This is a genomic window from Leeuwenhoekiella sp. MAR_2009_132, assembly GCF_000687915.1.
GTDB lineage: Bacteria > Bacteroidota > Bacteroidia > Flavobacteriales > Flavobacteriaceae > Leeuwenhoekiella.
Window position 1 is genome coordinate 1 of sequence record NZ_JHZY01000002.1, and the last position, 57671, is coordinate 57671.

General features: G+C 36.9%; 58 protein-coding genes and 2 pseudogenes (1 of these 60 running past the window's edge). 26 read left to right on the forward strand and 34 right to left on the reverse strand.

The window, feature by feature from the left end:
- From P164_RS18615 to P164_RS00125, 13 genes and pseudogenes are all read left to right on the forward strand, one after another.
- The coding region (locus P164_RS18615; protein WP_028374452.1) for an Ig-like domain-containing protein at positions 1-1935 on the forward strand (1935 nt) is incomplete at its 5' end.
- Positions 1887-2516 (forward strand): Ig-like domain-containing protein, encoded by a 630-nt coding sequence (locus P164_RS00085; RefSeq protein WP_159106012.1) that lies wholly within the window; start codon positions 1887-1889, stop codon positions 2514-2516. The genes P164_RS18615 and P164_RS00085, both read left to right, overlap by 49 nt.
- Positions 2517-2590: 74 nt before the next feature.
- Positions 2591-2842: a hypothetical protein gene (locus tag P164_RS18900; protein ID WP_234405841.1), complete on the forward strand. Its 252-nt coding sequence runs from the start codon at positions 2591-2593 to the stop codon at positions 2840-2842.
- Between the two features lie 25 nt (positions 2843-2867).
- Positions 2868-2987, forward strand: a pseudogene (locus tag P164_RS19155) (hypothetical protein); the annotation flags it as partial.
- A gap of 72 nt (positions 2988-3059) precedes the next feature.
- Positions 3060-3209, forward strand: a complete 150-nt coding sequence (locus P164_RS18630; protein ID WP_159105994.1) for an Ig-like domain-containing protein — start codon at positions 3060-3062, stop codon at positions 3207-3209.
- Between the two features lie 43 nt (positions 3210-3252).
- A pseudogene (locus tag P164_RS00090) lies at positions 3253-6711 on the forward strand (Ig-like domain-containing protein); the annotation flags it as partial.
- A 14-nt stretch (positions 6712-6725) separates the two neighbouring features.
- Positions 6726-7697: a type IX secretion system membrane protein PorP/SprF gene (locus tag P164_RS00095; RefSeq protein ID WP_035899257.1), complete on the forward strand. Its 972-nt coding sequence runs from the start codon at positions 6726-6728 to the stop codon at positions 7695-7697.
- A gap of 20 nt (positions 7698-7717) precedes the next feature.
- The gene (locus tag P164_RS00100) at positions 7718-9643 is read left to right on the forward strand and encodes an OmpA family protein (protein ID WP_028374456.1); all 1926 of its coding nucleotides are present in this window, start codon (positions 7718-7720) and stop codon (positions 9641-9643) included.
- Between the two features lie 102 nt (positions 9644-9745).
- Positions 9746-10264 (forward strand): isopentenyl-diphosphate Delta-isomerase, encoded by a 519-nt coding sequence (gene idi / locus P164_RS00105; protein ID WP_028374457.1) that lies wholly within the window; start codon positions 9746-9748, stop codon positions 10262-10264.
- A complete protein-coding gene (locus tag P164_RS00110) occupies positions 10261-10671 on the forward strand; it encodes a 6-pyruvoyl trahydropterin synthase family protein (protein WP_028374458.1) in 411 nt (136 codons plus the stop codon). The genes idi and P164_RS00110 overlap by 4 nt, the downstream gene beginning before the upstream one ends.
- 3 nt (positions 10672-10674) lie before the next feature.
- A complete protein-coding gene (locus P164_RS00115) occupies positions 10675-11121 on the forward strand; it encodes a peroxiredoxin (RefSeq protein ID WP_035899258.1) in 447 nt (148 codons plus the stop codon).
- Between the two features lie 9 nt (positions 11122-11130).
- The gene (locus P164_RS00120; RefSeq protein WP_028374460.1) at positions 11131-12099 is read left to right on the forward strand and encodes a type I phosphomannose isomerase catalytic subunit; all 969 of its coding nucleotides are present in this window, start codon (positions 11131-11133) and stop codon (positions 12097-12099) included.
- A gap of 41 nt (positions 12100-12140) precedes the next feature.
- On the forward strand, positions 12141-12407 hold the full coding sequence (locus tag P164_RS00125; protein ID WP_028374461.1) for a hypothetical protein: 267 nt from the start codon (positions 12141-12143) through the stop codon (positions 12405-12407).
- A gap of 73 nt (positions 12408-12480) precedes the next feature.
- Here P164_RS00125 and P164_RS00130 read toward each other — a convergent pair whose 3' ends face one another.
- From P164_RS00130 to P164_RS00140, 3 genes are all read right to left on the reverse strand, one after another.
- On the reverse strand, positions 12481-13224 hold the full coding sequence (locus P164_RS00130; RefSeq protein WP_028374462.1) for a DUF4369 domain-containing protein: 744 nt from the start codon (positions 13222-13224) through the stop codon (positions 12481-12483).
- A 139-nt stretch (positions 13225-13363) separates the two neighbouring features.
- A complete protein-coding gene (locus P164_RS00135; protein WP_028374463.1) occupies positions 13364-14284 on the reverse strand; it encodes an alpha/beta hydrolase in 921 nt (306 codons plus the stop codon).
- Positions 14285-14788 carry a hypothetical protein gene (locus P164_RS00140; protein ID WP_028374464.1) on the reverse strand — a complete coding sequence of 168 codons (504 nt, stop codon included), beginning with the start codon at positions 14786-14788 and terminating at the stop codon, positions 14285-14287. It lies immediately after the preceding gene.
- Positions 14789-15018: 230 nt separating this feature from the next.
- Here P164_RS00140 and P164_RS00145 point away from each other — a divergent pair, with 230 nt between their 5' ends.
- Positions 15019-15795, forward strand: coding sequence for a S1/P1 nuclease (locus P164_RS00145; RefSeq protein WP_028374465.1), 777 nt, complete (start codon positions 15019-15021; stop codon positions 15793-15795).
- 3 nt (positions 15796-15798) lie between these two features.
- Here the strand turns inward: P164_RS00145 and P164_RS00150 are convergent, their stop codons facing one another.
- Positions 15799-16659, reverse strand: a complete 861-nt coding sequence (locus P164_RS00150; protein WP_028374466.1) for a helix-turn-helix domain-containing protein — start codon at positions 16657-16659, stop codon at positions 15799-15801.
- A 263-nt stretch (positions 16660-16922) separates the two neighbouring features.
- Entirely contained in the window at positions 16923-17801 is an 879-nt protein-coding gene (locus P164_RS00155; RefSeq protein WP_028374467.1) for an AraC family transcriptional regulator, read from the reverse strand.
- Between the two features lie 215 nt (positions 17802-18016).
- On the opposite strand from P164_RS00155, the gene P164_RS00160 reads away from it, so the two are divergent.
- Positions 18017-18601: a T9SS type A sorting domain-containing protein gene (locus P164_RS00160; RefSeq protein WP_125411728.1), complete on the forward strand. Its 585-nt coding sequence runs from the start codon at positions 18017-18019 to the stop codon at positions 18599-18601.
- Positions 18602-18655: 54 nt separating this feature from the next.
- On the opposite strand, the gene P164_RS00165 is transcribed toward P164_RS00160, so the two are convergent.
- From P164_RS00165 to htpG, 7 genes are all read right to left on the reverse strand, one after another.
- Entirely contained in the window at positions 18656-19018 is a 363-nt protein-coding gene (locus tag P164_RS00165) for a MauE/DoxX family redox-associated membrane protein (RefSeq protein WP_035899259.1), read from the reverse strand.
- Between the two features lie 42 nt (positions 19019-19060).
- Positions 19061-19453, reverse strand: coding sequence for a hypothetical protein (locus P164_RS00170; protein WP_028374470.1), 393 nt, complete (start codon positions 19451-19453; stop codon positions 19061-19063).
- Positions 19454-19908: 455 nt separating this feature from the next.
- Positions 19909-20511, reverse strand: coding sequence for an SET domain-containing protein (locus P164_RS00175; RefSeq protein WP_028374471.1), 603 nt, complete (start codon positions 20509-20511; stop codon positions 19909-19911).
- 288 nt (positions 20512-20799) lie between these two features.
- Positions 20800-21408: a bifunctional nicotinamidase/pyrazinamidase gene (gene pncA / locus P164_RS00180; RefSeq protein WP_028374472.1), complete on the reverse strand. Its 609-nt coding sequence runs from the start codon at positions 21406-21408 to the stop codon at positions 20800-20802.
- A 2-nt stretch (positions 21409-21410) separates the two neighbouring features.
- A complete protein-coding gene (locus P164_RS00185) occupies positions 21411-21938 on the reverse strand; it encodes a hypothetical protein (RefSeq protein WP_028374473.1) in 528 nt (175 codons plus the stop codon).
- 3 nt (positions 21939-21941) lie between these two features.
- A complete protein-coding gene (locus tag P164_RS00190; RefSeq protein ID WP_028374474.1) occupies positions 21942-23342 on the reverse strand; it encodes a nicotinate phosphoribosyltransferase in 1401 nt (466 codons plus the stop codon).
- A 175-nt stretch (positions 23343-23517) separates the two neighbouring features.
- Complete coding sequence (gene htpG, locus P164_RS00195; RefSeq protein WP_028374475.1) at positions 23518-25407, reverse strand: molecular chaperone HtpG; 1890 nt, start codon at positions 25405-25407, stop codon at positions 23518-23520.
- A gap of 234 nt (positions 25408-25641) precedes the next feature.
- Between htpG and P164_RS00200 the strand changes: the two genes are divergently transcribed.
- Together P164_RS00200 and P164_RS00205 are read left to right on the forward strand one after the other, a co-directional pair.
- Entirely contained in the window at positions 25642-26328 is a 687-nt protein-coding gene (locus P164_RS00200; RefSeq protein WP_028374476.1) for a TetR family transcriptional regulator C-terminal domain-containing protein, read from the forward strand.
- A gap of 6 nt (positions 26329-26334) precedes the next feature.
- Positions 26335-27645, forward strand: a complete 1311-nt coding sequence (locus tag P164_RS00205; protein ID WP_028374477.1) for an ABC1 kinase family protein — start codon at positions 26335-26337, stop codon at positions 27643-27645.
- 154 nt (positions 27646-27799) lie between these two features.
- Here P164_RS00205 and P164_RS00210 read toward each other — a convergent pair whose 3' ends face one another.
- The 9 genes from P164_RS00210 to P164_RS00250 form a co-directional block, all read right to left on the reverse strand.
- On the reverse strand, positions 27800-28618 hold the full coding sequence (locus P164_RS00210; RefSeq protein WP_028374478.1) for a Cof-type HAD-IIB family hydrolase: 819 nt from the start codon (positions 28616-28618) through the stop codon (positions 27800-27802).
- A 44-nt stretch (positions 28619-28662) separates the two neighbouring features.
- Positions 28663-29139, reverse strand: a complete 477-nt coding sequence (locus P164_RS00215; protein WP_028374479.1) for a DUF4199 domain-containing protein — start codon at positions 29137-29139, stop codon at positions 28663-28665.
- 174 nt (positions 29140-29313) lie between these two features.
- Positions 29314-29670, reverse strand: coding sequence for a DUF3140 domain-containing protein (locus P164_RS00220; protein WP_028374480.1), 357 nt, complete (start codon positions 29668-29670; stop codon positions 29314-29316).
- Positions 29671-29832: 162 nt separating this feature from the next.
- Entirely contained in the window at positions 29833-33195 is a 3363-nt protein-coding gene (gene secA / locus P164_RS00225) for a preprotein translocase subunit SecA (protein ID WP_028374481.1), read from the reverse strand.
- A 187-nt stretch (positions 33196-33382) separates the two neighbouring features.
- The gene (locus P164_RS00230) at positions 33383-33604 is read right to left on the reverse strand and encodes a DUF2795 domain-containing protein (RefSeq protein WP_028374482.1); all 222 of its coding nucleotides are present in this window, start codon (positions 33602-33604) and stop codon (positions 33383-33385) included.
- A 143-nt stretch (positions 33605-33747) separates the two neighbouring features.
- Positions 33748-34317 carry a cob(I)yrinic acid a,c-diamide adenosyltransferase gene (locus P164_RS00235; RefSeq protein ID WP_028374483.1) on the reverse strand — a complete coding sequence of 190 codons (570 nt, stop codon included), beginning with the start codon at positions 34315-34317 and terminating at the stop codon, positions 33748-33750.
- An 11-nt stretch (positions 34318-34328) separates the two neighbouring features.
- Entirely contained in the window at positions 34329-34520 is a 192-nt protein-coding gene (locus P164_RS00240) for a hypothetical protein (RefSeq protein ID WP_028374484.1), read from the reverse strand.
- Between the two features lie 65 nt (positions 34521-34585).
- Entirely contained in the window at positions 34586-35620 is a 1035-nt protein-coding gene (locus tag P164_RS00245; RefSeq protein WP_028374485.1) for an RluA family pseudouridine synthase, read from the reverse strand.
- Positions 35607-36242, reverse strand: coding sequence for a PASTA domain-containing protein (locus P164_RS00250; RefSeq protein WP_028374486.1), 636 nt, complete (start codon positions 36240-36242; stop codon positions 35607-35609). The genes P164_RS00245 and P164_RS00250 overlap by 14 nt, the downstream gene beginning before the upstream one ends.
- A gap of 143 nt (positions 36243-36385) precedes the next feature.
- On the opposite strand from P164_RS00250, the gene P164_RS00255 reads away from it, so the two are divergent.
- From P164_RS00255 to P164_RS00265, 3 genes are all read left to right on the forward strand, one after another.
- Positions 36386-37366 carry a D-alanine--D-alanine ligase gene (locus P164_RS00255; protein WP_028374487.1) on the forward strand — a complete coding sequence of 327 codons (981 nt, stop codon included), beginning with the start codon at positions 36386-36388 and terminating at the stop codon, positions 37364-37366.
- Between the two features lie 136 nt (positions 37367-37502).
- Positions 37503-37955 (forward strand): pantetheine-phosphate adenylyltransferase, encoded by a 453-nt coding sequence (gene coaD, locus P164_RS00260; RefSeq protein WP_028374488.1) that lies wholly within the window; start codon positions 37503-37505, stop codon positions 37953-37955.
- 56 nt (positions 37956-38011) lie between these two features.
- Positions 38012-38788 (forward strand): hypothetical protein, encoded by a 777-nt coding sequence (locus P164_RS00265; protein ID WP_125411729.1) that lies wholly within the window; start codon positions 38012-38014, stop codon positions 38786-38788.
- Between the two features lie 19 nt (positions 38789-38807).
- Here P164_RS00265 and P164_RS00270 read toward each other — a convergent pair whose 3' ends face one another.
- On the reverse strand, positions 38808-40895 hold the full coding sequence (locus tag P164_RS00270; protein WP_035899261.1) for a TonB-dependent receptor family protein: 2088 nt from the start codon (positions 40893-40895) through the stop codon (positions 38808-38810).
- A 3-nt stretch (positions 40896-40898) separates the two neighbouring features.
- Positions 40899-42170, reverse strand: a complete 1272-nt coding sequence (locus P164_RS00275) for a PQQ-dependent sugar dehydrogenase (protein ID WP_028374490.1) — start codon at positions 42168-42170, stop codon at positions 40899-40901.
- A gap of 389 nt (positions 42171-42559) precedes the next feature.
- Here P164_RS00275 and P164_RS00280 point away from each other — a divergent pair, with 389 nt between their 5' ends.
- On the forward strand, positions 42560-44101 hold the full coding sequence (locus tag P164_RS00280) for a SulP family inorganic anion transporter (RefSeq protein ID WP_028374491.1): 1542 nt from the start codon (positions 42560-42562) through the stop codon (positions 44099-44101).
- Between the two features lie 1032 nt (positions 44102-45133).
- Here the strand turns inward: P164_RS00280 and P164_RS19070 are convergent.
- The 11 genes from P164_RS19070 to P164_RS00330 form a co-directional block, all read right to left on the reverse strand.
- Positions 45134-45262 carry a hypothetical protein gene (locus P164_RS19070; RefSeq protein ID WP_262490346.1) on the reverse strand — a complete coding sequence of 43 codons (129 nt, stop codon included), beginning with the start codon at positions 45260-45262 and terminating at the stop codon, positions 45134-45136.
- Positions 45263-45384: 122 nt separating this feature from the next.
- Positions 45385-46149, reverse strand: coding sequence for a tryptophan synthase subunit alpha (trpA, locus tag P164_RS00285; RefSeq protein WP_028374492.1), 765 nt, complete (start codon positions 46147-46149; stop codon positions 45385-45387).
- Positions 46150-46340: 191 nt separating this feature from the next.
- On the reverse strand, positions 46341-47525 hold the full coding sequence (gene trpB, locus P164_RS00290) for a tryptophan synthase subunit beta (protein WP_028374493.1): 1185 nt from the start codon (positions 47523-47525) through the stop codon (positions 46341-46343).
- Positions 47526-47596: 71 nt separating this feature from the next.
- The gene (locus tag P164_RS00295) at positions 47597-48337 is read right to left on the reverse strand and encodes a phosphoribosylanthranilate isomerase (RefSeq protein WP_410503379.1); all 741 of its coding nucleotides are present in this window, start codon (positions 48335-48337) and stop codon (positions 47597-47599) included.
- Between the two features lie 84 nt (positions 48338-48421).
- Positions 48422-49204 carry an indole-3-glycerol phosphate synthase TrpC gene (gene trpC / locus P164_RS00300; protein WP_028374495.1) on the reverse strand — a complete coding sequence of 261 codons (783 nt, stop codon included), beginning with the start codon at positions 49202-49204 and terminating at the stop codon, positions 48422-48424.
- 3 nt (positions 49205-49207) lie between these two features.
- Entirely contained in the window at positions 49208-50200 is a 993-nt protein-coding gene (trpD, locus tag P164_RS00305; protein ID WP_028374496.1) for an anthranilate phosphoribosyltransferase, read from the reverse strand.
- An 80-nt stretch (positions 50201-50280) separates the two neighbouring features.
- Positions 50281-50862 carry an anthranilate synthase component II gene (locus P164_RS00310; protein ID WP_028374497.1) on the reverse strand — a complete coding sequence of 194 codons (582 nt, stop codon included), beginning with the start codon at positions 50860-50862 and terminating at the stop codon, positions 50281-50283.
- A gap of 40 nt (positions 50863-50902) precedes the next feature.
- Positions 50903-52300 carry an anthranilate synthase component I family protein gene (locus P164_RS00315; protein ID WP_028374498.1) on the reverse strand — a complete coding sequence of 466 codons (1398 nt, stop codon included), beginning with the start codon at positions 52298-52300 and terminating at the stop codon, positions 50903-50905.
- 206 nt (positions 52301-52506) lie between these two features.
- Positions 52507-53073 carry a YceI family protein gene (locus tag P164_RS00320; protein ID WP_028374499.1) on the reverse strand — a complete coding sequence of 189 codons (567 nt, stop codon included), beginning with the start codon at positions 53071-53073 and terminating at the stop codon, positions 52507-52509.
- A gap of 20 nt (positions 53074-53093) precedes the next feature.
- On the reverse strand, positions 53094-53726 hold the full coding sequence (locus P164_RS00325) for an NAD(P)H-dependent oxidoreductase (protein WP_028374500.1): 633 nt from the start codon (positions 53724-53726) through the stop codon (positions 53094-53096).
- Positions 53719-54177 (reverse strand): MarR family winged helix-turn-helix transcriptional regulator, encoded by a 459-nt coding sequence (locus P164_RS00330; RefSeq protein ID WP_028374501.1) that lies wholly within the window; start codon positions 54175-54177, stop codon positions 53719-53721. Before P164_RS00330 ends, P164_RS00325 begins: the two co-directional genes overlap by 8 nt.
- Positions 54178-54463: 286 nt before the next feature.
- Between P164_RS00330 and P164_RS00335 the strand changes: the two genes are divergently transcribed.
- The 5 genes from P164_RS00335 to P164_RS00355 all read left to right on the forward strand — a co-directional run.
- Positions 54464-54907 carry a TlpA disulfide reductase family protein gene (locus P164_RS00335; RefSeq protein WP_234405799.1) on the forward strand — a complete coding sequence of 148 codons (444 nt, stop codon included), beginning with the start codon at positions 54464-54466 and terminating at the stop codon, positions 54905-54907.
- Between the two features lie 24 nt (positions 54908-54931).
- Positions 54932-55552 carry a thioredoxin family protein gene (locus tag P164_RS00340; protein ID WP_028374503.1) on the forward strand — a complete coding sequence of 207 codons (621 nt, stop codon included), beginning with the start codon at positions 54932-54934 and terminating at the stop codon, positions 55550-55552.
- 70 nt (positions 55553-55622) lie between these two features.
- Positions 55623-55940 carry a rhodanese-like domain-containing protein gene (locus P164_RS00345; RefSeq protein WP_028374504.1) on the forward strand — a complete coding sequence of 106 codons (318 nt, stop codon included), beginning with the start codon at positions 55623-55625 and terminating at the stop codon, positions 55938-55940.
- A gap of 253 nt (positions 55941-56193) precedes the next feature.
- Positions 56194-56673 carry a UpxY family transcription antiterminator gene (locus P164_RS00350; RefSeq protein WP_028374505.1) on the forward strand — a complete coding sequence of 160 codons (480 nt, stop codon included), beginning with the start codon at positions 56194-56196 and terminating at the stop codon, positions 56671-56673.
- Positions 56674-56901: 228 nt separating this feature from the next.
- Positions 56902-57671 carry the 5' portion of a nucleotide sugar dehydrogenase gene (locus tag P164_RS00355; RefSeq protein ID WP_028374506.1) on the forward strand. The gene runs 625 nt beyond the window's last position, so only the first 770 of its 1395 coding nucleotides appear in the window; its start codon is at positions 56902-56904; its stop codon lies beyond the right edge, outside the window.

Below are 57671 nucleotides of genomic sequence, written 5' to 3' on the forward strand. Positions count from 1 at the left end.
ACCATTACTATTGCAGATGTAACAGTAGCAGAAGGAGCAGATGCAGTCTTTGTAGTGACTTTAGATAAACCAAGTTATGAGGATATCGTAGTAGACATCACCTTTGCTGATGGTACTGCAACCAATCCTGAGGATTATACAGACGGAACACCACTACAGGTAACAATCCCTGCGGGACAGACTACCAGCGGACCAATCACGTTCCCAACAGTAGACGATACAGCTTTTGAAGATGATGAGACTTTTATTGTTATAGCTACGGTATCATTAGGAACGACAGACAATCTATCAGATACTGCAACTGGAACTATAGAGTCGAATGAAATCCTTGCGATCAACGATATCAACGATACGTTTGTAAATCAGGCAGTAAGTGGTAACGTAGGAACCAATGATGAGAATCCTGACGGTCCTGTTGGAAGTGAGGTATTCACAGTGGTAACACAGCCTACAAACGGTACTTTAGTATTCAATCCTGACGGAAGCTATACCTACACACCAAACGCAGACTTTATAGGTGAAGATACTTTCGCTTACCAGGTATGTGATGCAGGTATTCCACAGGCTTGTGATAGTGCAGATGTAACTATACAGGTATTGCCTTTAACTACTAATGAGAATGATCCACCGGTAGCTAATGACGATACAGCAATTACTGAAGCAGGAACACCTGTAGATGGTAATGTATTGACTAACGACTTTGATCCAGATGGCGGACCACTTACTGTAACCGGTAATACAAATCCAACAAATGGAACAGTAGTAGTTAATCCTGATGGAACATTCACTTATACTCCAAACCCTGATTTTACAGGAGAGGATAGTTTTGAATACACAGTATGTGATAATGGTACACCAGCATTATGTGATACAGCAACGGTAACTATCGAAGTTATTGCAGATACTAGAAACTTTACAGTAGCTAATGACGATGCATTCTTCGGATACCTAGGAGCTGAAATAACCGGAAACGTACTTACTAATGATAGCGATCCAGAAGGAGACCTTCCATTAGCTGTAACCGGAAACACCAATGCAGCAAACGGAACAGTTACTTTAGCAGCAGACGGAAGCTTAAGCTATGTACCTAATGCAGGCTTTAGCGGTTCAGATCAATTTACTTATGATATAGTAGATACAGCTGGTTCAGTAGATACAGCGACTGTATACATTACTGTAGATCCTAGTGCGGCTAACACCATCCTTGCGATCAACGATATCAACGATACGTTTGTAAATCAGGCAGTAAGTGGTAACGTAGGAACCAATGATGAGAATCCTGACGGTCCTGTTGGAAGTGAGGTATTCACAGTGGTAACACAGCCTACAAACGGTACTTTGGTATTCAATCCTGACGGAAGCTATACCTACACACCAAACGCAGACTTTATAGGTGAAGATACTTTCGCTTACCAGGTATGTGATGCAGGTATTCCACAGGCTTGTGACGGTGCAGATGTAACTATACAGGTATTGCCTTTAACTACTAATGAGAATGATCCACCAGTAGCTAATGACGATACAGCAATTACTGAAGCAGGAACACCTGTAGATGGTAATGTATTGACTAACGACTTTGATCCAGATGGCGGACCACTTACTGTAACCGGTAATACAAATCCAACAAACGGAACAGTAGTAGTTAATCCTGACGGAACATTCACCTATACTCCAAACCCTGATTTTACAGGAGAGGATAGTTTTGAATACACAGTATGTGATACTGGTACACCAGCATTATGTGATACAGCAACGGTAACTATCGAAGTTATTGCAGATACTAGAAACTTTACAGTAGCTAATGATGATGCATTCTTCGGATACCTAGGAGCTGAAATAACCGGAAACGTACTTACTAATGATAGCGATCCAGAAGGAGACCTTCCATTAGCTGTAACGGAAACACCAATGCAGCAAACGGAACAGTTACTTTAGCAGCAGACGGAAGCTTAAGCTATGTACCTAATGCAGGCTTTAGCGGTTCAGATCAATTTACTTATGATATAGTAGATACAGCTGGTTCAGTAGATACAGCGACTGTATACATTACTGTAGATCCTAGTGCGGCTAACACCATCCTTGCGATCAACGATATCAACGATACGTTTGTAAATCAAGCGGTAAGTGGTAACGTAGGAACCAATGATGAGAATCCTGACGGTCCTGTTGGAAGTGAGGTATTCACAGTGGTAACACAGCCTACAAACGGTACTTTGGTATTCAATCCTGACGGAAGCTATACCTACACACCAAACGCAGACTTTATAGGTGAAGATACTTTCGCTTACCAGGTATGTGATGCAGGTATTCCACAGGCTTGTGATAGTGCAGATGTAACTATACAGGTATTGCCTTTAACTACTAATGAGAATGATCCACCGGTAGCTAATGACGATACAGCAATTACTGAAGCAGGAACACCTGTAGATGGTAATGTATTGACTAATGACTTTGATCCAGATGGCGGACCACTTACTGTAACCGGTAATACAAATCCAACAAACGGAACAGTATAGTTAATCTGACGGAACATTCACCTATACTCCAAACCCTGATTTTACAGGAGAGGATAGTTTTGAATATACAGTATGTGATACTGGTACACCAGCATTATGTGATACAGCAACAGGTAACTATCGAAGTTATTGCAGATACTAGAAACTTTAACAGTAGGCTAATGAATGATGCATTCTTCGGATACCTAGGAGCTGAAATAACCGGAAACGTACTTACTAATGATAAGCGATCCAGAAGAGACCTTCCATTAGCTGTAACCGGAAACAGCAATGCAGCAAACGGAACAGTTACTTTAGCAGCAACGAAGCTTAAGCTATGTACCTAATGCAGGCTTTAGCGGTTCAGATCAATTTACTTATGATATAGTAGATACAGCTGGTTCAGTAGACACAGCGACTGTATACATTACTGTAGATCCTAGTGCGCTAACACCATCCTTGCGATCAACGATATCAACGATACGTTTGTGAATCAAGCGGTAAGTGGTAACGTAGAACCAACGATGAGAATCCTGACGGTCCTGTTGGAATGAGGTATTCACAGTGGTAACACAGCCTACAAACGGTACTTTGGTTTTCAATCCTGACGGAAGCTATACCTACACACCAAACGCAGACTTTATAGGTGAAGATACTTTCGCTTATCAGTATGTGATGCAGGTATTCCACAGGCTTGTGACGGTGCAGATGTAACTATACAGGTATTGCCTTTAACTACTAATGAAATGATCCACCGGTAGCTAATGACGATACAGCAATTACTGAAGCAGGAACACCTGTAGATGGTAATGTATTGACTAACGACTTTGATCCAGATGGCGGACCACTTACTGTAACCGGTAATACAAATCCAACAAACGGAACAGTAGTAGTTAATCCTGACGGAACATTCACCTATACTCCAAACCCTGATTTTACAGGAGAGGATAGTTTTGAATATACAGTATGTGATACTGGTACACCAGCATTATGTGATACAGCAACGGTAACTATCGAAGTTATTGCAGATACTAGAAACTTTACAGTAGCTAATGACGATGCATTCTTCGGATACCTAGGAGCTGAAATAACCGGAAACGTACTTACTAATGATAGCGATCCAGAAGGAGACCTTCCATTAGCTGTAACCGGAAACACCAATGCAGCAAACGGAACAGTTACTTTAGCAGCAGACGGAAGCTTAAGCTATGTACCTAATGCAGGCTTTAGCGGTTCAGATCAATTTACTTATGATATAGTAGATACAGCTGGTTCAGTAGATACAGCGACTGTATACATTACTGTAGATCCTAGTGCGGCTAACACCATCCTTGCGATCAACGATATCAACGATACGTTTGTGAATCAAGCGGTAAGTGGTAACGTAGGAACCAATGATGAGAATTCTGACGGTCCTGTTGGAAGTGAGGTATTCACAGTGGTAACACAGCCTACAAACGGTACTTTGGTTTTCAATCCTGACGGAAGCTATACCTACACACCAAACGCAGACTTTATAGGTGAAGATACTTTCGCTTATCAGGTATGTGATGCAGGTATTCCACAGGCTTGTGACGGTGCAGATGTAACTATACAGGTATTGCCTGAAGGAACAATTGAAAACAATGCTCCTGTAGCTAATGATGATACGGCAATTACTGAAGCAGGTACACCTGTAGATGGTAATGTATTAGCAAATGACTTTGATCCAGACGGAGATGTTCTTACTGTAACAAGTAATACTACTCCTGTTAATGGTACTTTAGTAATTAATCCTGACGGAACATTCATCTATACTCCAAACCCTGATTTTACAGGAGAGGATAGTTTTGAATACACAGTATGTGATGATAATAACCCATCACTATGTGATACAGCAACTGTAACAATTGATGTTATTGCAAATGCAGGTAATACTATTGTAGCTAATGATGACGCTTATTTTGGTTTGATTGGAGAAGTAATTACAGGGAATGTACTTACTAATGATAGTGATCCAGAAGGAGATGATTTTACTGTAACTTCTAATACACAGCCTTCAAATGGAACAGTGGTTATACTAGCAGACGGTAGTCTTACATATACTCCAAATGGAATTTATAGTGGTACAGACCAGTTTACGTACACAATTACAGATGATAATGGTGCTACTGATACAGCAACGGTTTACATCAGTATTGATCCTAGTCCAAATGGAGGTAATACCATACTAGCAGTTACTGATATCAATGATACGTTTGTTAACCAGCCGGTAAGTGGTAACGTAGGAACTAATGATGAGAATCCTGACGGTCCTGTTGGAAGTGAGGTATTCACAGTGGTAACACAGTCTACAAACGGTACTTTGGTATTCAATCCTGACGGAAGCTATACCTACACACCAAACACAGACTTTATAGGTGATGATACATTTACATATCAAATATGTGACGGTGGAAGTCCTCAAGCTTGTGATACTGCATCGGTATATATTCAAGTTGTTCCTCTTGAAACAACCCAGAATGACCCACCGGTAGCTAATGCAGATACAAATACTACAGAGGTAGGAGTTAGTATTGATGGTAATGTACTAAGTAATGATTTTGATCCAGATGGTGATCCAATTACTGTAACTAGTAATACAAACCCTGCTAACGGAACAGTAGTAGTAAATCCTGACGGAAGCTATACATATACTCCGGGACCTGGTTTTGTTGGAGAGGATAGTTTTGAATATACAGTATGTGATAATGGTAATCCACAGGCTTGTGATTCAGCAATTGTAATAATCAATATTATACCTGATGCAGGTAACATTACAAATGCTAACGATGATGCATACTTTGGGGAGACTAATGAGAGTATAAGTGGTAATGTTCTTGATAATGATACTGATCCAGAAGGGCAAACACAATTAGTAGATGTGGCATTGTCACCTGCTAATGGTCCTGCAAACGGAACAGTAGTTATTAACGCTGACGGTACTTTTATTTACACGCCAAATACAGACTTTGCAGGTAATGATCAATTTACATATCAGATATTTGATGCAGGTTCTCCTGTAGCAACTGATACAGCAACAGTTTATATCTTAGTATCTGAGAAGCCAAATCCTGAAATACAACTTGTGAAAACAGGAGTATTTAATGATGAGAATGCAGATGCATTTGCGCAAGTAGGAGAGACTATTACTTATACCTTCACGGTTACCAATACAGGTAATACAGTTGTAAGTGGTATTGTAATCGACGATGCATTCTTAGGTATTACTGGATTAATTATAGATCCTGCAGATTTATCACCTGGAGATATTGGTGTTGCAACAGCGAGCTATACAATCACTCAAACTGATATTGAGGCAGGATTTGTAACAAACTCTGCTTTAGCGACAGGTAAAGATCCATTTGATGAGGATGTAACCGATACATCAGATAACGGCGATGAGACTGTAGATGATGATGGTGATGGTGATCCTACAAACGATCCTACAATTACAAATACTCCTGGCTTAACAGGTCTTAGTGTATATAAATTTGGAACGTGGAATGACGAGGATGGTGATCAAGTGCCTGAAGTGGGTGAGACTATTACCTATACCTTTACAGTAAGAAATACTGGTGAAACAGCTATATTTGATATAGTGATCGATGATCCACTAGTGACTGTAACAGGAGGGCCTATAGATTTAGCAGCAGGTGCAGTTGATACAGACACATTTAGTGCTGTCTATGTGATCACACAGGATGATATAGAAAATGCAGGTGTTAAAAACCAGGCTATAGGAAGTGGTGTATTAACTAATGGAAATGTTATAGAGGATTTATCAGATAATGGTGATGATACTGTCGAAACTGTAGATAATCCAGATGATGCAGATGGTGATCCAACGAATGATCCTACGTTTACAAGATTAGATGGTGTATTAGATAGAGAAGATATCATTGTATACAATGTAATGACGCCAAACGGTGATGGTCTAAACGATGTGTTTATGATACAGAACATAACTGATTTCCCTAATAATACGGTTCAAATATTTAACCGTTGGGGTGTAGAAGTGTTCAGTACTAAGGGTTATGATCCTAATTCAGATAATGCATTTAGAGGATTCTCTGATGGTCGTGCAACCGTAAGAAGAGGCGAGCGTTTACCTACAGGTACTTACTATTACATCATTACTTATGAAAGAGATAGTGGAGAAATACGTAAGTTGGCTTCATTCTTATACATTAACTAATAAAGCATCACTCAATGAGTAATTATAGTAACAAGCTTATGACGATGAATAAAAACTTAGGTAAGTTAATTGTACTAGTTGTTTTGCTTTTTGCAGGATCTAGTTATGGTCAGCAAGATCCCCAGTATACACAATACATGTATAATCCCTTGGTAATAAACCCTGCTTATGCAGGTAACCGAGGGGTTACCAGTATTGTATTGTTGCATCGCAGTCAATGGGTAGGTTTAGATGGTGCTCCACGTACACAGAATCTTTCAGTGCATAGTCCTGTAGGATTAGGTAAGGTAGGTGTAGGATTTAGCTTAGTAAATGATGTACTAGGACCAGCCAGAGAAACTAATTTTAGTGGAGATTTTAGTTATACTATAGAAACTGGAGCAGAGGGTAAATTCAGTTTTGGTATTAAAGGAACTTTAAATTTATTAGATGTAGACTTTAGTAGAACTAATCCTTTTAATGCTGGTGATCCATTTTTAATTAATATAGACAATAAACTTTCTCCTAATGTGGGAGTAGGGATATTCTATCACAATTCTAAATTTTATGGAGGTTTGTCTGCACCTTACCTACTTCAGACAGATCATTTTGAAAGAAGTGGTACTAGCGGAGCTGAAACTTTTGTAGCTGAGGAACGAATTCATTATTATGGTTTAGCAGGTTATGTTTTTGACATAGGTAGAGATGTAAAATTTAAACCTTCAACGCTTGTCAAAATGGTAGCTGGCGCTCCATTAGCAGTAGATGTAAATGCAAATTTTTTATTCTATGATAAACTTACTTTAGGAGCATCTTACAGATGGAGTGCTGCTTTGAGCGGTCTTGTAGGTTTTCAGGTTTCTGATGGAATGTTAATAGGATTTGCTTACGATAGAGAAAGTACAGACTTGGGTAATGCTACTTACAATGATGGTACTTATGAACTATTTATACGCTTTGAATTATTCAAGGAGTATAACAGAATGCTTACGCCGCGATTCTTTTAATTCCCTAAATTTTCAACCCCATGAATCAAAAAATTATTTTTACACTGGTAATTTTACTATCGCTAGCTTCATTTAGTGTAAATGCTCAGGAGCGAGAAATAGCAAACGGAACCAAGCAATTTAACAGGTATGCTTTTGTAGACTCTCAAAAAATATTTTTGAAAGTTGCTGAAGCAGGTTATGAGTCAGCAGAACTTTTCAGTAAGCTGGGTGATGCATTTTATTATAATGCAGATTATACAGAAGCAGAAATGTGGTATCAGAAATTAGTGGAAAAATATCCTGCTGATGTTACTCCAGACCAGTACTTTAGATACGCCCAAACCTTGAGAGCCATAAAAGAGTATGATAAATCTCTTGAGATGATTAAGCGCTACAAAGAGCTTATGAGCACTGAAGGTACAGACTACTATAATGGTACAACTGCAGAAGTTCGTACAGGTTATGTAAATGGCACCTATGAAATTCAACGACTTAATGTAAATACCGTAGGCTATTCAGATTTTGCACCTTCATTTTACGGTGAGCAATTAATGTTTGCATCGACTAGAGATACGGGTACAATGTCAACACGAATTCACAAATGGAATAACCAACCTTTTTTAGATTTATATACAGGATCTATTGAAGACGATGGACAAGTTAAGTCTGCTAGTAAGTTAAAAGGCCCCGTAAATACAGAGTTTCACGAAAGTACAGCGACTTTCTCTGCAGATGGAACTACTATGTACTTTACAAGAAATAACTTCACTAAAAATCAATATAAAAGTGATTCTAAACGCACTAATAAACTCAAGCTTTATAAATCTGTTAAAGGTAGCAGTGGGCAGTTTGGAGTTGCCACAGAGCTTCCGTTTAACAGTGATTCTTTTTCAACAGCGCATCCTGCCTTGTCTCCAGATGGTAAAACTTTATATTTTGCTTCAGACCGTGATGGTTCTTTTGGAGAATCTGATATTTGGAAAGTTGAGCTAACAGATGCGGGTGGTTACGGTACCCCTGAAAACCTGGGAGCTGCAGTAAATACACCGGGAAGAGAGACATTTCCTTTTGTAGACAAAAATGGTAAACTCTATTTCTCAACAGATGGCCGTGGTGGTTTAGGAGGTTTAGATATTTACAGCTATGATTCTGAAAAGAATGAAATAACAAATATTGGCGAGCCTATAAATAGCCCGAAAGACGATTTTACATTTATATACGATACCGAATCTGAAACCGGTTATTTTGCTTCTAATAGAGCAAATGACCCGTTAGATGATAATATTTACGGTTTTGTACGTACTGCTTGTGATAGTAAAGTGAACATTCTTGTTGTTGATAAAGCTACAGGAAAACCACTAAATAATTCATTGATAGGAGTGCGTAATCTAGAGAATGAACTTATTGTTTCTGGTGAAACTGAAGAGCCCAACGCTTCTTATTTATTTGAAAATCCTAATTGTGATACAGACTATTTTGTAAGAGCAGAAAAAGAAGGATATAGTACAGCAGAAAAATTAATAAACGTACCTAAAGAGAGTAGTGATGTTACCGTTGTAATTGAATTAGAGCAGTCTATTACAACAATACCTCCAGACTTTGACTTAGGTAAGCTAATTAATCCTATCTATTTTGATTTTGACAAATCAAACATACGTCCTGATGCAGCTGTAGAGTTAGCTAAAATCATTGAAGTACTGAAAGAGTATCCAATGTTAAGAATAGACGTTAGATCTCACACAGATAGTAGAGGAGTAGATGCGTATAACTTAGCTTTATCGGAGAGACGTAATAAATCTACAATAAATTACATCATCGAAAAAGGTGGTATAGCTAAAGAGCGTTTAACCGGAAGAGGTTATGGAGAGACACAACTTTTAAATAAATGTAGCAATGGGGTTAAATGTAGTGAAGAAGATCACCAGCTTAACCGTAGAAGTGAATTCATTGTTCAAGACTATTAATGCGCATTTAATATAACAAATACCCAAAAGCCTTCTGAATAAGAAGGCTTTTTCTATTGTAAGCCCTTAGTTGTATTTGTACATTTACAACTAAAAAGAAATATGAATGAAGAACTTGTCATTCTTGTTGATGAAAATGATCAACAAGTAGGATTAATGCCCAAGATGGAAGCTCACGAAAAAGCCTTATTACATAGGGCGTTTTCAGTTTTTGTTTTTAATGAAAACAAAGAGCTTATGTTACAACGAAGAGCTTTACATAAGTATCATTCTCCAGGTTTATGGACGAATACTTGTTGTAGTCATCAGCGCGAAGGCGAATCTAATATTGCCGCCGGTAAGCGCAGACTTATGGAAGAAATGGGTTTTGTTACAGAACTGGAAGAAAGTATTTCCTTTATATACAAAGCTCCATTTGATAACGGTTTGACTGAGCACGAATTTGATCATATACTGTTAGGCAATTATGAAGGTTTACCAAACCTTAATCCCGATGAAGTATCAGAATGGAAGTGGATGTCCCTTGAAGATATAAAACTAGATATGATAAATAATCCTAACGTGTATACAGAATGGTTTAAGATCATTTTTGATAAATTTTACAAACACATTGAGCAATGAGTGTAACAGTTAAGCGTAGAGCGCATTTTAACGCTGCTCACAGACTTTTTAGGTCAGACTGGGATGCTGATAAGAATTTTGAAATATTCGGAAAATGTAGCTATCCTAACTACCACGGGCATAATTATGATCTAATAGTGGCTGTAACGGGAGAGATAGATCCTGAAACCGGTTTTGTAATTGATTTAAAAATTTTAAAAGATTTAATAAAATCTGAAATTGAAGAACCTTTTGATCATAAAAATCTAAATCTGGATGTTCCAGAATTTTCTAATTTAAATCCTACGGCAGAAAACATTTGTGTGGTTATTTATGATAAGCTTCGTAGAAAATTAGAAGATAAATTTAAAATTGAAATTACGTTGTATGAAACTCCGCGTAATTTTGTCACGTATTCAGGAAGTTAAGCTATGCTGCAATTAGGAGATAAATTACCCGTTTTTGAATTAGAAGATCAACGTGCTGAAATATTTAGTTCTGTAAATATTGAGAATAAGGCTGTTGTTATTTATTTCTATCCTAAAGACTTTACGCCCGGGTGCACCGCAGAAGCTTGTGAATTTAGAGATAAATATGAAGACTTCAAGGATGCAGGAGCGGTGGTAATAGGAATCAGTTCTGATGATACCGCATCTCACGCAAAATTTTCAAAAAAATACAAGCTTCCTTTTATAATGCTTTCAGACAGTAATGGTAAAGTTAGAAAGCAGTTTGGAGTAAAGTCATCGCTTATGGGTCTTTTACCGGGTAGGGAGACATTTGTATTTGATAAATCGGGATCGTTGATAATGCGCTATAATAGTATAAAATCTAAAAATCATATTTCAAAAGCGTTAAAAGCGCTTACTAAAGCATAATTTCAGACTATGAGTAATACACTTTATCCTTTTACATTTGAACCCGTATTAAAAGAAAAAATCTGGGGTGGTCAAAAACTGAATCAATTATTTAATAAAGGGAATGACCCTACTGCTAAATTAGGCGAGAGTTGGGAAATTGCAGACCTGGAAGAAGGGCAAAGTATTGTGAAAAATGGTATTTTAAAGGGAGCTACTTTAAAAGAAATTATCAAAAAAGATCCTGCTTCACTTTTAGGAGAACGCGTTTATAAACAATTCGGACTTCAATTTCCTTTATTAATAAAATTTATAGATGCGGCAAGTGATCTTTCTATACAAGTTCACCCTACAGATGAGACTTCACCTACCGGAGTAGGTAAGACCGAGATGTGGTATATTATGCAGGCAGATAAAGGGGCAGAACTTACGGTAGGATTTAGTGAGAAGATTTCTAAAGAAGATTACGATACGCATATTAAAAATTTGAGTATTGAAGACGTTATGAATCAGCATGAGGTTAAAGAAGGTGATGCCTTTTTTATAAATGCCGGTCGTATACACGCTATTGGTGGAGGTGTTTTGCTAGCTGAAATTCAGCAAACTTCAGACGTTACCTATAGAGTTTATGATTACAACCGTAAAGATGATTCTGGGAATCTAAGAGATTTGCACGTAGCAGAATCCCGTGAAGTTCTCGACTTTGAGCTCACTGAAGATTTTAAGTTAGATTACAATCGTACCAGCTTAAATACGGCACAAACTGTTAAGCATCATACATACTTTAAGACAGATTGGGTTCATATAAAGGATAACGATTATAGTATTGCCAGATCTGATTCATTTACAATCATTATAATAGTTTCCGGTGAGTTAACTTACTCTGGAAGCGGAGGTGAGGGCAAACTTTCAGCGGGAGAAACCTTATTAATACCTGCAAAAAATACCGGAGTTGCTTTGAGTGCTGCAACTTGCGAAATTCTTGAAGTCTATTTATAATTAGTGCATAAAATAAACGTACTTTTGCAAAAAATTAAATTATGGCAAATATTAGAGACCTTAAGAAAGATATAAACTTTGTTTTAGGCGATATCATAGACGCAGTATACCTTTGGGAAGCCTTAAATCCGAAAGAAGACCGTACTAAGTCTGAAGCAATTGTTGATGATGCTATTGCAACTTTTGACGAATTAATCGTAAAAGTGAACAACAACAAAGTTGGAAACAGAAGTAAACATCTTAAAGAAGTAAATGCCGAATTAGAAACTAAAGGCAGAGCACTTATTGAGCGTGTGAATACGCTTTAAGCTAATTTCTTCAAGCATAAAAAAAGCCCTAAATGAAAATATTTTTAGGGCTTTTTTTTGTGCTTAAAAATTTTTACTCCTCGACAGTGGTAACTGTTGTGGTTTGCTCTTCGTTATCTAAAGTCTTTCGGTCTTTGATAAAATCTTTCAATACGCTACCATATTTTGACTTTTTTACCTTAGGTTCTAAAGAATTGTAAATGGTGTCTAAATACTTAATATTGGCATCAAAAATTTCAGATATAGCTAAATAAGGAGCAATCTCAAATTGCTTATTATTCATTGCAAAATTAACGGTGTATAAATATTTACGTTTAGTTAAATTCTGCAGCTTTTGATCGTAATAAATAATTGAGTCTTCTGCCTGCTGTTTACGAGCTTCAAAGTTTTTCTTGATCAGATCAAGATTTTCATCATTAAAACGGCGTATTATTTTGTTATACTCCTCTAATTTAATTTGATTTTCAGAACCGGTAATAGCAGCCTGGCTTTCAAAATTCTTCAAAGATGTATTCAAAGTCATTTCACCGGGTTCAGCAAAAAACATAATGCGATCATCGTACTCATAAGCATCTACTTTCTCAAGAGTAAGATATAAAATCTGTGGTTCTTTCAGTTTAGCATAAAATTCAAACTCAGAATCCCCATCTATAATAAGACTGTCTAGATTGACAAGGGTAGTATCTTCTACACGTTGTAAATAAAGTTTTCCTTTTTTTAAACCATTAATTTTTCCGGTTAAGGTAAAATCTGAATCTTTATTGCAAGCTACTAATGTAGTTAAGCAAATGATAATAAGAGTAAATTTAATTCGCATTAGTTTTTGTTTGTTCCGGTACAAATATGCCTAAAATCTTCTTTAAAAACTAGCGTAGACATTGAATCAGGCTATTTATATTTCTAAAAAAAAATAATAGACACCCTATGAAATGATGCACCTTTTCTAAAATATATTTTTAAGAGCGTACAAAATCAACTATTAAATTTATGAGTTCTTCTGCAACAGGACGGTAGGGCTCATTATAAGATTTAGAGTTTTCTAATTCATCACCTTCAATGATTTTCAGTACGTGATTCATGCCATCAATATCTACTGCTTTTGCATTGCTATTTGAATTTTTTAAAAGCTCTCCTTCTTTAGCTGTAACCTGAAGATCTTTTGTCCCGTTTACTAAAAGTATAGGAGCGTTAATTTTTGACAATTCCTTAGCAGGATCATACTTCATCCAACTTTTCATAAAAGGCTGTACAGAGGGCCTAAAAATAGATATTAAGCCTACGCTAAACTTTTCTGATTTATTTTTTTCTCTAAGATCTGTAAATGCTTGTTTTGCATTTTCAACAAGCCCCGGAGCCTGTACTTCTAGTTGATCTACGATAAGCTTATCTATAGACTGGCCTGCACCAGCCAGACCTATTAGATGACTTATATCACGCTGCTCTGCTGCAAGTGTAGCAATTAAGGCACCCTGACTGTGGCCTATGAGCACAATATTAATAAAGCCTGCCTTTTTAAAATAGTCAATGACCGAAACAGCATCAGTTACAAAATCATCAAAACTAATTTTCTCTTCTATAAGGGCATTTTCCTGTATTAAAGTGAAAATTCTTTTATCATATCTATATGTAGAAATACCCTTTTTAGAAAGTTCTTCAGCGAGTTTTTTTAAGCTGTTATTTTGAGCGGTGCGTTGATTGCCATTGCGATCTGTAGGACCAGAACCTCCTATTATTATGGCAAGAGTGTCTTTTGAAGATTTTGCGTGTAGTAATGTTCCGTTAATAAAACTATTTACTTGAATTTCAGACTCTGTATATTCTTGAGCATTGGTTTTGCATATCACTACAAGAAAAAAGGAAAGAATAAAGAATTTCATTTAGGAAGTGGTATTTGCTGGGATGTTATAATAGTTTAAAATTTCTTGTATTTTTTCAGGATATTGAGTGCCTAATAAGAGTTCGTTTCCATCACTAAACATGAGTTGAATACCTTTATTTCCTTTTGTATTTAGAGCCTTTCGCTTTGTGAATGAAATGCGATACCCCCAACCGCCGTATTCTCGTATAGGATTGTATTTACGTACTGAAGCACTTTTAATTTCGCTCCAGGATCTAAAACGCGATTTGATGTGAAAAGGAACAAAACGGTAGGTGATGCCTTTTTCATCAATAACCGTTTCTAATTTAAAGATGTACCAGAAGCCTATAAAAAGTCCGAGAATTACCAGAATACTTAGAATTACTGAGGCAATCTCAAACCGCGATAAAATTAGCGTATCATAATTCATAAACAACGGACTTATAGCAATACATAATATAACGACCAGAAGTAATCTCAACCACCATTGATCAAAACGCTGTATTTCTCTAAAAGTTTTCATATTCAATATGCTTCTTATAAATTAAAATAGTACGGTAAAGTTATCACTAAAATTACGGAACCCTAATTTTTAAAACGTAAGTTAAACTTAAATGTTTTAGTCTTTTAATGTCAAATTGCATGAGGTAACTTGTTTCTTTTCAGTATACTAGATGAAAACAATTATATAAAGGTTATTCAGCCTCTTTTATAGACAAAGATTCTCTTAGATTTGCAAAAAAAAAAATAAAGATGAAACAACTGATTACGGTTCTTTTTGCGGCACTCTTAAGTACAAATTTTTCACAGGCAAATGATTGGGGTAAAACTGGTCATAGAGCAACTGCAGCTGTTGCAGAGCAGTATCTAACCTCAAAAACTAAGAAAGCCATAGCGCAACTTCTAGGTGAAGAAAATTTGGTAACTGTTTCTACTTATGGTGATGATATAAAAAGTTATCAGGAATTTAGAAAATATAGTCCTTGGCATTATGTTAATATAGCTCCGGGTTTAACGTATTATGAAGACACTAAAAATCCTGATGGAGATTTAGTATTTGCAATAAATAAATGTAAAGAAGTTTTAGTCTCAACTACATCAACACAAGAGGAAAAAGCCTTTCATTTAAAATTATTAGTACACTTTGTAGGTGATTTGCATCAACCACTACATCTAGGTAATGCTGAAGATAAAGGAGGAAATGATGTACAGGTGCGCTGGTTTAATGATGGTACAAATTTACACTCATTGTGGGACAGCAAAATGATAGATAGTTATGGAATGTCTTATTCTGAACTTGCAGAAAATTTTGGTAAAGTAAGTAAAAAAGAACAAAAAGCCCTTACCTCAGGAACGTTGTTAGACTGGGTTAATGAAGGACAGGAATTAGCTGCACAAGTATATGCTTCTGCCGAAGTAGGTGAAAAATTAAGTTACAGATATCAGGCAGATAATTTTGATACCTTACAGGAGCAGATAAAAAAAGGAGGAGTAAGACTCGCCTCGGTACTCAATAGCTTATTTGACTAGTTTTTATTCTTTTATATAAGTTTCTTTATATTGTTTAGGAGTCACCTTGCAGTATTTTTTAAATATACGCGTAAGGTGACTTTCGTCTGTGAATCCCAATTGATTTGCTATTTGTGATACGGTAAAATTAGACTGTGTGAGTCTTTCCTGGGCAATGCCTAATTTGTACAATATAATATAATTGTGAAGGGAGTTTCCTGTTTCTTTTTTAAAGTAGTTACTTAGAGTACTACTGGTTATCTGAAAATGTTTAGCAATTGTTGAAATTTTTAGTAAGCTAGAATCGTATATATTATATCGTATGTAGGTATAGATCTCTTCAATACGATCTGATTTAACTGTAGCTTTTACAAGTTTATTTTCTGAATTAGATTCCGTTATATTTCGAGCTATGACGCTTAGTATAGTACTTACCATATTTGCAATTATGTGAAGGTAATACTGCTGTTTATCTGTATTTTCTTTTCTTATGAAAAATACAAGCCTCCACATAAGATCGCGATCTTCTGTAGTATTTATAGCTTCTTGGAATTTTCTTTTAGGATGATTTAATATAAACTCACTGCGTCTCAACCAGTATTGTCTATCGGGTAAACTTATTTTGCTGCTTAGTAATAAGTTTGTAAACTTAAAAATAACAAATGTGGTTGTTTCGTGAATTTTAAAGTCAGGCAACTCATCTTGTTTAAAAACAAAAATATCTCTCGATTTATAGGATATCACTTTACCATTGAGACTTACTCTTCCGCTGCCATCTTCAATAAATATAATTTCAAAGTAGAAACAGGGCTTAGGTTGACTATCCCATCTCGAGGTCGTAAAGCGTTCTATTAAAAATATGTCTTGTATATTCAGTTGAGTCATGACTCGATAGATTTGATTGATAGATCATTATAATAAGGGGTCTTTTGGTTTTGTATTTTACTAATATAAAGTATTTAAAGAAAAGTCTTACAACTTTATATTAAGCAGCTCAAAGGGGGAGCAGCTATTTTAAATATAGTCTAATATTATGATTTATAGCAATTTAATATATTAAGTATGGGTTAAGAATGAATATATTTATTTAAATATAATATTCTTGTCTAACTTTTATGACAATTAAAAATACTAAATGGATTAAGTATCTATGAAATGATAAATTTCAATTCATTACGATAGGTAGAGGGAGTTTTACCTGTAAATTTCTTGAACTGCTTGTTAAAATGGCTGAAGTTATTAAAACCACTTTCAAAACATACATCAGTGATACTTATAGGTTTTTCGTGAAGTAATTTTGCAGCGTGTACGAGTCTATACTCGTTCACAAATTGTGTAAATGTCTTCCCTGTTATTTTTTTGAAATAACGACAAAACGCGGGTACCGTCATACTTACCAGTTCCGCAATTTCTTCTAAAGCAATTTGTCTTTTAAATTGCTCTTTAACAAAATTGAATATGACATTTATGCGATTATTATCTTGCAATTCGGTTTCTAAAATAAAACCCTGAGCATTCAATACGGTATATTTATCTGCTGATTCTAAAAGTTTAAGAATCTCAAGTAAACCCAGCAGACGATCATAATTTGAAGCATTCTTGAGTAATTCGATTTTTGCACCTACAGTTCGTTTTACTTCACCATGAAATACGATACCCATTTTAGCCCTTTCAAATAAGGCCTTTATACTGCGCATCTCAGGGATATCAAAAAAAGATTCACCTAAAAAATCAGGTCTCATTTGTATAACCGTCTCCTGCTCGTAGTTGTTTAATGAATCTGTAAATCCGCAATGGGGTAAATTTGACCCTATGAGTATTAGTTCGCCATTACGGTAGTAAGAAATATGACTACCTACCTGTCTTTTTCCGGTACCACCTTTAACATAAACTAATTCAAGTTCAGGGTGATAGTGCCAGAATGTATGACTGTTATTCTCGTTGTTTTCATCATATGTTCTGCAGGAAAATGAACTTCCAAAACCGGGTTCTATTTTTTCGAATGCAGGTTTTGCAGACTTAATCATATGCTCTGTATTAATTCAATCTAAATTTATATAACCTATTAGAGTTTTTATGATGCAATATTAACCCAAATATATATAATTTTCACAAAATAGATATTTAATCAATATGTAAGGTTAAAATACCACATTAATCTGCACAACTGCTTCTATTTCTAGGTACAAATCACCCGTACATTTGTAATGTGAAATTTATAAATCACAAAAAACCCAAAACTATGAAGACAACAATTAAAACTTTGGTAATGGCATTAGTTTTAGCTTTTAGCTTAAACGCAAATGCCGCAGACGGAATCGCAGTTACTGTAAACGAAAACTTTATGGTTAAAGTTGAGTATACAAATGCAATGGAGGGAGCCCAGATTTATCTGGAAGATGCTAAAGGTGAAAAACTCTACAGGGAGTATGCGGGCAGTTTAGCAAATGATTTTAAGACATTAAGTTTAGAAAACCTTCCAAGTGGTAAGTACTATCTTATTTATGAGGATGATTATGCTAAATCGTACACTACAATAGATAAGAAAGTTAATGGTCTTGACATTGTAAGTGATGAGAGTAAAACTATTTTTAAGCCTAATTACAAGATACAGGATGGTATTGTATTAATTTCTTTTACAAACCCTAAGGAAGTAAAGACAACAACTCGTGTTTATGATGAGAATGGTGAGATTATAGAATCTATATCAGACAAAAGTCTTGTTGTTAAACAAGCTCTAAACCTTTCTGAATTAAGAAAAGGTGCTTATCGTATAGGCATTACTATAGGCAAGGACTATTTCTCTAAAGAAGTAATGATTGACTAAGTGAATAAGCTTATCTCTAATTAAAAAAGCCCTCGTAATGAGGGCTTTTTTAGTTTAAATAGATAGGTAAATATAAGCCCAATACATTAAACCAAATTGTAAAATTATACGCCCCCATAAAATCCATTTTGGAAGATTAAGACCTGCTTTATCTGAAGAAAGCATATAAAAATGAACCAGTAAAAATACCGTGAGCATTAAAATAATACACCAAATGGCAATATTCTTTGTTTCTGGAAAACAGAGTCCAATACCGGTAAGAATCTCAGCTAAACCGCTTAGGCAAACCAGTACTTTTGGTTTTGGCAGGTATCTTGGCATTATCCGTAAATAAGCTTTTGGCTTTATGAAATGCATTATGCCTGCGAAGCAATACATTGCGGCCATTAAAAATAAGTGCCAGGGGTAATTTGTCATATTAGTTTTTTTAAAAAAAATGCTCTAGTGTTAGAACATTTTCTAGGAGTTAAATTTGAGATGTTTTAGATGCTCTTTAAATTTAGAAAATGATTTCTGATCTACTGCTTTTGAAGAAATCCATATTTTCTTTTTACTGCCTACTAGTACAAAATCTCCCGAATTATTACTGTGAAATCCTTTTAATGATGCTATAGGAATTCGCGTTGTTTTTAAAATACAATATTTTACAAAATGACTTTCGGTTAATTTAAGATAGGGGTGAGTTTTTAAATAGTAAAATTTGCAGAAATAATAAATTGCTAATCCCATCATTAAGATATCAAACCAACCTAATGCGTTTGATAGAAATAGTCTGAATAGTATTAAAATAACCCAGACTATAGCAATGCCTAAAGTCAAATATGTCGAGTTTTTCTTATGACCGAGCTCCATTATACTTATATTTTAGAGGTCGAATATACCCGTTAATTAAATAGATAAATTGCCGCAACTGCAGTAAAAAGTGTTTAGATAGTAACATATTTTTTGTAATAAATTTGAATTCATTGGGGTGATTTCAAAACCTACATCTCAATTAAAATTGTGAAATTTAATTGAATTATAGTGATTTAGACTTGCAATATAATGCTACAAACTAATATTTCTTTACAGATTTCCTCATTTTATACGATTAATCTTAATATTTAAGATATTCTACTTTTGCTAAATAGTAGGATTTCAAGCCGAATTATTGATACGAAGACGCTTCAAGCAAGATCTATAATATTGTAAAGTATCTAACGGTATGCACTATAAACAATAGACATAGCCAGTAAAAAACTTTAAAATATAGACCATAAAAAAAGCCTCAGGAGATTGAGGCTTTGCCATTTAGTATTAAATGCTAATTATATGGTAACGCTTACGTGTGGATTATAATAATTCTCTGCGATTGAAGCCATCTCTTTTTTATGTGAAATTATATCTTCTATCGTTTTCCATGTAGAACTAGAAATTAAGTTTTTTAAAGGTTGGTTGACTTTGGTTATTTCTGAAAATACTGCTTTAACCTGTGCATCCCATACATTAGAATACTTTAATAAATCATCTGGAAATACCGTTTTACGTTCTGTGCCCTCATCAATACCTGTAAAAGGTTCTGTGACATTGAGATAGCCATAATCGTCTGTAAGTTGCTCCCCCGGGTGAATATCGCATATGGCTATTTCAAAGTCATATGCTGTGCTTAAACAATTAGATTTAAAACTGTGATTTACAAATCTGCCATTATCCCAGCAGAGCACGAGATTTCCTGATTTATTTCGGTAGGTATAGGTCTCTAAGATGTTTTGATAGAGAATATCTAATTGTTTAAAGTCTGAAGGTGTAAATTCTCGATCGAGTTTGTCTAATGCCCATGTTATTGTTCCTGCGGGTATAAATTGAGTAGCAACTACGCCGTGGCCTACCTGGTCATTTATAAAACGGATCTCAGTATGTGGGTGAATCATAAAAGGTATTTAAATTAGGTTTGTAAAGGTTGCCGTGAATTATAATTCTTTGGTATTAACCCCAAAAAATCAACCTAATTTAATCACTTTTTTAATTGAAAATTCACAAAAATCTGTTAGCGTAGAAATATTTTATGAGTTTTAATAATTGATTTAAAATCAATGTTCAACGCGTATTTTTTAGTAATGTTCAATGCCTATTTAAATTAGAAAAGAGGAAAAACAAATAGCTTTTCCTCTCTTTGAAATTAATTTTTAAGCACCCAAATCTTAAAGTTAAAAAATGATTTAAGCCAGTTCTTCAGCTATTTTTATTCTACCACCTTTGGCAAGAATTTCTTCTTTCATTTTACTAAAAGACTCTTCGCTTATGGCACGGGTAGCATCTTCATAAAGCGTGACTTTAAAACCTTCCTGAAGAGCATCTAAAACCGAATAGGAAACGCAATAATCTGCAGCTAGACCGCAGAAATACAAAGACGTAACTCCTTTGCCTTTTAGGTAACCCGCTAAACCGGTAGATTTTTTATGAGCATTATCATAAAAGCCACTGTAGCTATCAATTTTAGGATCTGTTCCCTTTCTAAAAATAGCTTCAATACGCGATGCATTTAAGTGTGGATGAAAATCTGCACCACCTGTAGTTTGAATACAATGCACCGGCCATAAAACCTGTTCTATACCATTCATATCTATTTTCTCGTATGCTGATTTTCCGGGGTGATTATCAGCAAAGCTCGAGTGATTTTCGGGGTGCCAGTCTTGAGTTGCGATTACTAAATCAAATTTATTTTGAAGGTTGTTTATGAGTGGTATTATCTGATCTCCGCCCGGTACAGCAAGTGGCCCTCCGGGCATAAAATCATTTTGCATATCTATTATAATAAGCGCTTTCATCTTTATTTTTTAGTTGTCTGTGTGTTTAATTTTTTTAACGCAGTAGTAAGTTCATCATTTTTAATTTTCATAAGTACTGCGCCACAACTGGCTTGCGTGCCAAATAATGCAGTGTCTTTTAGAACTATTACAGAATCTATATGTTCTGAGTCGAGCATTTTAATCAAAGCTTTGTATTTTGAATTTTTTTCCAAATCTAGTAGATACATGTCATCTGAATTCAACACGAAAAATATTTTACAAGCAGCAGTTACTTTAGGCAACGAATCTTGAACTGCATTTAAACGTTCTCGAGCTTCTTTAGATAAACCGGTGTATGAAACCCCGGGTCTGGGAGCGATAAATTGAGCGTCATCTACTATTTTTTTCTGAATAGCGTTTAGCTTCGTTTCTAGATCTTGCGATTCTTCTAAATTCATTAGCCAGGTCTCATTTTCTTCACGAGATAAGTAGTTTTCAGATACCTGATTTTGTGCAAAGGAAAGCAGAGAGGTAAATACCAGGATAATACTAAATGTGTATGTTTTCATCAATTATATTTTATGTTCTTCAATAAGATTATCGCGTTCTTGTTTTAAGCGATCGCTAATTCCCACCTTGTAAATATGCGGATTGTCAAAACGCTTATATTCTTCGGGCAAGCCTGCGAGTTGTGTTTTGCTAAATGCTGCAATTTCCTGCACGCTTTGTATTTTGTGTAGGCGTTTGCCGTTTTGCATAACAGGCTTAAGCATCGCCTCTTGCTTAAGCGTGGCAATGTCAAGACTTTTAAACGGCTCAACAGGATGATTCATTCGGTTTACGTGCGATTCGTCAGCTATTGCTATTGCGTCTGCACCTATTAAAATATCTTCTTCATTCTTTATTCTATACACCTGCTTTTTAAAGGGGAGCGTAACCTTGGCTATACTTTCAGAAATTTTAATGCGTGGTTTTCCATTAGCAAATGCCAGTTTGTAAACACCATCTAGTGCCCCGTCTGGTTTACCTATTACCAGATTAGTTCCTACTCCATAAATATCTATAGGTGCTTTTTGATTTTGTAAACTTTGTATTACGTATTCATCAAGTTGATTTGAAGCTGCGATTTTTACATAAGACAATCCTACATCGTCCAGCATTTTACGGGTTTTCTTAGAAAGATAGGCGAGATCCCCGCTGTCTAGTCTAATTGCGAGCAGTTGCTCACCGCGAGCTTCCATTTCTTTTGCTACCGTAATGGCATTAGGAACACCGCTCTTTAACGTGTCGTAAGTATCTACCAGCAAAACACAATTTTTAGGTCTGTTTTCTGCAAAATCTCTAAATGCCGTAAGTTCATCATCATAGCTTTGCACAAAAGCGTGTGCCATAGTTCCACTTATTTTGATCCCAAAATCTCTCCCGGTAATTACGTTACTACTCCCGTCAAAACCACCTATAACTGCCGCACGAGATGCGTAATATCCTCCGGGACCTTGTGCCCGGCGCAACCCAAAATCAAGCAAGGTTTTATCTCCCGCAACCTGGCGAATACGACTTGCTTTAGTAGCTATTAAGGTTTGAAAGTTAAGTGTGTTTAATAATATAGTTTCAATAATCTGCGCTTCAATAAGATTTGCTTCAACCTGTAAAATAGGAGCCGTACCAAACACCAGTTCTCCTTCCGGCATTGAATTGATGGTTCCGCTAAAGCGGAAATTCTTTAAATATGCTAAAAATGTGGGTTCAAAATCTAAAGTTTTGAGATAAGCAATATCCTCTTCAGAAAAACGTAACTCTTCAATAATCGTGAGTAGTTCTTCTAATCCTGCAAAAATTGCATAACCTCCTTTAAACGGAAGCCTTCTAAAGTAATAATCGAACACGGCCTGGTCATTTTGCTTTTTATTAAAATAAACCTGCGCCATACTCAATTGATAGAGGTCTGTGTAGGTTGCTGTGTATTGAAACATAGATTACTGTTTGGTTATGTGAATTTAACAATAAAGAGTTTAGGGCAACCGTATTGTGGGTTAAAGAAACGTTAGAAAATATATATGTATAAAAAAAGCCACCCAAAAAGGATGGCTTCTAATATTTAAGTTAGGATGGTAGATCTAGTGTCTCAAATCTAAGATCTCTAATTTCCTATTTAATCATCTCATAGGAACGTTTGACAAAGTTAGTCAAAGCTTCTCCTTTTAGCAAGCCCTGAGATAAACGCGCAAGATCCATTGATTGTGTTATTAAACGTTCTTGTTTCTTCTTTGTTTTTGTAGATAAAATCTCATTAACTAACTCACTGTTTGTGTTGACAATCACATTATACATATCTGGCATATTACCCATACCAAACATACCGCCACCGCCACCGGTTGCCTGCATCTCTTTCATACGACGCATAAATTCTGGCTGGGTGATCATAAATGGAGCCGCATTGCTATCTATAGCTTCAAGTTTTACAGTATAGGATTTATCTGCAATTGTCTCTTCAAGAAGTTTTTTCAAACTTTCTTTTTCTTCATCAGAAAGCTTTGAAATTTGTTCTTCATCTTTCTTGATTAAACTTTCAACATTATCCCCATCTACACGTACAAAGCTGATGTTTTCTTTAGAAGTTTCCAGTTTCTGTAATAAGTGAGAAACAATAGGAGAGTCTAATAAAAGAACCTCATAACCTTTAGCTTTTGCAGCTTCTATGTATTGATGTTGTGCATCTTTATTTGACGCGTAAAGGACAATAAGTTTACCATCTTTGTCAGTTTGCGAGTCTTTAATTTTCTCCTGTAACTCTGCAAAAGTATAATAGCTGTCGTCTACAGTAGGGTATAATGCAAAACTATCTGCTTTCTCAAAGAATTTATCTTCGCTAAGCATACCGTACTCAATCACCACTTTAATGTCGTTCCATTTTTTCTCGAAGTCTTCACGATCTTCGTTGAATAGTGATTTTAGTTTATCTGCTACTTTACGGGTAATGTAGCTTGATATTTTTTTAACCGCCCCGTCTGCTTGTAAATACGATCGGGAAACGTTTAAAGGAATATCTGGAGAATCTATAACCCCACGTAACATAGTTAAAAATTCAGGAACAATACCTTCAACATTATCAGTTACGTAAACTTGATTTTGATACAGTTGAATTTTGTCTTTCTGAATATTCATGTCCTGACCTAAACGTGGAAAATATAAGATTCCTGTTAGGTTAAAAGGATAATCAACATTTAAATGAATATGAAAAAGCGGCTCTTCAAATTGCATAGGATATAACTCACGATAGAAAGAGTTATAATCTTTTTCTTCAAGTTCTGTAGGTTGCTTGGTCCAGGCCGGGTTGGGGTTGTTAATAATATTATCTACCGTTTTGGTCTCTGCTTCAGCATCTTCTGGAGCATCCTCAGGTAAAGGAAGCGTTTCTTCTGTAGTACCAAATTTAATAGGTACCGGCATAAATTTATTGTACTTAGCTAGTAACTGGCTAATACGGTTTTCTTCTAAAAACTCTTCAGAATCTTCTGCAACGTGTAAAACTATTTCTGTACCACGATCTGTTTTATCAGCGGGTGTAAGTGTAAATTCTGGAGAACCATCACATTCCCAACGTACTGCAGGCTCGTCTTTAAAAGACTTTGTGATTATTTCTACTTTACGAGCAACCATAAAAGCAGAGTAAAAGCCCAGTCCAAAATGCCCAATAATACCGCTATCTTTTGCAGAGTCTTTGTATTTATCTAAAAACTCTTCTGCACCAGAAAAGGCAACTTCATTAATATACTTTTGTACTTCCTCTTCAGTCATACCTAGACCTTGATCGATAATACGAATGGTTTTTTCGTCTTTATCAACCTTAACCTCAATTATAGGATTGCCATACTCTACACTGGCCTCACCTATATTTGTAAGGTGTTTCAATTTTAACGTAGCATCTGTCGCGTTAGAAACTAATTCCCTTAAAAAGATCTCGTGATCACTGTACAAGAACTTCTTGATAAGCGGGAAAATGTTCTCAACAGCAACATTAATTTTACCTGTAGACATAGTGTATTTTGTTTTTTAAAAGCCGACAAATTAGTCGGGTTATTTGATTTTTAATAGTTCGCCTAATACATTGGTTAAGCGCAAAGCACTAAAGTCAAAAAAAGTACCAAAGGAGAGGGTGTGACAAACTGACACAACTTTCAATATAACTGAAAGAACTTTAACGAAAGGTTTTGTTTAAGGGTTTTGAAATATTATTAAACAGATTTATCTTTACAAACGTAAACAGAGATTATGGCAACCACTAAGAAAACTGTAGCAAAAAAAGTTGAACCACAACTTACTAAAGAATTGGTTACAACGATGTATATGGAATATGTATTGGAGCACGGTCAAAGGCCTAATTCAGTATTTAAATTCTGTAAAGAGCATAATATTGAAGAGGGTGCATTTTATAATTTCTTTGGTTCTTTTCAAGGTATTCGAGAATCTATATGGGTTAGTTTTTTTGATAATACAATTAATGTTTTACATAAAAATCCGGCTTATTCGACATATCCTAACAGAGAGAAAATGCTCTCATTTTTCTACACTTTTTTTGAAGTATTGACTGCTAATAGAAGTTATGTTTTATATGCACTTCACGAGCAAAAAGATACTTTAAAGAGCTTAGGGCAATTGCGCGATCTAAGATTAAAAGTTAGAGATTATGCAGGAGAATTAATTGAAGAAGCAAATGATGAGAAGTCATCACGTTTAACTAAAAATCCTGTTTCTATATTTAGTGAGGGAGCCTGGTTGCAAACATTATTTCTTTTAAAATATTGGATGGATGATAATTCAGCACGCTTTGAAAAAACGGATGTAGCCATAGAAAAATCTGTAAATGCAATATTTGATGTGTTTAATACTACACCATTAGAAAGTATTCTTGATTTTGGAAAATTTTTGTTTAAAGAAAACTTTTCAAGATCTAAATAGGAAATTATGAAAACTATAGATTACATCCCAACAAACAAATTACAGCGTGCATCACAGCTGGTTAAGACCGGTGTGAAAGTGGGAGGTAATTATGCAAAATATTATGGTAAGAAAGCATTTAACAGCGATCTTACCAGAGAAGAACTAGACGAGGAAAATGCAGGTGATATTTACGATGGTTTAAAAAGTCTCAAAGGGAGTGCTCTTAAAGTAGCACAGATGTTGAGTATGGAAAAAAATATACTGCCTAAGGCATATGTTGAAAAATTTTCACTATCTCAATTCTCTGTACCGCCTTTGTCAGCTCCATTGGTTAGAAAAACATTTAAAAAATATTTAGATAAATATCCGGAAGAGATATTTGATACGTTTGCGACTCAAAGTATAAACGCTGCCAGTATCGGTCAGGTACATAAGGCAACGTTAGATGGGAAAAATCTTGCTGTGAAAATACAATACCCAGGAGTCGCAGACAGTATTAGTAGTGATCTGGCTCTAGTGAAGCCTATCGCTAGCCGGATGTTTAATCTAAAAGGTAAGGATAAAGAGAAGTATTTTCAGGAAGTTGAAGATAAGTTACTAGAAGAAACAGATTACATTTTAGAAGTACGTCAAAGTTTAGACATTACTTCAAAATGTAGTGTTATTCCAAATTTAAAATTTCCTAAATACTATCCTGAATTGTCTAGTGAACGCATTATTACAATGGACTGGATGACAGGTGAGCATTTGAGTGAATTTACTGCTCATAATACAGATCAGGTAGCAGCAGATAAAATAGGGCAGGCTTTATGGGATTTCTATATGTATCAAATGCATTTCTTGAAAGCGGTGCATGCAGATCCTCATCCCGGAAACTTTCTTGTAGATTCTGATCATAATTTAATAGCTATTGATTTTGGGTGTATTAAAAAAGTTCCTCAAGAATTTTATACTCCTTATTTTGAATTAGCAGAGCCTAAAAATATTAATGACCCAAAGATTTTTAATAATAAAATGTTTGAGTTAGAAATACTACGGGAAGATGATTCAGCAGAAGAGCTTCAATTCTTTTCAGAATTATTTCACGAGATGTTGAGTTTATTTACTAAACCATTTCATCACGAGACGTTTGATTTTAATGATGAATCATTCTTCTCTCATATCGCAGATTTGAGTGATAAGTATTCAAAAGATACGCAACTGCGTAAAATGAATGGTAACAGGGGAAGCAAACATTTCTTATACATAAACAGAACCTTTTTCGGTTTGTATAATTTAATGCACGATTTAGGAGCGAAGATTGTCGTAAATAACTATAAACAGTATATAGATTAAGAATATAAAGATAATAATTGGTTAGTAAGATTATTGGTTAGGTTGTTTTGAGAGGCGCACTTTTTGGTTGGAGGGCGCCTCTCGCTTTTGGTACAAGTTGAAATAATTAAAGCGCTCCATTGGGCGCTTTAATTATTAAGTTTGGGTTGACGATTTAGAGTAAAAATTGTTCAATGGCGCGAGCAACGGCGTGTTCCTTGTTTGTGAACTCGCTGATATAATCTGCAACATCTTTAACCTCTTGAGTAGCATTGGCAACGGCCACTCCTAATCCTACATTTTTAATCATGGTCACATCATTAAAATTGTCACCAAAAGCAATTACATTTTCCATGTTAAGATTATAGTGATCTTTAATAAGTTGTTCCAGAGCTGTGCTCTTGTCAATATTTTTGGCACTTATCTCAAGATAGGTGTCTTTTGATCTGTAAAAATGAGCTTCATTCCCGTGTTTTTTTTCAAGTATAGCGATGAGGTCGTCTAAGGCTTCAGGTGTGCCCATACACATAATTTTATGGGGTTGTTCATCAATAGCTTTAAGAATAGCTATGTGATCTTCTAAAGGTACTAAAACAGGTTCTACACGAGTGCTTCTTATTTCTCTTATGGTCCAGTAATCTTCAGATTCTGTGCGCCACGTATCTGTACAGTAGGTACTAATATTATAGGCATACTTTTTTTGATGCTCAATTACAGTAGCTAGAAAGTCTAAAGAAACTGTATGGCTTTGTAAACACATACCGTTACTATCTAAAACAAGGCCGCCATTATAGCAAATGAGCGGGCTGTTAAGTCTGCCTAATTTTTCTTGCAAATAATACATTGCAGATGGCATCCTGGAAGAAGCTAATATGATGGGAAATTCTCTTGATAATTTTGATACGGCAGCAATGGTTTCTACATCGATATCACGGTCTGCATTCAATAATGTTCCGTCAATATCAGAACAAAGAAGTTTTAGATTTTTATCCATTGCTCAAAGATAGAACAACAACTTTTTATTGTAGAATTTCAGGTTTATTTCCTTCTTATAAATACCGAAACAATACTGGAAATTAGAATGCCGAATACTAAACTTCCAACTACAGCTTGAATTATATAGCTTTTTAGATTGAAAAACTCATTTGCTTCTTCTATAGTTGCTTTTCCGCTGATTACGGCATACTCAATAACATTCTCAAAGTAATGCGGACTAATATAAGTACTTATAATATACTGCGCGGGTATGGCTAATATGGTTATTAAAATAGTTAGGACTAAGCCGGTTATAAATGCTTGTTTGTATGTGATAATGCCACCATAAAAATTATTTCGCTTATCAATGAGTGCTATAAAATATATACCTATTGCCGGTATATAAAATAGTAAGGTATATATATGATGCCGGTCTATCAGTTGATCGTGCCAACCCGCAAAACGCTCAAAACCCATCCATAATAAAAGAAATAGGATGTATATGCTTGCCCATTTGAGTTCAAGACGCGGGTTAATCATAATTTTAAAATTAAAGCAATTATGAAGATACTTAATTTTTTACTTAATTGAAAAATCAAAACCAGGCATCAGTACATCAGATTATTTATATAAACATCGTAGCTGTAAGAATGATTTTAAGTGTAGTGAAATGCCTTAAATGAAATATAAAATCAGAGATTAGAACTTATTTTCTTAGTAAAATTCTTTTTCTCTTTTCTTTGATTTCTCTTTCTTTTTAACATCAAAGCCCAGATTGCGTAGCGAATTCTCCCAATCAAGTTTTGTGTGTTGTACGTTGCTACGCGTACTTTTTATATACTTAATACGTTGTAAAATACTCTGAATAAAAAGACAATCTGCCTTAGTCAAATCTTCACTGTCTTTCATTAAAATGACCAGCAGTTTGTTAGATTGATCCATAGACGGAGCATCATCATAATTGGCTACGGTGAGGGGTGCGATATCTGTGCGCAACCATGCACGTAACTCAACGGCTTTCATATTAGTAGCCTCTTTTAATTCTTGGTGTAAGCGATTTTTAGAAAACAAATTGAAATAAAATTAGGGTATAAAATTAGGAGTATTGTGTATCTCTAAGTGGGCTGCAATATTAAGTTTGTGTAAAGAATATTCAGAAGGTATATGACTAATGTTATTAACAAAAAACACCCGTTATTAACGGGTGTTTTTTTATTTAAATGTATTTAATTTTTATTCTTCTATAAGCACCCAATCTCCTTTATCAAGTAACGGGATTGCTTGTTTAAATTTCATTGATTTGGTTTCACCGTTCATAATGTGCTTAATCGTCACTTTATCATTACGGCCTATTTTAGGGCGTTCACGTGTTATCGTTTCGGTTACTTGTTGACGCTGAGGTTGGGTATTTGCACCTGCAGATCTGCTTTGAGAAGCACGCTCATCAAGATTGGGGATCTCCTCTTTAGTGGTTTGTACCTTTTCAGCTTGCTTAACCTGTCTGGCTTCGCGTATCTGATTTTCTTGTTGTACCGGTAATTCACCTTTAAATAAGAACGAAATCACATCTTTATTTACCTGATCTATCATTTGCTTAAATAATTCAAATGCTTCAAACTTGTAAATTAGTAGTGGATCTTTTTGCTCGTGAACGGCAAGCTGAACACTTTGCTTCAATTCATCCATTTTGCGTAGGTGTGTTTTCCACGCATCATCAATAATTGCAAGTGTAATATTCTTCTCAAAATCTGTAATCAGCTGCTTCCCTTTAGATTCGTAAGCATCTTTTAGATTCGTTACAACTTTTAGTTCTTTGATACCATCAGAAAAAGGAACTACAATACGCTCATAGTTGCTATCTGGATTTTCATATACATTGCTAATAATCGGGAAGGCGACTGCTGCATTACGTTCCATTTTTTCGCGGTAATGTACCAGTGCAGCATCATAAACTTTTAGTGCAAGTTGCTTTGCAGAAGAAGAATCAAATTCTTTCTGATCTACAGGGCTGCTCATTGAAAAGAAACGAATTAATTCAAATTCAAAATTCTTATAATCCTGAGCTGCCTTGTTAGTTTCTGCAATTACTTCTGAAGTATCGTAAATCATATTTGCGATATCTACACGCAGACGTTCTCCAAACAACGCATGGTAACGACGCTTGTAAATTACTTCACGTTGCGCATTCATCACATCATCATATTCTAACAAACGCTTACGTACACCAAAGTTATTTTCTTCTACTTTCTTTTGAGCACGCTCAATAGATTTAGAAATCATCCCGTGTTGAATAACTTCACCTTCTTTAAGACCCATACGGTCCATCATTTTTGCGATACGCTCAGAGCCAAACAGACGCATTAGGTTGTCTTCTAAAGAAACATAGAATTGTGAACTTCCCGGATCTCCCTGACGACCTGCACGACCACGTAACTGGCGGTCAACACGTCTTGAGTCATGACGTTCTGTACCTATAATGGCAAGACCACCTGCCTCTTTTACAGCTTTACTCAATTTAATATCTGTACCACGACCGGCCATGTTCGTAGCGATCGTTACCTGGCCAGAGTTACCTGCATCAGCAACGATATCTGCTTCTTTTTTATGCAGTTTTGCGTTTAATACATTGTGAGGTACTTTTCTTAGGGATAGCATTTTTCCTAATAATTCTGAAATCTCTACCGAAGTTGTACCTATAAGTACAGGTCTACCAGCATCTACAAGATTTTGAACTTCGTCAATTACGGCGTTGTATTTCTCACGTTTTGTTTTGTAAACTTTATCATCGCGGTCATCTCTGGCGATAGGGCGATTTGTAGGTATTTCTACAACATCAAGTTTGTAGATTTCCCAAAGTTCTCCAGCTTCGGTAACGGCTGTACCGGTCATACCACTAAGTTTGCGGTACATTCTAAAATAATTCTGAAGCGTTACTGTTGCAAAAGTTTGGGTAGCATCTTCAATTTTTACGTTTTCCTTAGCTTCAATCGCCTGGTGTAAGCCATCACTGTAACGACGACCATCCATGATACGGCCAGTTTGCTCGTCAACGATTTTTACTTTATTATCCATCACCACATACTCTGTGTCTTTTTCAAATAAGGTGTAGGCTTTAAGAAGTTGATTCATAGTATGAATACGCTCACTCTTGATGCTGAACTCTCTAAAAAGTTCTTCTTTCTTCTCCGCTTCCTCTTCTGCTGAAAGATTTGCATTTTCAATTTTACTAATCTCAACACCCATCTCTGGCATAATGAAGAAATTAGGATCGTCTTTACCAGATAAGTGCTCAATACCTTTGTCGGTAAGTTCTATCTGGTTATTTTTTTCGTCTATTGTAAAATATAAATCAGCATCAATCACGTGCATTTCGCGATTGTTATCCTGCATGTAATTGTTTTCGGTCTTCTGTAAAAGCTGGCGAATACCTTCTTCACTCAGGTATTTAATTAGCGCTTTGTTTTTAGGTAAACCACGGTACACACGTAGTAATAAAATTGCTCCTTCTTTAGTGTCTCCGGAAGCGATAAGTTTTTTTGCTTCAGCTAAAGTACCTGTAAGTTGCTGGCGTTGTAAACTTACTAAACTATCAATTTTAGGTTTTAAGGCATCAAACTCGTGTTGATCTCCTTTTGGTACCGGTCCGGAAATAATCAACGGAGTACGAGCATCATCCACTAAAACTGAGTCAACCTCATCAACAATTGCATAATTAGGTGCGCGCTGAACCAAATCATTAGGCGCGTGTGCCATATTATCTCTTAAGTAATCAAAACCAAATTCATTATTAGTACCGTATGTGATATCTGCGGCGTATGCTTTACGACGCGCTGCAGAGTTAGGTCTGTGAAAATCTATACAGTCTAGAGTAAGACCGTGAAAGTTAAATAAAGGAGCCATCCACGCGCTATCTCGTTTTGCCAGATAGTCGTTAACGGTTACCAGGTGAACTCCATTTCCGGTAAGTGCATTTAGATAAACCGGAAGTGTAGCAACTAAGGTTTTACCTTCACCTGTTTGCATCTCTGCAATTTTGCCTTGATGCATGGCCACACCACCTATTAGCTGTACATCATAATGTATCATATCCCAGGTAATCGCTTTACCTGCAGCATCCCAGCTGTTTGCCCAGATCGCATTATCACCATCTAAAGAAACATAATCTTTATCTGCACTTAATTCACGGTCAAATGAATTTGCAGTAACAACTATTGATGTATTGTGATAAAAACGCTTTGCTGTTTCTTTAACAACGGCAAACGCTTCGGGAAGAATATCATTTAAAACCTGTTCGCTAATCGCATAAGCATCATCTTTTAGCTTATCAATCGCTGCATAAATTTCTTCTTTACGATCTATATCGTCATTTTCATCAGCTTCGTTTTGTAGACGCAATTGCTCTGCATTATTGTCTGCAAGTGCATTAGCGATTTGAGCTTTAAATTGGGTAGTTTTTTGCCTCAGTTCATCGTGGGAAAGCTTTTCTAGCTGTGCTTCGAAGCTTTTTATTTTTTCAACAATAGGTTGAATCGATGCAACGTCCTGTTTAGATTTGTCTCCTACAAAGACTTTTAATACTTTATCTAATAATCCCATAACTTGGTAACTCGTTTATTATCAATAGGTAGCTTACATTAAGCTTGAGGCTCTTCTATTAATACATTAATTTTCCGATAAAATCGTAACTAAAGGTTACGAATAGTTGCTTTTTTAGAGCGGTTCAAATTTAAGCAAAAAAAAAGCCTCAATGCGAGACTTTTTAAGTGTTTACGTGATGTAAAATCTAGTATTCATCCTCATTCCAGAGGTAGTCATCGTCAGACGGGTAGTCTGGCCATATTTCGTCAATAGAATCATAAGAATCGCCTTCATCTTCCATAGATTGTAAATTTTCTACAACCTCTAGTGGCGCTCCCGTTCTAATTGCATAATCAATCAATTCATCTTTGGTAGCCGGCCAAGGTGCATCGCTTAGGTGAGAGGCTAGTTCTAATGTCCAGTACATAGTTAACGTATTTAATTTTTTGCAAAAATAAATTTATTAGCGTAATAACCAAGAAAAATATCAATTAATTCAATATTATTTTTAAGAACGTATGTAATCTCCTTAGATTACGGTACTTATACCCATTTTTAAAAGCTGAATTCTTATTTTTCGGGTATCCACTTAATTTCTTTTGCTTGTAGCTGTTTTGACAAGAAACGTGCCAGTACAAACAGATAGTCAGAAAGACGGTTTAAATACTTTAAAGCATTTTCTTCAAACGGAACTTGTTGATAAAGAGCGGTTGATAATCGCTCTGCTCTGCGACAAACACTGCGTGCTATGTGACAGAATGACACGGTTTGATGACCGCCGGGGAGTATAAAATGCGTCATAGGTGGCAATTGCTCTTCCATAGTATCCATTTCAGTTTCTAAGAGGGCAATGTCTAAGTCACTTATTCTTTTTATGTCTAAGCGTTCTTTACCATTTTTTAAAAGCGCCTTGTCAGGATCTGTTGCTAAAATGGCTCCTATAACAAATAATTTTTCCTGTATTTTAATGAGAACAGCCTGACTGTGTGCATCTATTTCCTGATCACGAATTAATCCTAAATGCGAATTAAGTTCATCAAGGGTACCATAACTTTCTATACGTATGTCATTTTTAGAAACACGAGTACCACCAAACAGGGCAGTAGTACCATTGTCTCCGGTTTTAGTATATATTTTCAAATCTTGTGAATTTAGTTTGTAGGTAAATCGTCTTTTTCTCGCTCTTTTTTACGGTCAAAATATTCTGCTCTAAAATTGCGTTTTTTGCGATCGCGCATTTTACGTTGATTGCGCTTGTTGTTCTTTACTACGCCCAGAAAGAGAATAGCTAAAACAACTACGATGATTATAGTTTGTAAATTTTCCGGTATAAAATCAAGCATACTTTAAAATTACGTTATTAAAACTGCTTTAGCACATTGCAACATCTTGCCTTAGCAGCTTCTAATTATTCCATAGCGTGTTTTGCATAACTGCGCCATTTCTCTATACAATCTACCATATCCTGAGGTACAGGGCTGTCAAAACTCATCCATTCTCCGGTTTTGGGGTGTACAAAACCAAGTGTCTTTGCGTGTAATGCTTGTCGCGGTAATATTTTAAAACAGTTATCTACAAATTGCTTGTATTTAGTAAACGTAGTTCCTTTTAAAATAGCATCACCTCCGTAGCGCTCATCATTAAATAGGGTATGACCTATGTACTTCATATGCACGCGAATCTGATGCGTACGCCCGGTTTCTAGTTTACAGGAAATTTTTGTAACATAACCTAAACGCTCTAAAACTTTGTAATGGGTAACCGCTTCTTTTCCTTGATCTCCTTCAGGGTAAACGGTATTCTGCATGCGGTTCTTAGGGTGTCTACCTATGTGACCTTCTACAGTACCATTTTCTTCTTCAACATTACCCCAAACAATAGCAACATACTCACGCTCGCTACTTTTATCAAAAAACTGCTTTGCTAAGTGAGTCATAGCTTCTTCAGTCTTAGCAACAACAAGAAGTCCGCTGGTATCTTTATCTATACGGTGTACAAGACCGGGTCTGCCGCTGCTGTTTTCAGGTAGGTTTTCAAAATGATAGATAAGCGCGTTTATAAGGGTGCCGCTGTAATTACCGTGACCGGGATGAACAACCATTCCTGCCGGTTTATTTACAACCAGAAGGGTATCATCTTCATAAACAATGTCTAGCGGAATGTTTTCTGGAGTTAATAAAAACTCATACGGTGGGTGTTCAAACATAACACGTACCACATCACCGGCTTTAACTTTATAATTTTGTTTTACAACAGCGCCGTTAACCTGTATGTTCCCGTTTTTTGCTGCAGTTTGAATTTTATTTCGAGTCGCTTTCTCAATAAAATTCATCAAAAATTTATCTACGCGCAGCGGCTCCTGGCCTTTACCTGCGGTAAAACTGTAATGTTCGTAAAGTTCGTCTTCCTGTTCGTCTGGCCCTTCGGCATTAAAATCCTGCATCTTCTAGTTCTTCAGCCTCGTTAATTGAATCATCTATATCTACTGATTCTTCAGTAGTTGTATTGTAATAATTATCTTTTCCGTTACCAACCACGAGGTCGATAACAGACATTTTGCGCAATTTATCACCTTCTCTCAATGTAGCGCCGTTGTGTCTCAACTCCAGTACTTCATCTTCAGAAATATGATCGCGTAAGTCTATTTTTCCTATTTTAAAACCTAAGGCCAGTAGAGTAGGCTCTACCTGACGTTGTGTTCTGCCCACCAGCGATGGTATTGCAATCTCACGATATCCCGAAGGATTGAGCACGAGGTAAATTTTTCGGTTTTCTTTTACAAATTTTCCCGCTGCGGGGTTTTGTTCAATCACAGAGTATGTAGGGTAGTCAGGATTGTAGTTAGATGAGTCTATAACCACATAGTTTAGATCTGCATTGTCAAGTTCCTGCTTAACAAGACTTAGTGTCATTTTGCTCAAATCAGGCACCGCAATGCGCTCGTCGTGATTTGTAGAAGAGCTAAGCCAAAAAATAAACCCAAAACCCAGCACAATCAATACGATTACGGCCAACAGTAACTGCATCAAAAATGCTTTGCTAAATATAAATTTTATGAGTCCCATATACATGCGATTTTGCGGCTACAAACTTAGTTTAAAATTGGCTGACCCTCAATTGCAATCATTTTTTTTGCCTAATTATTCTAAAATTAGCGTTCTTTGAGCCCCTATTTCTTATTACTTAACGCAAAGGATTTCTATTTACTATGTCAAAAAAAAATATAGCAGTTATAATGGGTGGTTTTTCAAGCGAGGTAGCCATATCTATGCTTAGCGGAAACACGGTGTGTAAACATCTGGATACTCATAAATATACGGTTTACCCTATTTCTATTTTAAAAGAGGGCTGGTTTTGTACACATCCAGATCATAAACCTATACCTGTAGATAAAAGTGATTTTTCGTTAACTATTGAAGGCACAAAAATTACTTTTGATTGTGTGTTTAATACCATTCACGGCACTCCTGGAGAAGATGGTACCATACAGGCGTATTTTGATTTAATGCAGATCCCTCAGACGGCTTGCGATTATTATGAGGCTGCGCTTACCTTTAATAAGCGCGATTGTATAAGTGTGTTAAGGGCTTATGGTGTTAAAACAGCAACAAATTATTTTTTAAATAAAGGAGATGCCATTAATCCTGCCGAAATTGTTGCCAGAGTAGGCTTGCCTTGTTTTGTAAAGGCCAATAAGGCGGGGAGCAGTTTTGGCGTTTCTAAGGTATATGCAGAAGAAGAACTGGAAGCTGCAATTGCGGTTTCTTTTAAAGAAGACGATGAGATTATTATTGAATCGTTTCTTTCGGGTACCGAAGTTTCGGTAGGTGTTATTAATTACCACGGAAAAATACAGGCTTTGCCGGTCACCGAAATTGTAAGCGAGAATGATTTCTTTGATTACGAAGCGAAATACGCCGGAAAGTCTCAAGAAATCACTCCTGCCCGAATTTCAGCAGAACAAACCGAAGCTGTGCAACGCGAGGCCGAGAAAGTTTTTAAAGTTTTAAAATTGAAAGGGTTAACTCGTGCAGAGTTTATTTTTCATAACGGGCAACCGCATTTCTTAGAAGTAAATACGACACCGGGATTGAGTCCCGCGAGCATTATTCCGCAGCAGGCACAAGTAGCAGGTATTAGCCTTTCTGATTTGTTTGATAATGTGATTGAGCAAGCCTTGTCAAAATAAGAATTTAAAAACACGAATTAAGAAATACAACGTGTAAGATTTTTAATGAAGTCGCGTGACAGGTATCTGTTGAGTCGTAAACTCAAATCGTCACTTCAATTTTGTATTTTTAATTTTCAATATTGAATACCTTACTATGAAACGCGCAGTCTTCCCCGGTTCTTTTGATCCGCTAACATTAGGTCATTATGATATCATCGAACGTGGTTTAACGCTCTTTGATGAGATTATTTTGGCTATAGGTGTCAATGCAGATAAAAAATATATGTTCACGCTAGAGCAGCGTGAGGCTTTTTTAAAGGAGTCGTTTAAAGACGAACCCAAAATTAAAGTAATGACCTATAAAGGGCTTACGGTAGATTTTTGTAATGCGACAGATTCGGGTTTTATCCTTCGTGGACTTAGAAATCCCGGGGATTTTGAGTTTGAAAAAGCCATTGCACATACAAACCGAAAGCTTTCTCAAATCGAAACTGTATTCTTGCTCACCTCCTCGGGTAAGAGTTATATCTCGTCTTCAATAGTTAGAGATGTAATTCGCAACGGTGGTGATTACACCGGTCTGGTACCTGATACGGTACGGGTTTAAAAAACGTGCAACATTCGGTCTGATTTTTGGTCTTTCAATTTCACAAGCGCATTTCTATGATCAGATTCTTCATCCTTGCTATTCTATTTTTCAATACTGCACTTGGTTTAGCGCAGAATACCTCTGGCAAAGTTTACGCCGGAGAAAAGCGAGTTCCCGGGGTTCTAGTTGAAAACAGAACTCAAAATAAAAGTACCGTTACTACAGATGAAGGGGATTTTAGTTTAGCCGCTCGACTCAAAGATTCTTTGGTATTTAGTGCTCCATTTATGGAAACTCAGGTTTTTATTGTAGAACCTTATCAACTCGAAAAACGCTGGGTAGTTGAACTTAAAGAGAATTTAAACGAACTGGAAGAAGTGCGTCTTACGGAAGCGCCAAAAGTTAGAGAGTTTAACTTAAAAGAATACGACAGTATAGTTAATGCAGCCATACAGGCTGATGTTAAGAAATATCCACATTTGTATAAACCACCAAATTATACAAATGGTATGGATTTTATTGCAATAGGTAAAATGTTTTTGAGCTTATTTAAAAAAGATCCTTCAAAACAGAAAAAGGAATACAATCCTATCACTTATGAGCAGTTGCATGTGCTATTTGCCACTAGCGATTACTTTGATCAAAAATTCTTAAATCGCCAGTTAGAAATAGAATCCTACCATCAAAATCTATTTTTTGAATATCTTGATGCTAAGCAGTTGAAAGGTGAACTTTTGCTTCCGGAACATCAACTTGATCTTTTGGATCGTCTTATGGTTTTAAGCACCAGTTTCAAAACTGAACTTAAAAATTTTGAACAGGAAGGTGTTTCTATTCCTGAGAAAAATTAAAGTTCAGTTTCTAATAACCTTAGTTCAGGTTTACATTTAACCCTACATAAAAGTTTATAGATTCTCCGGGATAAAAAAAGCGCGGTGCAGCACCGCCAAATCCTGTAGCATTGGGTAAAATCTGAGCTGCATAATTGATGTCAAAAACATTATTTACACCACTATAAAGTGTTGCTTTAAAATTTTGTGAAAACTGAAACGCGTAATCTGCTCTTAAATTTACCAGATTATAACTGTCACTGTAAACAGTATTTGCATCATTTAGTGGAATAGCACCTGTATGTCTGTAATTTACATTGAACCGAAGTCCGTTTGCGTGTTGTAAATCTACACCCAGATTAATTATTTTATCGGCAACACCGGTTAAATCATTACCGCCGTAGTTAATATCATTATCGATAAACTCATCAAACGAATAGTCATTCAAGGCTAATGAAGCATAGGGTTTAAACTCCCAGTTTGCAGCAAGCCGCGTTCTATAATTAATCAGTAATTCTATTCCATTATGATCTGTTTTACCGGCATTACGCCCCACGTATTGGTCATTACCAACGCGCTCTGCAACCAATAAATCATTTACCTGTACCGTGTAAAAAGCAAGCTCTATATAGAGTGTTTTATTGAACCATTGTGCTTTTAAACCCAGCTCATAGTTAACACCGGTTTCCGGTTGTATTTCGGGGTTTATGGCGCCTTCGGGCGTGAGTGTTTCGGCAACTGTGGGTAATGAAAAGCCTCTGCTTACGGTCGCATATAAAAATTTATCTGTGACCACTTCGTAGGTCAAACCAGCCTGCGGTAAAAACAAGCGCGGATAGGTATATACTCCAGAATTGTCAATACTGGCTTCGTTGAGGTAATCGTCGAGCACATACCTGCTGTGATTGTAGTTAAGCCCTATGTCTGCCTTTAAACGTTCAGAGAATTGAAGACTTATTTGTGCAAAAAGGTTAAGGTATTTTCGGTCTTGTTCCTGATTACTAAACAGGTTACCTTGTAAACTTCCGTTTCCGGAATTATCCTGATATAAATTTTCAAAGAGTTTTGCCTGGTAATGCTCATCAAAATACTCAACCCCAATGCTGCTTTTTGCAGGAATATTAAAAACGGAAAATGAGGATTGTAAATTACTGCGTATCCCAAAAGCAAAAGAATTTTCATCTAAAATATCAAACGGTCGTGGTTCGTAACCGTCTCTGTAGTTGATAAACACACTGGTCGTCCACGAGTTGTACTCATTAAACTGCCAGTTATACGAAAGCCCAGCAAGACCCTTATCGTACGATTCAAAACCCTGAGCAGCATTCCATGTAAAAGCTGCTTTTTCGGGATTATTTTCTAAATCTTCCGCATTGATAGAACTTGGGATGAAGGCTTTTAAGCGTGTGTAATTTCCAAAAAATGTTAGTGAACTTGTGGCATTGAGTTCTGTTTTCGCGTATGCAGTATAGGTATTCCTGTTGTAATTACTATTATCTCTAAAACCTTCTTTTTCAAGATGATTATAACTGATGAAACCTGCAGTTTTTTTGTTTGCTAAAGATGTCGTTACTCCGCCTTTAAAAAGGCCAAAAGAGCCACCAAGACCATTAAGCTGAACTGAAGCAGATTCTGGTTTTGGTTTAATTACCGAAATATTGATTGCTCCTCCTAATCCGGCTCCATAACTACTGCTTGCGGGACCTTTTATAATTTCGAGACGTTCAATAAGGTTGAGGTCAAGATCTTCTAACGTAGTTTCTCCCTCACCAGTGGTGAGTGGTATGCCTTCTATATACGCTTTCACCCGATTTGTAGCATACTGGCTACGCGCACCCAAACCGCGAATGCTGATTCGGCTGGTGTTTAAAGCACCTTGCTGCATTTGAATACCCGGATTCTTATTGATTTCGTTTGCGATAGAGAGTTGGTCACTACGTTGCAGATCTTCGGCATTAATTACATTTACCGATGCCGGAATGCGCTGTAATTGATCTTGAATAGGGGTAGAAGTAATTATAACTTCCCCCAGAGTATTACGTACAGAAACAGAATCTGCTGTTGTCTTCACTTGCGCCTGAGCAAAAGTAGAAAGCAACAGCAGAGAAAGAATAGCTATTTTGCTCATATTTTATTTTGCAGAAATCTTCCAGATAATACCACTATCATCATCATTAACAAGTAGTGAACCATCTGGAGTAACCGTAGTTGCTACCGGGCGGCCATATACTTCGTCACCATTTGCATCTGGTATAAAACCGGTTAAGAAATCTTCTGCAGGTTGTGGTTTTCCATTTTCAAAAGGAATAAAAACAACTTTATAGCCTGAAAAAGGATCGCGGTTCCAGGACCCATGCTGACCTACAAAAGCTCCGTTTTTATATTTAGCAGGAAATGCATCTGCGGTGTAAAAGGTAAATCCTAAAGAAGCGGTATGGGTTCCTAAAGGTACATCGGGCATAATCGCTTTATCTACTAAATCCTGATGCGGGTCGTCTGCCCAGCGCGGATCTTTAATTTGTCCGTAGTAGCTATATGGCCAGCCGTACCAACCGCCTTTTTGAACGCTTGTCGCGTAATCTGGTACCAGGTTATTTCCTAATTCGTCACGCTCATTTACCGCAGTCCATAAATCACCAGTAACCGGATTCCAGTCCATTCCTACCGGGTTTCTTAGTCCCGAAGCATATACGATCTCGCCACTTCCATCAAGATTTACCTCAAGAATATTAGCGCGACGCTCTTCTTTTTCCATACCCTGATCTCCCACATTACTAGCAGAACCTACAGAGATGTAAATTTTATCTTGAGCAGCGTTTGTGATAATGTTACGCGTCCAGTGATTGTTATAACCACTTGCAGAAAGTTCAACAATTTTTTCGCCTTCACCTTCTAGCTTGGTTTGTCCTTCTTTGTATGGGAAACGGTATAAACCATCTGTATTTGCAATATAGAAGTAGTTGTTTACAACCAGCATCCCAAAATTTTGATTTAAGCCCTCTTTAAAAACAAAACGCTTATCTACTTCGCCATCCTGATCTGTATCTCTCAACAGCGTTATTTGATTTGCACTGTCACGGGTATTTGCTTCAGCCACAAAAATATCACGGTTAGGTGCGATATACGTCCATCGTGGGTGTTTTAATGAATCGGCAAAACGTGTAACGGTAAAACCTTCTGGCGCTACCGGTGTTTTACCTTCTGGCCAACCTATAACCTTACTATTTTTAGATACAGATTCTGAAGAAAAAGGTGCGACAAGGTCTAAAGGACCTACTGTAGTTTGTACGGTAGTAATACCCGTATCTGCGATTTCTTCTTTTTCTGCATCCGGTACTGTTTTTTCATTTTTGCAAGCTGAAAGTAGCAGGAGACCTACTGCTGCGTATAGATATGTTTTCATAAAATCATTTTCAACGAAAATAGTGTTTAAATAATTCCTTAATCCTTTATAACAACGGATTAATAAAAATTTAACGGGTCTCCAAACAATATATCGTTTGAGTTTAATTTAAAGTATCTTGTTGAAAGCCTAAAGAGTTGTATTTTAATAATTTAACCCATTGAATTGCAGGTGTCTTGCGCTTTTAATTAAAAAGATTAATTTTGCGAACTTGTTATGAAAATTACCATTCATTTTATCGCAGTTACTCCGCCTTGATTTACAGCCTTTAAATCAATGTCTAACACTCAATTCTTATACGATTCTAATAATATTGAATGGTATAAAAAATTTGAGATCCAATCCTATTTCTTAATCAGCCAGTATCTCTGCAGTTTACCAATATTATTATGAAAAAAGTATTTAACTTATTTGATCTCACTCAAAAAGTAAATTATAAAACCGAAGTATTAGCAGGTTTGACTGTTGCAATGACGATGATTCCTGAATCCCTATCTTTTGCAATACTTGCGGGTTTTCCACCTTTAATGGGACTCTATGCTTCTTTTATTGCCGGTTTAGTTACTGCAATTTTTGGAGGGAGACCAGGAATGATTTCGGGTGGAGCTGGAGCAACCGTTATTACACTTATTGCATTAATGAATTCTAATGGGCTCGAGTATGTATTAGCTGCTGTAGCGCTTGCCGGTGTTATTCAAATTTTAATCGGTCTTTTTAAACTGGGTAAGTTTATACGACTGGTACCGCACCCGGTAATGTTTGGCTTTGTAAACGGTCTTGCGATTGTAATTTTTATGTCACAGATAAAGCAATTTAAAGTATTAGTGGGCGGCGAGTATGAGTGGCTTACAGGTACCCCGTTATTGATTATGGCCGGTCTGGTAGCTCTTACTATAGGTATTGTTGTGCTTTTACCAAAATTGACTAAAGCCGTGCCTTCTTCTCTAGTAGCAATTATAGTAGTTTTTGTATTGGTTTATTTCTTAGGAATAGATACAAAAACTGTAAAAGATATTGCTTCAATAAGCGGTGGTTTTCCTCCGTTTCATATCCCTAACATTCCTATAAGTTATGAGACTTTAAAAATAATAGCACCCTATTCACTAATAATGGCTGCTGTAGGACTAACGGAAGGTTTATTAACCTTAAACCTTGTTGATGAAATTACCGAAACTAAAGGTAACGGTAACAGAGAGTGTATCGCTCAGGGAGGTGCAAACATGCTAAACGGCTTTTTCTTTGGGATGGGGGGTTGCCCAATGATTGCACAAACTTTAGTGAATTTATCTGCCGGTTCAAGAGCGCGCCTGTCTGGTATTATTGCGGCTCTTACAATCTTATTAATAGTTTTATTTGGAGCTCCTATTATTGAGCAGGTACCTATGGCTGCATTAGTAGGGGTTATGATTATGGTGGCCATAGGAACCTTTGAGTGGGTGAGCTTAAAGATTTTTAATAAAGTGCCTAAGAAAGATATTTTCCTTGTTATTATCGTTGCGGTTATAACCGTAGTGCTACACAATCTGGCATTAGCTGTTTTAGTAGGGGTGATTCTTTCGGCCTTGTTTTTTGCATGGGAAAGTGCAAAACGCATTAGAGCCAGAAAGTTTGTTGACGAAGATGGGATTAAGCATTATGAAATATTTGGTCCCTTGTTTTTTGCGTCAACCACTAATTTTATTGAAAAGTTTGATGTTGCAAATGACCCGGAAGTGGTGATAATCGACTTTAAAGAAAGTCGTGTTTCTGATATGTCTGCAATTGAAGCTCTAAATGTAATTACTCAGCGCTATCATAAAGTAGGAAAGAAGGTGCATTTAAGATATTTAAGTAACGATTGTATTCGTCTATTAAAAAATGCGGAAGCGATAATAGATGTTAATATTATGGAGGATCCTACGTATAGACTTGTAGAAGATAAAAAGAGCTAGTTTATTAGTTTTATAATTTTTTGGGCGTGTCCCTTCGGGTCGGGCTATGCGCTGCAATTCCTCGGCTGCGTTCTCACTTGCCTGCGGGATTTACGCTGCTATCCCTCACGCAAATATCCTGGTCATTCATTTTATAAGTTTTTTGGGCGTGCCCCCATTGGGTCGGGCTATACGCTGCAATTCCTCGGCTGCGTTCTCACGTGCCTGCGGGATTTACGCTGCTATCCCTCACGCAAATATCCTGGTTATTCTTTTTATAATTTTTTAGGCGTGTCCCTTCGGGTCGGGCTATATGCTGCAATTCCTCGGCTGCGTTCTCACGTACCTGCGGGATTTACGCTGCTATTCCTCACGCAAATATCCTAGTCATTATTTTTATAAATTTTTGGGCGTGTCCCTTCGGGTTGGGCTATACGCTGTAATTCCTCGGCTGCGTTATCACTTGCCTGCGGGATTTACGCTGCTATCCCTTACGCGATTAGGTGTTGAGAATGTAGTTGTGTTTTTTTTAAAATTTTAACCGTTATTAGGTTTATAATTTTTTGGGCGTGCCCCTTTGGGTCGGGCTATACACTGCAATTCCTCTTATTATTTTCTGGACGTATCCCTTCGGGTTGGGCTATACGCTGCAATTCCTCGGCTGTTCTCACTTGCCTGCGGGATTTACGCTGCTATCCCTCACGCAAATATTCTGGACATTTTTTTTATTATTTTCTGGGCGTGCCCCTTCGGGTCGGGCTATTCGCTGCAATTCCTCGGCTGCGTTCTCACTTGACTGCGGTATTTACGCTGCGATCCCTCACGCGATATTCCTTTGAAAATTGAATTTCATTTTTAGCTAAAAGTTTTGGAATGGTAATAGAAGCTCTAGTTAGTTTCCTATGATTTTTAAGCGTGTCCCTTTGGGTCGGGCTATACGCTGCAATTCCTTGGCTGTATTCTCACGTTCCTGCGGGATTTACGCTGCTATACCTTAATACAAAAAAAGCCGATCTAATAGATTAGATCGGCTTTTATATGTAGAAGTTTAAATTACTTCTTATTCTGTTGGTCTTTGATGGTTTTCTTATCAAAGTCCACTTTGTTTGTATTTACATTTCTATCTCCCGTTGGATTCGTTGGGTTTTTCTGGTCTACTTTACTATCAAATTTCTTGTCCATAATGCGTCTTGTTTTTTAATTTGATTAAAGTTACAAAGCGATGTTGTTAATTAGTGGTAACAACATCCTAAAACAAGGTTAATATAAAGACAGTAAAGCATTTAGTGTAATAGAATAATGATCTAAGCTCTTATGGTTTTGATGAACTTAGATATTCCGGAAATTCCGTTTTTAGTTAAGTCTGTAATAAATGCCGAACCTATAATCGCTCCTTTTGCTGATTTTGTAGCTGCTTTAAAGGTTTCTTCATCTTTAATCCCAAAACCTACAATTTGCGGGTTGTTGAGTGAAAGCCCAGCGATACGCTCAAAATAATCGGTTTGTACACTGCCAAACCCAGACGTTTTTCCGGTTGTACTTGCGCTACTTACCATATATATAAAGCTATCACTTGCAGCATCAATTTGCTTTATACGCTCGTCTGTAGTTTGAGGAGTAATTAAAAACACCATTTTAAGATCGTATTTCTCGAAAATCGCCTGGTAGTGCTCCTGATATTCCGCGAGCGGAAGATCTGGCATAATAAGGCCGTCAATGCCTATGGCTGCACACTCTTTACAAAACTTCTCAACCCCATATTGCAACATCGGGTTAAAATAGCCCATTACGATAAGCGGAATATCTACGGTTTTCCTGATGTCTTTAATCTGCTCAAAAAGTTTTGCGGTAGTCATTCCGTTTTTCAAGGCAGCTGTAGAGCTTTCCTGTATGGTAGGACCGTCTGCTAAAGGGTCGCTAAACGGAAGTCCGATCTCAATCATATCTACACCGGCTTTTACCAGTTCTTCAATCACAGGCACGGTATCTTCTAATTTAGGGTAACCCGCAGTAAAATATATAGACAGAAGCTCTTTGTCTTCCTGTAGGCGTTTGTTTATTCTGTTCATCGTTTGTATTTTTTTAAGTCATTTCTAAACTTCAGCTTTCGCTCAGGTTAAGCTTTGTTAGAAATCTTTATGTTTAAGGACTTGCGTTAGGGATTGAGGCTTTGTTGGAGCTCTTTTTTATGTGCTTTTTTACCACATAAAAAAAGCGACTGCCAAAAGCCCGACCCAGCTCCTGAGAGCAGGGAACGCCCTTATGCTAAATCAAAATATTCGATATAGGTGTTGAGGTCTTTATCACCACGACCACTCAAATTAATCACAATCACATCATCTTTTTTAAATTTGCGATCGTTAAAAATTGCCAGTGCATGCGAGGTTTCAATTGCCGGGATAATACCTTCTAGTTTACTCAGTTCTAGACCGGCTTCCATCGCATCTGCGTCAGTAACACTTATAAATTCGCCTCTTCCGCTTCTGAATAAATGTGCGTGCATAGGGCCAACTCCGGGATAATCTAGTCCGGCAGAAATAGAGTACGGCTCTGTAATCTGGCCGTCTGCAGTTTGCATCAATAAGGTTTTGCTTCCGTGAATGATACCTTCTTTACCTAATGCTGAGGTTGCAGCGCTTTCCCCACTATGAATACCTTTTCCGGCAGCTTCTACAGCAATAATGCCTACTTCAGGATTGTCTAAATAATGGTAATAAATACCGGCAGCATTACTACCGCCACCTACGCAAGCCACCACATAGTCCGGGTTTTCGCGACCTTCTTTTTCTAATAACTGTTTTTTTACTTCAGCCGAAATCACACTCTGAAAACGAGCAACCATATCGGGATAGGGGTGTGGGCCCACCACGCTACCTATAATATAATGGGTATCTGTAGGATTGTTAATCCAGTCGCGTATGGCCTCATTAGTCGCGTCTTTGAGTGTTTTACTGCCAGACTCTGCAGCCACTACGGTTGCGCCCAGCATTTTCATACGCGCAACGTTAGGAGCTTGCCTTTTAATGTCAACAGCACCCATATATACAATACATTCAAAACCCATAAGCGCACAAACGGTAGCTGTTGCCACACCGTGTTGCCCAGCTCCGGTTTCTGCTATAATACGGGTTTTCCCTAAGCGTTTAGCCATAAGAATCTGCCCAATGGTATTGTTTACTTTATGTGCTCCTGTATGGCATAAATCTTCACGCTTTAAATAGATTTTTGTACCGTATTTTTCTGAAAAACGCTTTGCAAAATAAAGCGGGGTAGGGCGGCCTACATATTCTTTCAGAAGTTCGTTAAACTCTTTTTGAAAATCTGGCTCCTGCATTACTTTTATGTAATTCTGGCGCAACTCTTCTACATTAGGATACAGCATTTCTGGGATGTATGCACCTCCAAAATCGCCGTAATAACCTTTCTCGTTTACGTTGTAATTCATAGCACTATTTTTTTATAACACCTTTCGATTATCGTTTAGGATAAATCAAAGCGGAGTCGTTTATTGTTTAATTATTCTTTTAAAGCTGAAACTAAGTTCTTCAAATCTTCAATATTTTTTAATCCCGGTTCTAGTTCAAATTTGCTGTTTACATCTATCGCATATAGCGGAAGATTTAATTGAAGCAACTCTTTTACCGAGTTGATCTCTGCTAAGCCAATACCACCGCTTAATACAAATGGTTTTTGTGACGGGTAAGCTTTTAAAACATTCCAATCAAATGTATAGCCGTTTCCACCTTTTTCTTTGCCTTTAGTATCAAATAGAAATTTGTCAACTACGGACTCATAATCTTCTAAAATTGAAAAGTCAAACGTATCTTTAATACTGAAAACTTTCCAGAGTTCGATTATATTTCCGGCAGACACCTCGAATGCAGACGGTGGAGCATTTTTTTGCTGATCCTGACTGCGCTCGATCTGACAGCGTTTTCTCAGTTCCTGGCAATATTCTGGTGATTCGCTACCGTGCAGTTGAATGACGTCTAAATCTAATTGTTGTACTTTTTCTAAAATAAAATCAAGTTCTGCATTTACAAAAACGCCCACTTTTTTAATGGCAGCCGGCAATTTTGGTATTTCATTCAAGTCAAAATTCCGTGGACTTTTATCATAAAATATAAAACCTAAATAGTCGGGTTTGAGCGCTCCCACCTCTAGGGTGTTGGCTTTCATTCCGCAGACTTTAAGCCGCAGCGCAGCAGGCTTCATACAAATAGCCGTTTTAGATTTAGGTGCGTTTTTATTTTTCATTTTATAATTCTTCTAGAAGGGAGATTAACCAGCCCTCTTTCAGCATAGCTGAAACTTCCGATCCTTGAAAAGATGGGAAACCTTTTATTTGAGTTGTTTAATAAAAGCCTCCGCGCTATGGCCGGGATTATCGGTTTTCATAAAGTTTTCTCCTATTAAAAAACCTTTATATCCATAGGGTTTCAACTCTTGTATTGCTTCGATGCTGCTAATTCCACTTTCAGAAACTTTTACAAAGTCATCAGGAATCTCAGTAGAAAGCGTTTTACTGATTTCCAGACTTACTTCAAAAGTTTTAAGATTTCGGTTATTAACGCCCAGCATATCAAGAGAGGGCATAATTGATTTTTGCAACTCTTCCAGATTGTGTACTTCTAACAGCACATCAAGGCCTAAGGACTTTGCAAATTCAGAAAGCGATTTAATTTCGCTTTGCGAAAGCACCGCAGCAATTAAGAGAATCACATCTGCACCATAGGCTTTAGCTTCTAAAATCTGATATTCATCAACGATAAATTCTTTTCTCAAAAGCGGAAACGAACTTGCAGCTCGTGCGATTACTAAATCATCAAGCGAGCCGCCAAAATATTTCCCGTCTGTTAAAACACTCATCCCACATACACCTGCCTGCTCATAACCCATCGCGACATCCTGTACATTCAAACTGTTATTGATAGTTGCTTTACTGGGAGAACGTCTTTTATGTTCGGCAATAATACCGGTGTTACTAGCTTTTAAAGCAGTTGCAAGCGACGGGCTTTTACGCTCAAACAATACCGATTGTTCTAATTGTTTTACCGGAATTAATCCCTTTCTTAAGGCTACTTCCCTGTACTTGTCTGCAATTATTTTATCTAGAATATTCATTTGCTATCTGCTCAATTCAATTAGTTTATTCAGTTTTTCTAAACCTTTTCCGCTTAAAAGCGATTCTTTTGCCAGCTCAAAACCTGCTTTTGGTTCGAGGTTTCTAACAGTTGCAATGGCCATTCCTGCATTTGCCGATACCACATTATTTTGTGCTTCGGTGCCTTTACCGCTTATGACTTTCTTAAAAATAGCTGCCGAAGATTCAATACTATCACCTCCGTAGATTTCTTGTTGCGTGATTTGTTTTACTCCAAAATCTTCAGCACTAAGCATACGTTCGCTTGAGTTCCGTATCGCTTTTGTATTGCCCGTAAGTGAAATCTCATCGTAGCCGTCTATACTGTGCAGAATCGTAAAATTCTTAGTGGTTTGCTGGTATAAGTAACCGTACATTCTGGCCAATTCCAGATTGAAAACGCCTACCAGTTGATTGTCTGGAAAAGCAGGATTTACCATAGGACCCAGCATATTGAAAAAGGTTTTAACACCCAGTTCACGACGGATGGGTCCTACGTTTTTCATCGCGGGGTGAAATAGGGGAGCGTGCAATACACAAATACCCGCCTCGTCAAGACAGCGTTTTAAAAAGTCTTTATCACTACTAAATTTAATGCCCAGATGTTCCATCACGTTGCTGCTTCCGCTTACAGAGGAAACTCCGTAATTACCGTGTTTGGTCACATTAATCCCTGCGCCAGCAGCAACAAACGAAGAAAGGGTAGAAATATTAAAGGTGTCTTTACCATCGCCACCCGTACCACATAAATCAATTGCATTGTAGCCTTCAAAAGGTACAGCAATACACAAATCTAAAAGGGCGTCTCTAAAACCGGCAAGCTCCTCTACGGTAATACTACGCATCATATAAACGGTTATGAATGCCGCAATCTGACTGGTATTGTATTTGCCTTCAGATATGTTTACCAGAACCTCACGCGCCTCCTCCTTACTTAACTGATCGTGATTTATAAGTCTGTTTAAAATAGTTTTCATTGTCCTCCTCTAGCTCCCCTAAATGGGGAGTATTAATATTTAAATTTAGGTAAAAGAAACCCCTGTTTCCCCTTTGGGAGTTAGGGAGCTGTTACCCAATTTTTAATCATTTTCTTGCCTTCCGGAGTTAATACAGACTCCGGGTGAAATTGTACCCCACGCACATCATACCTTCTATGACGCAGCGACATAATCTGCCCATTAACATCTACAGAAGTGATCTCTAACTCTTCCGGAAAACCTTGAGGAGCAACCACCCACGAGTGGTATCTGCCTATTTCAAAATTTTCAGAGATATCTTTAAAAAGGGGTTCATCTGCAACCAGTTGTTTTGCTGAAGTGGCTACTCCGTGAAATACCTGATCAAGATTTATAAGGCTTCCGCCAAAAACTTCACCAATAGCTTGTTGCCCCAAACACACACCCAGCATACTTTTGCTAGCAGCATATTCCTTAATAATTGCTTTTAAAAGTCCGGCTTCGTCGGGAATACCGGGACCGGGTGAAAGCAGAATTTTATCGTAGTGTGCAACCTCTTCGATAGTAAGTTGGTCGTTGCGTTTAACAGTAACTTTGCAGTCTAAATCTTCTAAATAATGCACCAGATTGTAAACAAAACTGTCGTAATTATCGATGACTAAAACGTGTATTGGCTTCGCCATTATTTTATGTATTGATACTAATTAATCTTTACTCTTAGGTTTAAATTTCTTCAGCAAGTTTGAGTGCCTTAGTAAGTGCACCCAGCTTATTGTAGACTTCTTCCAGTTCTTTTTCAGGAACACTGTCACTTACGACACCGGCACCAGCCTGATAATGTAATTGGTGATTTTTACTTAAGAAGGAACGTATGATGATTGCGTGATTAAAGTTTCCGTTGAAATCCATAAAACCTATAGCGCCACCGTAAAAGTCGCGGTTTACCGTCTCGTATTTTTCAAGGAGCTTCATCGCATTGTGTTTAGGAGCACCGCTTAAGGTACCTGCCGGAAAGGTATCTGCAACCACACGCATTGTAGAAGTTTCGGGATGTTTAGTGCCTGTTACTTTACTAACCAGGTGAATCACGTGAGAGAAAAATTGAACTTCGCGATAGGTCTCTACCTGCACATTGCTGCCATTACGGCTTAGATCGTTACGCGCCAGATCTACGAGCATTACGTGCTCGCTATTTTCTTTGGCATCTTCAGATAATTTTTTGGCTAAAGCGGCATCCTGCTCATCATTACCGGTGCGTTTAAACGTACCTGCAATGGGATGAATTTCGGCTTTACCGTCCTGCACAATAAGTTGGGCTTCAGGTGAACTGCCAAATATTTTAAAATTACCGTAATCAAAATAGAACAAGTATGGCGAAGGGTTTACGCTGCGCAAGCTTCGGTAGACATTAAATTCGTCTCCACTAAATGCCTGCGAAAAACGCTTTGAAGGTACAATCTGAAAAACATCACCTCGTTGACAATGCTTTTTACACGTACTCACTAAGTCTTTAAATTCTTCATCTGTAGAAAGCGATTTACGCTCGCCCTCAAGTTTAAAACTATATTCAGCGAAACTCTTTATTTTAAGTAATTGAGCGATTTCGTCCAGATTATTCTCTTCGGAATAAGTGTGCGAAAAAATATGCGCTTCATTGTTGAAGTGATTTATGGCAATTATGTTTTGATAAACCGCATAGTAAATATCAGGAACCTGTAATGCGCCTTCTTTTTTAGAAACCTGTACATTTTCAAAATAGCGCACCGCATCATAACTCATATAGCCAAAAAGCCCATTTTGAATAAATTTCTGCTCGTTAGTTTCCGTTTCAAATTTCTTAGCAAAAGCTTCGATAATACCTACCACATCGGTTTCTGATGTGATGGGTGTTTCGTTTGTAGTTCCGTCAGGAAAAACTTCTTTGACCCGTTCATTCTGAATGGTGATAGATGCAATAGGTTTGCAACAGATATAGCTAAACGTATTATCGTTTGCACGGTAATCACTACTCTCCAGCAATAAACTATTGGGAAATTTATCACGCAATCTTAAATACACCGAAACCGGAGTAATGGTGTCTGCGAGTATTTTTTTACTAAAAGTCTTTAACGTGTACTTCATTTTTTAGGATACTATGCTACTAACAAAAAAGGCCTGTCGTGAGACAGGCCTTTTTTTATTTGAATATTAAATACAAGGTTGCTTCACGACGTTACTGTTGCGAGATCCACCACCAGATATTTACTGTTTTGTTTTTCATAATGAGCATCAAAGATAAAAATAGAATACTCAGTTAGCAAACAAATTTTAGAATTACTTTTAAAAAATTACAGTGTTAATTTTATATCTAAGGTAAAATCATCATAAATCGCTTTATCTCCTAGGTTGTCAAAGAAACTACCTGAGCCATAACGCACACCATATTTAGTACGGTCTATAGTTAATACTGTACTTAAGGTGTTACCCACTTTTACTAAATCAAAAGTTACTGGCGCTGTGGTATCTTTAATCGTTAAATCTCCTGTTACCGTATAGGTATTTCCTTTTTTTACTGCCTTAGTAATTACTAATTTAGCTGAAGGAAATTTTTCTACGCCAAAAAAGTCATCACTCTTTAGGTGACCTTCTAATTGACCTTTGCTGTCTCCTTCTAAATCTGTTACGTTGATGCTAGACATATCAATTACAAATTCACCACCGGTTATTGCATCGCCTTCCATTTGAAAAAAGCCGTCTTTTAACTGAATTGTTCCTTCGTGTTTGCCGGTTACTTTTTTACCTTCCCAGGAAATAGAGCTGCTTTTAACGCTTACTTTCTCAATAATTTCAGAAGTAAATGATGCTGCTGAAACGCCAACAGCTAAAATAAGAATTGATTTAATTGTAGTTTTCATAGTGTGTTTTAATTTAAAATTTAAATAGTTGTGAATAGTTCGTCTTGAGGACGTCTAACTTTTTTACCGTGTTGGTATTTATCGTCTTCGCTACGGTAGCCTACAGCCACCACAGCTATAGCGTGTAGCTTATCTTTTTTAAGATCTAAGATTTCATCAAATTTTGAAGCATCAAATCCTTCCATCGGGCAGGCGTCAATTTTGTGTATAGCGGCAGCGCTAAGTAAGTTGCCTATTGCAATATAAGTTTGACGAGCAGTCCAGCCGGCTTTTGCTTCTTGTGGAAGTGGTAAAAGGCTCCCTTTCATCATGTTAGCATAATCTTCCATGCTGCCGGTTTCTAAACCTTGTATGCGCTCTGCGTGTGTGATATAGCTGTCAACAAGTTCAGGACCAAAATCTGTTTGATGTGCAAACACAAAAATTTCTGAGGCATCTGTAAATTGAGACTGATTGTAACCGGCTTCTTTAAATTGTGCCTTTACTTTTTCGTCTTGAACCACAAGAATTTTATACGGCTGCAAACCGTAAGATGATGCAGAAAGTTGAACAGCTTCTTTTAAAATTTCTAAATCTTCAGCGCTTACTTTTTTAGAAGCGTCAAATTTTTTGGTGGCATAGCGCCAGTTTAAATCATCGATATACTTACTCATCTATTTTTAATTTATTTAAAAGGTTATTTAAAGTTTCTAATGCTTCGGTATTAAAATTTTCAAGTGTTAGGGTATTGAAATTTTTCGTAATCGGATCCAGTTCTTTTAACAGGTTTAAACCATCTGGGGTAATTTCGATCTCCACTTTTCTACGATTCTCAGGGCAGGTTTGTCTCTTAACCAGGTTCTTAACAATAAGTTTATCTACCAGTCGAGTTGTGTTGCTGTTTCGGTCTATCATGCGTTCCTGAATGCAAGCCAGACTTGCGGGTTTGCCTTTTTGACCTCTTAAGATGCGTAATACATTAAATTGAGGGTTACTTAGGTCGTGTTCCTTAAGTAGTGCGTTAAGTTTTTCTTCAATTAACCGTGAAGTGTAATGCAGATTGATAAGCGTTTTTGAAGCTAAATCTGTATTACTGGTAATTTTTAAATCTTCTTCAATTCTCATTATGTATGTACAATTGTTGTAGGTACAAATGTAAGACTAAAAGATAATTGATTCTAATTAATTTTAATTTTAACGCATTTTTATCGTTTTAAAAAAATCTATTCACAAAAGTCTGGAGTATTTGTGTTATACAAATCTTAAAATGCGGTTAGGGCTATGGTAAATATTTAAGTTTGCTATGGTTTTATAGAATTCTATTTTGCAGAAGTACCTATTTATTTTTCTTTTATATAGTTTATTTACCAGTTGTTCTTCCACGAATCCAATTGCGACGCAACCCATTCCTTTGGATATCGTAAGGCAGGAAGGTTTGATTTTAGAAGTTTATGATTTTGAGGGATTGAAGCCTTTATTTGCACCTGCTGAAGAGCCTACACTTAAAGTAATCAACTTTTGGGCTACATGGTGTAGTCCGTGTGTTGCAGAACTGCCGGCATTTGAACAACTGAATGAACTGTATAAAGAAGCGGGAGTTGAGGTCATTTTAATCAGCCTTGATTTTCCAGATCAAATAGCTACAAAGCTCATTCCTTTTATAAAGAAGCATAATCTTAAGTCTAAAGTTATCTACTTAGACGATCCTCATGGCAACGAATGGATTCCGCAGGTTTCCAAAGATTGGAGCGGTGCGATTCCGGCAACGGTCATTATTTCTTCTGATATGTATTCCTTTTATGAGCGCTCCTTTTCCTTTGAGCAACTGCAGAACGAAATTTTAAAATTTAAGTAATCTAATAGTCTTATTTTTCAGTATATGAAATCCTTAAAAATACTTAGTGCACTCACCCTTGTTTTAGTTGCCGCAGCGCTTGTTATAACCCGATTGGGAGATTACAAATCAGGTTATGAAGTAGGGGATGTTGCCGCAGATTTTAATCTTAAAAATGTTGATGGCTCTAGGGTATCGTTATCAGATTTTAAGGAAGCACACGGGTTTGTCGTGGTATTTACGTGCAATACCTGTCCTTTTTCAAGAGCTAATGAAGATCGCATCATCGCATTGGATAACAAATACAAAGCGTTGGGATATCCCGTAGTTGCTATAAATCCCAATAATCCTGAAGTAAGTGTGGGTGATGGTTTTGAAGCCATGCAACTTAAAGCTCGTGAACAAGGGTTCACCTTTCCGTATTTAGTTGATGAAGGTCAGCTCGTATACGCTCAATATGGAGCCACAAAAACCCCACATGTTTTTATTTTACAAAAAGAAGCAAGAGAATTAGTTGTAAAATATATAGGGGCGCTAGATGATAGTGTTCGGGATCCTGCAACCGTAACCACGAAGTTTGTAGCCGATGCGTTAGACTTACTGCTAGCTGGGAAAGCGATTACAACCACGAGTACCAAAGCAATAGGCTGTTCTATAAAAGTATAAGGTCTGTTTGCATTCTTTAAAAAGAACATTTCTTATTTTTGACTATCTAATGATCTAAAGTTTAATTACGATGAAAAATGTAACACAGGAAGAATGGGAGCAGTTGTTATCTACTGATGATAACGCATATATTTTAGATGTACGCACTCAAAATGAGGTGGACGAGGGGATACTCCCTAATTCTCATAATATTGATATTTATGAAGGTCAGGGCTTTATAGATAAGGTTAATGAACTAGACAAATCTAAAAGCTATTACATCTATTGCCGTTCTGGTAATCGCAGTGGGCAGGCTGCTCAATTGATGGATCAATTGGGTTTTGAAACCACTTATAATCTTTTAGGAGGTTTTATGGAGTGGGATGGTGAAGTAACGTATCAGGAGTAATCATTTTACTTTCATAAAAACATTTTAAAGAGCCTTACGGGCTCTTTTTTAATTACTTAAAATTCCTATAATTTAAAAGCGATTTTATGTTATACTAACAACGTTTGCGTAGCGTTTTGTAGGTGATGCTATTTTGTGAAAGCCGAAATTTAATGCTAAATTATCCTTGTTTAACGTTTGGTTTTGGTTATTTTCGCGCCTTAATTAATCTTAAATAGTTCTTAATAGAGAGCTAAAATCGAGCCTCAGCTGCATGAGTTGGTACGTACTGTATGTAAAATCAAAGTCAGAGAAAAAAGTAGCAACGGCGCTTCAGAATTTGGGTATCGATGTTTTTTGCCCAACTATCACCGAACTGAAAGTCTGGAGTGACCGCAAAAAGAAGGTAGAAACCCCCCTGTTTAAATCCTATATATTTGTCAATTTAGCCGCCTCAGAACGCAATGCTGTATTTGCCGTGGCCGGAGTGGTGCGTTATTTATTTTGGTTGGGGGAGCCGGCAGTTGTTAGAGATGAAGAGATTGAAGTCATTAAGAATTGGTTAGACCACGATAATTTAGATAGCATAGCGCTTGAGAATTATGTGCCCGGTGCTAACGTTCAACTCACCAAAGGAGTGTTGAAAGGGCGGGAAGCCGAAATTATAGCCGTTAGCGGAAAAAAAATGCGTCTGTATTTAAAGTGTTTGGGGATGATCGTAGAGGCCAAATTTAAAGATGTTTTGGATGAATAGGATGTGATTCTTAGAAACGTCCCCTCTGTATTAGCATTAAATTAGATGAAAATACACTTTTTGTTCTCTTAAAAAAGTGTGAAATTGCGGAGCTTGAGCAGTAGTGTTAAAGCTCAGAAAAATAGATTTTTAGTTCAATAAAGGGAGTCAGTTCTGTGACTCACAACGGCGAAGCCATGTTTAGATGCTGTTGAATTTATAAATATGGTCACTTAAAACATATTCAAAATGAAAGTAAAAAATATCTGTTGTATTGGTGCCGGTTACGTAGGAGGTCCTACGATGGCGATCATCGCTCAAAAAGCACCCGGAATCAACGTAACTGTTGTAGATATCAACGAAAAACGTATCGCAGCCTGGAATGCTGCAGACGTTAATAATATTCCCATTTACGAGCCGGGATTGGCGGAAGTGGTGGCCGAAGCCAGAGGGCGTAATTTGTTTTTTTCTACAGATGTTGACCAGGCCATTGATGAAGCCGACATGATTTTTATTTCGGTTAATACCCCTACTAAGACGTATGGAATTGGTAAAGGGATGGCTGCAGATTTGAAGTTTATTGAGTTGTGTGCCCGTCAAATTGCACGGGTTTCTAAAACCGATAAAATTGTAGTTGAGAAATCAACACTTCCGGTACGCACCGCAGAAGCCTTGAAGAGTATTTTAGATACTACTGGTAATGGGGTGAATTTTCAAATCCTCTCCAATCCCGAGTTTTTAGCGGAAGGAACTGCAGTAGCCGATTTACAAGCTCCGGATCGTGTGTTGATAGGAGGTGATTTAGACACCGATGCGGGTAGAGCAGCCATAAAAGCATTGGTTGACGTCTATGCGCACTGGGTTCCTCAAGAACATATATTAACTACCAATGTTTGGTCTTCCGAACTTTCTAAACTCACGGCTAACGCCTTTTTAGCACAGCGTGTTTCCAGTATCAACGCCTTATCAGAGTTGTGTGAGCAAACAGGTGCAGATATTAAAGAAGTGGCAAAGGCGAT

Excerpts from the sequence above, each read along its gene's own strand:
- P164_RS00095 (WP_035899257.1), top strand. The coding sequence starts at position 6,726 with ATGAGTAATTATAGTAACAAGCTTATGACGATGAATAAAAACTTAGGT.
- P164_RS00100 (WP_028374456.1), top strand. The coding sequence starts at position 7,718 with ATGAATCAAAAAATTATTTTTACACTGGTAATTTTACTATCGCTAGCT.
- idi (WP_028374457.1), top strand. The coding sequence starts at position 9,746 with ATGAATGAAGAACTTGTCATTCTTGTTGATGAAAATGATCAACAAGTA.
- P164_RS00110 (WP_028374458.1), top strand. The coding sequence starts at position 10,261 with ATGAGTGTAACAGTTAAGCGTAGAGCGCATTTTAACGCTGCTCACAGA.
- P164_RS00115 (WP_035899258.1), top strand. The coding sequence starts at position 10,675 with ATGCTGCAATTAGGAGATAAATTACCCGTTTTTGAATTAGAAGATCAA.
- P164_RS00120 (WP_028374460.1), top strand. The coding sequence starts at position 11,131 with ATGAGTAATACACTTTATCCTTTTACATTTGAACCCGTATTAAAAGAA.
- P164_RS00125 (WP_028374461.1), top strand. The coding sequence starts at position 12,141 with ATGGCAAATATTAGAGACCTTAAGAAAGATATAAACTTTGTTTTAGGC.
- P164_RS00130 (WP_028374462.1), bottom strand. The coding sequence starts at position 13,224 with ATGCGAATTAAATTTACTCTTATTATCATTTGCTTAACTACATTAGTA.
- P164_RS00135 (WP_028374463.1), bottom strand. The coding sequence starts at position 14,284 with ATGAAATTCTTTATTCTTTCCTTTTTTCTTGTAGTGATATGCAAAACC.
- P164_RS00140 (WP_028374464.1), bottom strand. The coding sequence starts at position 14,788 with ATGAAAACTTTTAGAGAAATACAGCGTTTTGATCAATGGTGGTTGAGA.
- P164_RS00145 (WP_028374465.1), top strand. The coding sequence starts at position 15,019 with ATGAAACAACTGATTACGGTTCTTTTTGCGGCACTCTTAAGTACAAAT.
- P164_RS00150 (WP_028374466.1), bottom strand. The coding sequence starts at position 16,659 with ATGACTCAACTGAATATACAAGACATATTTTTAATAGAACGCTTTACG.
- P164_RS00155 (WP_028374467.1), bottom strand. The coding sequence starts at position 17,801 with ATGATTAAGTCTGCAAAACCTGCATTCGAAAAAATAGAACCCGGTTTT.
- P164_RS00160 (WP_125411728.1), top strand. The coding sequence starts at position 18,017 with ATGAAGACAACAATTAAAACTTTGGTAATGGCATTAGTTTTAGCTTTT.
- P164_RS00165 (WP_035899259.1), bottom strand. The coding sequence starts at position 19,018 with ATGACAAATTACCCCTGGCACTTATTTTTAATGGCCGCAATGTATTGC.
- P164_RS00170 (WP_028374470.1), bottom strand. The coding sequence starts at position 19,453 with ATGGAGCTCGGTCATAAGAAAAACTCGACATATTTGACTTTAGGCATT.
- P164_RS00175 (WP_028374471.1), bottom strand. The coding sequence starts at position 20,511 with ATGATTCACCCACATACTGAGATCCGTTTTATAAATGACCAGGTAGGC.
- pncA (WP_028374472.1), bottom strand. The coding sequence starts at position 21,408 with ATGAAAGCGCTTATTATAATAGATATGCAAAATGATTTTATGCCCGGA.
- P164_RS00185 (WP_028374473.1), bottom strand. The coding sequence starts at position 21,938 with ATGAAAACATACACATTTAGTATTATCCTGGTATTTACCTCTCTGCTT.
- P164_RS00190 (WP_028374474.1), bottom strand. The coding sequence starts at position 23,342 with ATGTTTCAATACACAGCAACCTACACAGACCTCTATCAATTGAGTATG.
- htpG (WP_028374475.1), bottom strand. The coding sequence starts at position 25,407 with ATGTCTACAGGTAAAATTAATGTTGCTGTTGAGAACATTTTCCCGCTT.
- P164_RS00200 (WP_028374476.1), top strand. The coding sequence starts at position 25,642 with ATGGCAACCACTAAGAAAACTGTAGCAAAAAAAGTTGAACCACAACTT.
- P164_RS00205 (WP_028374477.1), top strand. The coding sequence starts at position 26,335 with ATGAAAACTATAGATTACATCCCAACAAACAAATTACAGCGTGCATCA.
- P164_RS00210 (WP_028374478.1), bottom strand. The coding sequence starts at position 28,618 with ATGGATAAAAATCTAAAACTTCTTTGTTCTGATATTGACGGAACATTA.
- P164_RS00215 (WP_028374479.1), bottom strand. The coding sequence starts at position 29,139 with ATGATTAACCCGCGTCTTGAACTCAAATGGGCAAGCATATACATCCTA.
- secA (WP_028374481.1), bottom strand. The coding sequence starts at position 33,195 with ATGGGATTATTAGATAAAGTATTAAAAGTCTTTGTAGGAGACAAATCT.
- P164_RS00230 (WP_028374482.1), bottom strand. The coding sequence starts at position 33,604 with ATGTACTGGACATTAGAACTAGCCTCTCACCTAAGCGATGCACCTTGG.
- P164_RS00240 (WP_028374484.1), bottom strand. The coding sequence starts at position 34,520 with ATGCTTGATTTTATACCGGAAAATTTACAAACTATAATCATCGTAGTT.
- P164_RS00245 (WP_028374485.1), bottom strand. The coding sequence starts at position 35,620 with ATGCAGGATTTTAATGCCGAAGGGCCAGACGAACAGGAAGACGAACTT.
- P164_RS00250 (WP_028374486.1), bottom strand. The coding sequence starts at position 36,242 with ATGGGACTCATAAAATTTATATTTAGCAAAGCATTTTTGATGCAGTTA.
- P164_RS00255 (WP_028374487.1), top strand. The coding sequence starts at position 36,386 with ATGTCAAAAAAAAATATAGCAGTTATAATGGGTGGTTTTTCAAGCGAG.
- coaD (WP_028374488.1), top strand. The coding sequence starts at position 37,503 with ATGAAACGCGCAGTCTTCCCCGGTTCTTTTGATCCGCTAACATTAGGT.
- P164_RS00265 (WP_125411729.1), top strand. The coding sequence starts at position 38,012 with ATGATCAGATTCTTCATCCTTGCTATTCTATTTTTCAATACTGCACTT.
- P164_RS00270 (WP_035899261.1), bottom strand. The coding sequence starts at position 40,895 with ATGAGCAAAATAGCTATTCTTTCTCTGCTGTTGCTTTCTACTTTTGCT.
- P164_RS00275 (WP_028374490.1), bottom strand. The coding sequence starts at position 42,170 with ATGAAAACATATCTATACGCAGCAGTAGGTCTCCTGCTACTTTCAGCT.
- P164_RS00280 (WP_028374491.1), top strand. The coding sequence starts at position 42,560 with ATGAAAAAAGTATTTAACTTATTTGATCTCACTCAAAAAGTAAATTAT.
- P164_RS19070 (WP_262490346.1), bottom strand. The coding sequence starts at position 45,262 with ATGGACAAGAAATTTGATAGTAAAGTAGACCAGAAAAACCCAACGAAT.
- trpA (WP_028374492.1), bottom strand. The coding sequence starts at position 46,149 with ATGAACAGAATAAACAAACGCCTACAGGAAGACAAAGAGCTTCTGTCT.
- trpB (WP_028374493.1), bottom strand. The coding sequence starts at position 47,525 with ATGAATTACAACGTAAACGAGAAAGGTTATTACGGCGATTTTGGAGGT.
- P164_RS00295 (WP_410503379.1), bottom strand. The coding sequence starts at position 48,337 with ATGAAAAATAAAAACGCACCTAAATCTAAAACGGCTATTTGTATGAAG.
- trpC (WP_028374495.1), bottom strand. The coding sequence starts at position 49,204 with ATGAATATTCTAGATAAAATAATTGCAGACAAGTACAGGGAAGTAGCC.
- trpD (WP_028374496.1), bottom strand. The coding sequence starts at position 50,200 with ATGAAAACTATTTTAAACAGACTTATAAATCACGATCAGTTAAGTAAG.
- P164_RS00310 (WP_028374497.1), bottom strand. The coding sequence starts at position 50,862 with ATGGCGAAGCCAATACACGTTTTAGTCATCGATAATTACGACAGTTTT.
- P164_RS00315 (WP_028374498.1), bottom strand. The coding sequence starts at position 52,300 with ATGAAGTACACGTTAAAGACTTTTAGTAAAAAAATACTCGCAGACACC.
- P164_RS00320 (WP_028374499.1), bottom strand. The coding sequence starts at position 53,073 with ATGAAAACTACAATTAAATCAATTCTTATTTTAGCTGTTGGCGTTTCA.
- P164_RS00325 (WP_028374500.1), bottom strand. The coding sequence starts at position 53,726 with ATGAGTAAGTATATCGATGATTTAAACTGGCGCTATGCCACCAAAAAA.
- P164_RS00330 (WP_028374501.1), bottom strand. The coding sequence starts at position 54,177 with ATGAGAATTGAAGAAGATTTAAAAATTACCAGTAATACAGATTTAGCT.
- P164_RS00340 (WP_028374503.1), top strand. The coding sequence starts at position 54,932 with ATGAAATCCTTAAAAATACTTAGTGCACTCACCCTTGTTTTAGTTGCC.
- P164_RS00345 (WP_028374504.1), top strand. The coding sequence starts at position 55,623 with ATGAAAAATGTAACACAGGAAGAATGGGAGCAGTTGTTATCTACTGAT.
- P164_RS00350 (WP_028374505.1), top strand. The coding sequence starts at position 56,194 with ATGAGTTGGTACGTACTGTATGTAAAATCAAAGTCAGAGAAAAAAGTA.